This window comes from Kitasatospora sp. NPDC018058, from assembly GCF_044327205.1.
GTDB lineage: Bacteria > Actinomycetota > Actinomycetes > Streptomycetales > Streptomycetaceae > Kitasatospora.
Genome location: NZ_JBIRFA010000007.1, coordinates 54,434 through 108,860, shown reverse-complemented (window position 1 = coordinate 108,860; position 54,427 = coordinate 54,434). Strand labels below are relative to the sequence as shown.

The following is a 54,427-nucleotide window of genomic DNA, read 5'->3' as shown; positions in this document are numbered from 1 at the left end:
CCCTGCCCCCAGGCCCGGTCGGCGATCGCCAGCTCGACGTTCTTGATCGCCACCGCGGCCCCGTCGATCGCCAGCACGCAGGCGCTCTCGCACGGCGCCGGACAGAGCCGCCCGGTGAACTCCGGGAAGTTGTTGGTCGCCAGCAGCCGCGCGGCCGCCGCCCGCCAGTCATCCTCGGCCACCAGCCGGTTCCACTCCGGCACCAGGTTCCCCAGCGGACAGGCGGCGTGGCAGAACGGCAGCCCGCAGTCCATGCACCGCTCCGCCTGTCCGCCCACCACCGGCAGCAGCGCCCCCGGGCGGTACACCTCCCGCCAGTCCCCCAGCCGCTCCCGCGCATCCCGCCGCGCCCGCTCCGCTCGCGGGGTGGTGAGGAAGGCCATCCGGTCTGCCATCGCGGCCTCCGGCAGGGCGTGCCGACACGGACCCGGCGGCCCACCCGGCGGCGCGCCACCGTGTGGCCACCGTACGCCCACGAAGCAGCACAGGAAAGCCGTCGGCCGAAGAACCCCGCGCCCCGCCCGCAACTGCCGTGAGCACGCCAGGGAGAATCTCCCCATGACCCACACCGTGCTGATCGCCGAGGACGACCGCGCCATCCGCGACTCGCTCACCCGCGCCCTGACGCTGGAGGGCTACCGGGTGCGGATAGCGGCGGACGGTACCCAGACCCTCGCCGTCCTCGCCGAGCAGCGCCCGGACGTCCTGGTACTCGACGTGATGATGCCCGAACCCGACGGCCTGGAGGTCTGCCGCCGACTGCGCGCGGCCGGCGACCGCACCCCGGTGCTGATGCTCACCGCCCGGGTCGAGGTCCCGGACCGGATCGCCGGACTGGACGCCGGGGCCGACGACTACCTGGTCAAGCCCTTCGACGTGGACGAGCTGTTCGCCCGGCTGCGGGCCCTGCTGCGCCGCCAGCCGCCCGGTCCCGTCGAGGACGTGCTGACCGTGGCCGACCTCCGGGTCGATCCCCCCGCCCGCCGGGCCTGGCGCGCCGGGGAGGAGCTGGAGCTGTCCCGCACCGAGTTCGACCTGCTGGAGCTGCTGACCCGGCACGCCGGCGCCGTGCTCGACCAGACCACTCTGTACGAGCGGATCTGGGGCTACGACTTCGGCCCCGGCTCCAAGAACCTCGCGGTGTTCATCGGCTACCTCCGCCGCAAGCTCGACCGCCCCGGCCTCACCCCGCTGATCCACACCGTCCGCGGCGTCGGCTACACGCTGCGCGAGCCGTGACCGGCCCCGCGCGCCCGCGCCCCCGCCTGCCGCGCCCGGGCCTGCGCACCACCCTGGCGCTGGCCTTCGCCGCGATGGCCGCCCTGGTCGCGGTGGTGATCGGCACCCTCGGCTACCGCGCCGCCGCCCACCTGATCCGCGACGACGAGACGGACGACTTCACCTCGGCCGTCCGGGCGGTGAGCGGCCAGGTCGAGCGCGAGAGGCTGAACCCGGGGGACTTCAACGGTCCGAGCGGGCTGAGCGAGCAGCTGCTGCACCCGATCCGGGTCACCGCTCGGGCACTGAACGCCGACGGGACCGTCCTCTCGAGCACCGCTCACCTCGACCTCCCGACCACGGCCGCCGACCGCGAACTCGCCCGCGCCGAGGCCCCCGCCCGGACGCTGACCGACGTCCGCCACCTCGGCGGCAACACCTGCCGGGTGGGCGTGGTCTCGCTCGGCGGCGGCCGGGGCGCGGTCCAGATCGTGCAGCAACTCGGCGACATCGAGGAGCTGTTGGAGAAGCTGCGAAAGCAGATGGTGGCCGTGGTGGCCGCCGTCGTGCTGATCGCCGGGGCGGCCGGCTGGCTGCTCGCCCGGCGGATCAGCGGCCGGCTGGTCCGGCTCACCGACGCGGCCGAACTGGTCGCCGCCAGCGGCCGGCTGGACGTCCCGGTGCCCGCCGCCGGGACGGACGAGGTGGGCCGGCTCGGCCGCGCCTTCGACCGGATGCTGGTCCGGCTCGCCACCGCCAAGGAGAACCAGCGCCGACTGGTCCAGGACGCCGGGCACGAGCTGCGCACCCCGCTGACCAGCCTGCGCACCAACCTCTCGGTGTTGCCCGCCATGGACCGGCTGCCGCCCCCGGAACGAGCCGCACTGATGGCCGATCTGGCCGAGGAGGCACGGGAGTTGACCCTGCTGGTGGAGGAGCTGGTGGCGCTCGCCGCGGACCGCAAGGCGGACGAGGAACCGGTCGAGGTGGTGCTGGCGGAGCTGGCCCATGCGGCCGCCGTGCAGGCGCGGCGGCGCAGCGACCGGGAGATCACCGTGGACGCGGACGACACCACCGTCACCGCCCGCCCGGACGCGCTGGCCCGCGCGGTGGGCAATCTGCTGGACAACGCCGCCAAGTTCGACCCGGCCGGGACGTCCCCGATCGAGCTGGTGGTGTGCGGCCCGCGGGTCGAGGTGCGCGACCGGGGCCCGGGGATCGACGCGGCCGACCTCGACCGGGTCTTCGACCGCTTCTACCGGGCCACCGCCGCGCGCAGCCTACCCGGTTCGGGCCTGGGCCTGGCCATCGTGGCCGAGGTGGCACAGTCGCACGGCGGCACCGCCTTCGCCGCCAACCGCGAGGGCGGCGGCGCGGTGATCGGCTTCACCATGGGCGGCTGACCACGCGAACGGGCCCGGTGCGTTGGAGCACCGGGCCCCGGGGTGTGTCCGACCGTTCGCGCCCGGCGGGAACCGTCGGACACACCCTCAGCGACGTCGGGATCAGACGGCGGCCAGCAGCCCCCGCCCGAGCCAGTCGGCATCGTCCTTCACGCCCGGCAGGACGAAGAAGTACCCGCCACCGGTCGGCGATATGTAGTCCACCAGCGGCTCGTCGATCAGCCGGGTCTGGGTGGCCTCGAACTGCCGCACCACGTCCTGCTGGTAGCAGCAGAACACCAGGCCCATGTCCAGGTTGCCGGCCCTGTCGATGCCCCGGTCGTAGTTGAAGCCGCGGCGCAGGATGCGCGAGGTGTCGGTGTCGGCGGTGCGCGGGTTGGCGAGGCGGATGTGCGCGTTGAGCGGTATCGCCTTGCCGTCCGGGTCCTTGCCGTAGTCCGGCGCGTCGGTCTCCTGGTGGCCGTCCAGCGGCGCGCCGGTGTCGCGGCGGCGGCCGAACATCTTCTCCTGCTCGGTGAGCGTGACGCGGTCCCAGAACTCGATCAGCATCCGGATGATCCGGATCACCTGGTAGCTGCCGCCGGTCGCCCAGGCGGGCTCGCCCATCCCGTCGGTGACCCAGATCAGCCGGTCCATCTCCCGGGAGGAGGTGGTGTCCGGGTTGACGATGCCGTCCTTGAAGCCGAGCAGGTTGCGCTGGGCGCCGTCCGGGCGGGACTGGTTCTGGAAGCCGTCGATCCGCCAGAGGATCTGCAGCGCGCCGCGGGTGTGCCGGGTGATGTCGCGCAGCGCGTGCAGCACGGTGTCCTGCCGGTCCGCGCAGATCTGCAGCGAGAGGTCGCCGTGCAGTTCGGCGGCCTGCAGGTTGTCGTTGGGGAAGGTCTTCATCGGCGTCAGCTTGACCGGCTTGGCCTTGGCCAGCCCGTAGCGGTCGTCGAACAGCGAGGCGCCGACGCCGACCGTGACGGTCAGGTTGTCGGTGGGCACCGTCGGGCCGAGGATGCCGCTGTCGGACGGCGGCGCGCCGACGCCGAGGTCCGGCGGGGTGCCGCCGGCGGTGAGGAAGCGGATCCGCTCGGTCAGGGTCTTGAACAGGTCCTCCAGGCCCTTGCGGTCCTGGGCGATCACCTGGCAGGAGATGAAGGCGGCGTAGCCCGGGGCCGGGGTGGTGATGCCGGCCTGGTGGTCGCCGTGGAACGGGACGGCCCCGGTCTTCGACTGGTGGCTGTCCCCGGCGACGGCCTGGCCGGCGCCCAGGGTGAAGCCCCCGCCGGCGAGCACGGCGGCCCCGGCACTCGCGCCGAGCGCGGCCCGAACGAAGCTGCGCCGGGCCGGTCCGGCCGGGCAGCCGCCCTGCTCGGCGCCCTGGGCGGCCTGGGCGGCCGCGGCGGCGTGCGGGAAGGGGCAGGACCCGGTGGCTGCGGTCTGGTCGGTCATCAGGCGGCCTTCCGGATCTCAAGGAGTGCGGGGATGGGCGAGAGGTCTTCGAGTAGCTGGCCGGTGGCACCGTTCAGCTGGCGCCGGCTGTCGGCGGGCAGCTTGTCCAGCGGGGTCCAGCCGTCGGCGGTGCGGGCGGCGGCGACCAGGTCGCCGACCCGCTTCATCCCGGCGTTGACCCGGACCAGCACCTGCGGGTCGCGCTCGTCGAGCAGCGGCTGCAGCAGGGTCAGCAGCTCCTGGGTGCCGGCCAGGTTGGCCTGGGCGGTGGCCAGGTTGGTGCCGCTGCCCATGTCGGTGTCGCCGGTCAGCTCGAACTGCAGGGTGTTCTCCAGGATCTCGTGGGCGCGCAGCGGCAGGTCACCCGGGTCGAAGTCCTGGGTGGGGAAGTCGTGCACCAGCTTGGCGACGTTCTGGGCGAGCTCGTCGGCGACCGGCGTCAGGTCGGTGGCGGACTGGCCGTGCCAGAGGCCGTACTCCAGGCGAAGGAAGCCGGTGAAGTCCTTGTCCCCGGCCTTGTCGGCGAAGCCGTCGGCGCGGCCGTCGATCTTCTTGTCGAGGTCGGCGAAGGTGCCGTAGGCGGCGCCGAGCGAGGCGTACTGCAGGTGGGCGGTGAGCCAGTCGGCCTTGGCGGCGTTGAGGTCGCCGGCGTGCACGTCGGTCTGGATCTTCTGGGTCTGCGTCATCAGGGTCGCGAGGCCCTTGACGACGTAGTCCTTGTAGCTGTCCAGCGGGGCCTTGAGGTCGTCCTCGGTGACCGGCTTGACGGCCTTGACCTCGGCGCCGCCGCTGACGTGGACGGCGGCGGAGGTGACGGTCTTCCCGCCGGTGGGCACGCAGCGCCAGGCGTAGTCGCCGGAGCCGATGGTGGCGGTCAGCGCGCGGGTGGTGCCGGGGGCCAGGCCCTCGATCTCGCCGTAGACGGCGCCGGTGCCCGGGTTGACCAGGTAGACCTCGGAGACCTTGTCGCCGGTGTTGTGCATCTGGAACACCTGCTGGCCCGGCTGCGGGTCGGCGAAGCCCTTGCCGCACTCCTGCTCGGAGACCGAGACGGTGGCGGTGCTGTCCTGCTTGCCGTCGCCGGCGGCGATCACGATGCCGGCCACCACGACCGGGACGGCGACCAGCGCGGTGGGCACCACCCAGCGCGGACGGCCCGCGCGCACCGGCTCGGTCTGCTTCGCGTCCGTCTCCGTCTGCTCCGCGTCCGCCTTGGCCTCGGCACTCGCGGTCGTCTCGGCGGCCGCCGGGGCCGGGGTCGCCTTGCCGCCGCGGACGCCCTCGATGAACAGGGTCATCACGATGCTCAGATATGCGATGTAGCCGACGACCTGGAGGACCGTCATGGTGACGGTGAGGTTGAGGGTGCCCTGGACCAGCGTGGCGTACCAGGAGGAGGCGTCCAGGTGGCCGCTCAGGTCGAAGGCGTAGCTGCCGGCGCCGCCGACCAGGCCGGACTCCTGCAGGTCGCGCAGGCCGTAGCCGAGCACGCCCGCCGCGACGATGATCAGGCCGACGCCGGTGACGGTGAAGAACCGGGTGAGGTTCATCTTCAGCGCCCGGCGGTACAGGCCCCAGCACAGGCCGGTGGAGAGCAGCAGACCGACGGCGGCGCCGATCAGCGGGCCGGTGGACTCCCCGGCGGTGCGGACGTTGGTCCACAGGAAGAGCGAGGTCTCCAAGCCCTCGCGGGCGACCGCGAGGAAGCTGGTGAGCACCAGCGCGCCGGCGCCCATCGCCAGCGAGGCCTGGACCTTCTCCTTCAGGTCGGCGGAGAGGGTGCGCGCCGAGCGGCGCATCCAGAACACCATCGCGGTGACGAAGCCGACCGCGATCAGGCTCAGCACCCCGCCGAACGCCTCCTGGGCGTGGCCGGAGAGGTTGGCGGCGGTGAAGGTGAGCACCGCGCCGAAGCTGAGGCTGAGCGCGACGGCCGCCGCGACGCCCGTCCACACCTGGGGCAGTCGCCCCTTCTGACCGGCCCGCACCAGAGTGGCGACCAGGATCGACACGATCAGGCCCGCTTCCAGGCCTTCGCGTAGCCCGATCAGAAAGCTGGGAAACGCCTCATCCCACATGCAGCGGGCTCCTCCCCCGGGCCGCCCCGGGTTGTACCTGTCCTCGGCGCGCCGCCGCGGTGACGGCGGAACGGCACGGCGAACGCCCCGGACACCGAGGTCCGGGGCGCTTCGCTTAGCTTAGGCAAACCTTAGAGCCGCCGTGGTCAACTGCACCCCTGCTTCAGGTAAGGGTTCGGTATGGGAACGCCTATGCGGCCGTCAACTCTGCCGATCACAGGGCCGGAGGGAGACCGGCGTCACCCCCACCACTGCTCGGGCGCCTCCGGCTCCGGAGGGACCGTCACCGGTTCGGCGCAGCGCACCAGCAGTTCCCCCTCCCCCGTCTCGGTGACCAGGAAGCCGCACTCGCGCAGGACGAGCGCGGCCGCGCCGCTCACCGCCGCTCGCGCCTCCCCGGAGGGCGGCCCGTCCGGCGCGACACCCGGCGACCAGCCGAGCACCACGCCCTCGGGGTGGTGGCCGATCGACAGCGGTGAGGGGCCCGACCCGGTGTCGAACCCCGCGCGGGCCAGGGCCTCGGTGACGTCCTCGAAGAGTTCACGGTGATCCACCATTGGCGCAGCGTAGGCCCCGGCCCGCGCGACTCCCGGACGCGGCGCGCGCCGAAACGGTTCAGCTGCACCCGGGCGCAGCATCGACGCCCGTTGGGCCGACCGGGGCCAGCCGATCGGGCGTCAGGAACCCCCGTCCGGCCCGACACGAGCCGCCGGACGGGCCGATGGACGTGCACAGTCGGGCCCCTGCCGACAGCATGACAGAGTAAGCGCTCCATCACCCTGAGCAACGGGTCCAGCGGAACACCTGGTCCGCGCGCCGGTCCGACCGGCGGGCCCGTATCGAGAGGTCCCATGATCACAACACTTCGCCGGCCGGGGTCCCCGCCGGCGGGCCTCCACCACGGCACGCCGAGAATGCCGGGGAGCCCGTCGTGAGAGCCGACCAGCAGTCGCAGCCGGGACCGGTGACCAGCACGCGCGCCAAGCCCGCCAACAAGGCCGAGGCCCTGGCCGACTGGACCGACGGCCGGCTCGGCATCTACTCCCTGGCCAAGGCCAACCTGCGCAAGATCTTCCCCGACCACTGGTCCTTCATGCTGGGCGAGATCGCGCTCTACACCTTCGTCATCATCATCCTGACCGGCGTCTGGCTGACCTTGTTCTTCCAGCCGAGCATGGGCGAGGTCGTCTACGAGGGCTCCTACGTCCCGCTCAGGGGCATCCAGATGTCCCAGGCCTACGCCTCGACCATCGACATCAGCTTCGACATCCGCGGCGGCCTGCTGATCCGCCAGATCCACCACTGGTCGGCGATCGTGTTCGTCGCCGCGATGCTGACGCACATGATGCGCGTCTTCTTCACCGGCGCGTTCCGCAAGCCGCGCGAGATCAACTGGGTCTTCGGCGCGCTGCTGCTGTTCCTCGGCATGTTCGACGGCTTCATGGGCTACTCGCTGCCGGACGACCTGCTCTCCGGCACCGGCATCCGGTTCATGGAGGGCGCGATCCTGGCCGTGCCGATCGTCGGCACGTACATCGAGATGTTCATGTTCGGCGGGCAGTTCCCGGGCATCCTCATCGTGCCGCGGCTGTTCACCGTGCACATCCTGCTGATCCCGGGAATCATGGTGGGCCTGCTCGCGGCGCACCTGATCCTGGTCTTCTACCACAAGCACACCCAGTTCGCCGGACCCGGCCGCACCGACAAGAACGTGGTCGGCATGCCGCTGATGCCGGTCTACATGGCCAAGGCGGGCGGCTTCTTCTTCCTGGTCTTCGGCGTGGTCGCGGTCATGGCGGCGATCGCCACGGTCAACCCGATCTGGGCGTACGGCCCGTACCGGCCCGACCAGGTGTCCACGGACGCCCAGCCGGACTGGTACATGGGCTTCTCCGAGGGCCTGATCCGCGTCATGCCCGGCTGGGAGATCAGCGTCTGGGGCGGCCACACCCTGAACCTCGGGGTGTTCATCCCGCTGATCATCTTCCCGACCGTGCTGATCCTCCTCTGGGGCTACCCGTTCATCGAAGCCTGGATCACCGGGGACCGCGGCGAGCACCACATCGCCGACCGCCCGCGCAACGCCCCGGTCCGCACGGCGTACGGCGCGGCCTGGATGAGCCTGTACCTGGTCCTGCTGGTCGGCGGCGGCAACGACCTGCTCGCCACCCACTTCCGCCTGTCGATCAACACGATCACCTACTTCGTGCGGGCCGGCTTCTTCGCCGTACCGGTGGTCGTCTTCGTGATCACCAAGCGGTGGTGCCTGGGCCTGCAGCGGCGGGACAAGGAGAAGGTGCTGCACGGCCGGGAGACCGGTGTCATCCAGCGGCTGCAGCACGGCGAGTACATCGAGGTGCACGCACCTCTGCCGCAGGGCCGGATGTACACCCTCACCGCACACGACCAGCCCGAGCCGGTCGTCCTGGAGCCCGAGGTGGACGAGAACGGCGTGGCCCGCAAGGCCGGACTGTGGACCCGCACCCGCGCCAAGCTGTCCCGCGGCTTCTACGGCGAGGGCAGCCAGATCCCCAAGCCGACCGTCGAGGAGCACGAGGAGATCAGCAGCGGCCACGGCCACCACTGATCCCCGCACCGAAGTCAGCGAGGGCCCGCTGCGCCGGAAACGGCACAGCGGGCCCTCGGCGCACCCGGGCCGCTCAGCCCCGCAGAACGGCGGGGGCGACGGCGAACAGCGCGGCCGCCAGGGTGACGGTGAGGCAGAGCGCCGCCCAGCGGGCGCAGATCCGGCGGCACTCGGCGCGGTAGCGGGCAGCCAGCCGGCGGCAGCGGTCGACGGCGCGGTCCACGACCTCCTCGGCGTAGCGCAGCCGGTCGGCGGCGTAGGCCTGTTCGAGGCTCTCCCGCTCCGCGTCCGGCAGCCAGGGGAACTGCGCGGCGAAGGCCCGGGCGTCCCGTCCGGCCGCCGCGACCTCCGCCTCCCAGGCGAGGAAGCCCTCGATCCGGGCGATCTCCACCCGGGGGTTCACCCGCCCGCCGGCGTCGTCGGCGGGCCTGCCCTGGCGAGGGCTCCGCGCTCTCGGCGGACGCTGTCTGCCACCCATGGCCGCTCCTCAAGTCCTGTCGAGTCGTCCCGCCGGAAAACCTGCGGGGATGGGCTCCCGATCGGGGTCGCTCCGCAACCAGGCAACTACTACCAGCGACAAACCGCAGGTGGCGGGCGGCTCGCCCTGACCCGCCCGGCGCGGAAAAACTTGCGCACCGCGCACTATTGCGTGACACGCAGTTTCTGCGGGACAGTGGAGCCCATGACGAACAGGCAGCCCGGTCTGCGGGAACGCAAGAAGGCCGCGACGCGGGAGGCACTGAGCTGGGCGGCGCTGTGCCTGGCGGTGGAACGGGGGCTGGAGAACGTCCGGGTGGAGGACATCGCGGCCGCGGCCGGGGTGTCCCCGCGCACCTACAACAACTACTTCTCCAGCAAGGCCGAGGCGATCGTCTCCCGGCACCGCGACCGGACCCTGCAGGCCGCCGAGGCACTGCGGACCCGCCCGGCGGAGGAGCCGTTGTGGGAGGCGCTGACCCACGCCCTCGTCGCACCGTACGCCGGCGCGGCCGAGGAGCCCGACCCGCGCTGGGTCGCCGCCGTGCGGCTACTGATGCGCGAGCCGTCGCTCCAGGCCGAGTTGCTCCGCGGCGGCGGGGCGGTCCGGGCCGAGCTGACGGCGGCGGTGGCCGCCCGGACCGGGACCGACGCCGACCGGGACCTCTACCCGAAGCTGGTCGCCTCGGCCGCGCTCTCGGCGCTGCAGGTCGCCAACGAGCACTACCTGGCCGCCGACCCGGTGGTGCCGTTCCAGCCGCTGTTCGCCGAGGCGCTGCGGCAACTGGCGGCCGGGCTGCCCGATCCGTCATCCCGGTGAACCCACCGTATCCGAGGGGGATTTGAAATGATCAACGATGTCGTCATCGTCGGCGCCGGCCCGGTCGGGCTGTTCCTGGCCGGCGAACTGGCGCTGGCCGGGGTCCGGCCGGTGGTGCTGGACCGGCTGCCCGCGCGCTCGGGCGAGCAGAAGGCCAACGGCCTGGTCGGCCAGGTGCTCCGGCTGCTCGACCACCGCGGCCTGTACCAGCAGCTCAGCGGCGTCCCGGGCACGCCGCAGCCCGTGCCGCGCTTCGTGTTCGGCGCCTTCCCGCTGGAACTGCACCGGCTCGACCGGAACCCGCTGCACGCCGTACCCGTGCCCCAGCACCGGATCGAGGAGGTGCTGGAGGAGCGTGCCCGCGAACTGGGCATCACCGTGCGCCGCGACTGCGAGGTCACCGGCTTCCACCAGGACGCGACCGGGGTGACCGTCGACGTCCACGGCCCGGACGGCGCCGAGCAGTTGCGCACCCGCTACCTGGTCGGCGCGGACGGCGGCCGCAGCACCGTCCGCAAGCTCGCCGGGATCGGGTTCCCCGGCGTCACCTCGCCCGACCCGGTCTCCCGCATCGCGCACGTGCTGCCTCCCGAGGGGATCCGCACCACCGACAGCGGCGAGGTCCTGCTGCCCGGCTACCCGACCCCGTTCCGTACGTACACCCACACCCGCACCGACCACGGCGTGTTCGTCATCTCCCCCTTCAGCCCGGACGCCGTCATGATCGTCACCTTGGAGTGGGGCGGCCCGCCGGTGGACGAGCGGACCCCGCTCACCCTGGACGAGCTGCGCGCCAGCATCCACCGGGTGACCGGCGCCGACCTGCCGCTCGCCCCCGCCCGTACCACCGGACAGTTCACCCCGCGCCGCACCGTCGGCCACAACACCCGGCTCGCCGAACGCTACCGCGACGGCCGCGTCCTGCTGGTCGGCGACGCCGCCCACGTGCACGCCGCGACCGGCGGACCCGGTCTCAACCTCGGCCTGCAGGACGCCGCCAACCTCGCCTGGAAGCTGGCCGCCGAACTCCAGGGCTGGGCCCCGCCCGGCCTGCTGGACAGCTACCACCGCGAGCGCCACCCGATCGGCGAAAGGGTGTTCATGCACTCCCAGGCCCAGATCGCGCTGATGGCCCCCGGCCACGGGACCACCGCGCTGCGCGCACTGGTCGGCGAACTGCTCGCGCACGAGGACAACCTCGCCCGGATCGCCGCCCTGATGGCGGGCAGCGACATCCGCTACGACACCGGCTGCCCGCACCCCTCGGCCGGCGGCTTCGCCCCGGAACTCGCGCTGACCACCGCCGACGGCGCGGTCCGGCTCGCCGAACTCACCCGCGGCGGAGGGGCATTGCTGCTCGACCTCACCGGCGGCTCGCTCGGCCTGGCGGACCGGGCGGCCGGCTGGAAGGACCGGGTGGACGTGGTGGCGGCGGAGTGCGCCGAACCGCCCGCCGGGGCGCTGCTGCTGCGCCCGGACGGGTACGTCGCCTGGGCGACGGCGGCCGGCGAGCCGGACCGGGCCGGGCTGGAACGGGCGCTGCGCACCTGGTTCGGCGAGCCGCGCGTCTGAGTACCCGTACCCGGGCGGACTGAGTACGCCACCTCTGCCGGGGCAGGTCGGTGCGGCCGGAGCATGGACGGCGTGAACCGATTCGCACGCACCACCGGCCGCCCGACCGCTGCCGCCCGCGGCGAGTGGTGGACGGTGCCGCAGAACGCCACCGCGGTGTACCTGGTCCTGCTGTTGCCGGCCGGGATCCTCCGGGGCCTCGCCGAGATGATGACCGACTCCTGTTACGGGCCGGGCTCCTGCCCCGCGACCCACGCCCGGCTGGCGCTGGCGGACCACTCGCTGCTCGCCCTGGCCTGCCTGACCGCCCTCCAGTGGCCGGTGGCCTATCTGCTGCCCAGGGCTCGGCTGGCGGCCACGCTGCTCCCGGTGCCCGCGCTGGTGGTCGCCGTGGTCGCGATGTTCGGCATCGAGGCCGGAACGTGACCCGGACGGCTCCGCACTTCTGACGCAAGCTCAACTATCGTCGTCGCGGCCGTTCCACGAGGAGCGGACGACTTCGAAACGACGGGGACACGGTGCGCATCGGAATCATCGGCACGGGCGTGGTCGGGCGGACCCTGGGCAGCAAGCTGGTCTCGCTCGGCCACCGGGTGACACTGGGCTCGCGCGGCCAGGACAACGAGAACGGACTGGCCTGGGCCCAGCAGGCCGGCCCCGACGGACACACCGGGACCTTCACCGAGGCCGCGGCCTTCGGCGAGGTGGTGCTGAACGCCACCGGCGGGACGGTCTCGCTCGCGGCGCTGCGCGCGGCCGGGGCCGGGCAACTGGCCGGGAAGCTGCTGATCGACGTCTCCAACCCGCTGGTGTTCGGCCCCGACGGCGCGGTGACCCTCGACCCGGTGAACACCGACAGCGTCGGCGAGCAGATCCAGCGCGAGTTCCCCGAGGCCCGGGTGGTGAAGGCGCTCAACACGCTGAACTGCGAGCTGATGGTCGACCCGGGCCGGCTGGCCGGTGAGCACAACCTGTTCATCGCCGGGAACGACGCGACCGCCAAGGCCGAGACGGTCGCGCTGCTGGGCGAGTTCGGCTGGCCCGCCGAGTGGATCGTCGACCTCAGGGACATCTCCGGCGCCCGGGCGACCGAGATGATGATGCCGTTCTGGCTCCGGATGACGGGCCACTTCGGCAGCGCCGAGTTCAACTACTCCTTCCAGCGGGGCAAGTAGACCGGCGGGCCCGCCCCCTCGTCCGGCGAGGGGGCGGGCCCGGCGGAAGCGTTCCGGCGGTGGGGGACAATGGGCCACATGTCCCGACGTCGTTCCGCGCCCCGCACCGCCGCTCCCCGGCTGCTGCCCTCCTCTCCGTGCCCGTGCGGCCTGCCCGCCGCCTACGGCGACTGCTGCGGCCGACTGCACCGCGGCCAGGCGGCGGCCACCACCGCCGAGTCGCTGATGCGCTCCCGGTTCAGTGCCTTCACCGCCCAGGACGAGGCCTACCTGCTGCGCACCTGGCACCCGGACACCCGCCCCGCCGAGGTGGACTTCGACCCGGCGCTGCGCTGGACCCGACTGGAGGTGGTCTCCACCACCGAGGGCGGTGCCTTCCACGCCGAGGGCACGGTCGCCTTCCGGGCGCACTGGACCGAGGGCGGCGAGGAGGGCGTGCTCACCGAGCACAGCCGGTTCGTCCGGCACGAGGGCGCCTGGGTGTACCTGGACGCCCTCTCGCTCGGCTGAGGCTCCGCCGACGGGTGCCGCCTACAGGTAGTCGTCCAGGCGGCCCAGTGAGAAGCCGGCCGCGGTGACGTCGTTGACCACCTTGCGCAGCAGGTCCGGCATGGTGGCCTTCCAGTCGGCGGTGCCCCGGAAGTGGGTGAGGATGATGTCGCCCGGGTGCAGCTTCCGGTCGTCGTAGCGCCACTCCATGTGGTCCGGGAAGGCCTCCTCGTTCCACATCGGCACCGCCTGCACGCCGCAGGACGCGGCCGCGCGCAGGGTGTCGTCGTTGTACTCGCCGTACGGGGGCCGGAAGAGCCGGGGGCGGACGCCGATCTGCCGCTCCAGCTGGTCCTGCTGGTCGCAGATCTCCTGGCGCTGGGTCTCGTAGTCGAGGACCTTGAGGTTGCGGTGGTTGATCGTGTGGTTGTTGATCTCCACGCCCTGCTTGTGCAGGTCCCGGTAGTAGCCGTAGTTGTCGCGGACGAGGTAGTCGGAGAGGAAGGCGCTGAGCGGGATCCCCAGCTCCTCGGCCATCCTGGAGAACGCCGGGTCCTTCTCGAAGCCGTCGTCGACGGTCAGGAAGACCACCTTGTCGTCGGTCGGCACCCGGAACACCACGGGCGGGCGGCCGTCCTTCAGCTTGACGCCCTGCACCGGGGTGAGCGCGGCCCTGGTCGCCGGGCGGGGCGGTGCCTTCAGCGGCGGACGGTCCAGACCCCAGCGCTTTGCGGTCTCCAGAGCGGCGCGGGCGACCGACTCCTGGCGGGCCGCCACCTCGCCGCCGGTCCCCTCCTCCTGGTGGGCCAGCCCCGGCAGCGGGTGCGGCGCGGCGGGCGGGCCGGCCGCCCCCCGGTCCGCTGCGGCGGCCCCGGCCGCGGGTGCCGAGCCCGCCTTCGGCTGGGCGGGGGCGGCGGGCCCGGCGCAGCCGGCGACCACGGCGGAGAGGCAGACGGTGGCCAGCAGGCCGGCCCGTGCGCCGCCCCGCTTCTGCTGACTCCCCCTCAGACCCGCGCTAGTGCGACAAACTGATGGTCCGTTCATAGCTGCAAGTGCTCCCCCGTCGCGCACCACCGCCAATCCCCCCATCACCCGCCCGGGGCAACGGCACGCCGGTCGCCTTGCCGTTCCTTTGCCGAAGCAGCCGGAACCGGGACGAAAACCCTTTGCGGCACCGGCACCCGGGAATGGATCATGCGCGCATGACGAACACCGCGCCCCGCCGCCCCGACCTCTGGGCCGTCACCACGGCCGACGTGACCACACCCGAGGCCCTGGAGCTGCTGCGCGAGTACTACTACGACGTGGCCAACCGCTACTACCTCCTCCACCTCGGCCGGGAGGGCACCCCGGAGGAGCTGGAGACCGGCCTCGCCGACTCCCCCAGCGACGACCTCGCCGCCCCGACCGGCCTCTTCCTGATCGGCCGCTACGACGGCACCACCCACTCCTGCGCCGGCCTGCGCCGCTACGACGCCACCACGGTGGAGCTCACCCGCGTCTTCGTCCGCCCCACCGTCCGCGCCACCGGCGGCGGCGCCCGCCTCCTGGCCGCCGTCGACGAGGCCGCCCGCGCCATGGGCGCCGACCGGATCATCCTCGACACCCGCCTCGACCTGGTCGAAGCCCGCGCGATGTACCTCCGGAACGGCTACCGGGAGATCCCCGCCTACAACAGCGGGCCGTACTCCCAGGTCTGGTACGGCAAGGACCTCACCGTGGCTGCGCCGTAGCCGAGTCGACTCCTCACCGACGGCCGGGCCTACCTCGCGCCCGCCTTTGAGTAGCAGCCCAGGGCCGCCTCCAGTTCGGCGGCCGAGGGCGGGTTGGCGCCGAAACGGGAGACGGTGAGGGCGGCGGCCGTTACGGCCTGGGCGAGGCAGCCGGCCAGGTCGGTGCCGAAGGCGCGGGCGTGCAGGAGGGCGGCCATGAAGGAGTCCCCGGCGCCGACGGTGTCCGCGACCTGGACCGGGACGGCCGGCGCCTGCTCGCGGCCGCCGTCGGAGCTGAGGGCGAAGGCGCCCTCGGCGCCGAGGGTGACGGCGACCAGGGTGGGGCCGAGGGTGAGCCAGCGCTCGGCGGCGGCCTCCGCGGGCTCGCCCGGGTAGAGCCAGGCCAGGTCCTCGTCGCTGGCCTTGACCAGGTCGCTCAGCGCCACGCAGCGCTCGACCCGGCGGACGGCCTCCGCCCGCTCGCCCATCAGCGCGGGGCGCACGTTCGGGTCGTAGCTGACCTGCGCCCGGCTGCGCCACCGTTCCACCAGGGCCAGCACCGAGGCCGCGCCCGGTTCGGTGACCGCGCCGATCGAGCCGAGGTGGATCGCCCCGGGGGCGGTGGCGAGGTCGGTCGGCGGGAGGGTCCAGCCGATGTCGAAGGTGTACTGCGCCCGCCCCTGCCCGTCCAGCCGGACCACCGCCGAGGGCGTCCGCGCCACCTCGGTGGCCCGGACCTCCACCCCGACGGACTCCAGGTGTCCGCGGATCAGCCGCCCGTTGTCGTCCGCCCCCAGTTCGGTGAGCAGCGCGGCGGGTCGGCCGAGCCGGGCCAGGCCGTAGGCGAGGTTCGCGGGGCTTCCGCCGGGGTGCACGACGTCCGGGGCCCCGTCCGTGCGGACGATGTCGGCGACGCACTCGCCGATCACCAGGACGTGTGCATCGGGGCTGGTCACTGCGGCTCCTGGCATCCGGTACGCGGGCGTCGTCACGGCGTCAGCCTACGGGGTGATTCCGGGAGCCGTCCGGGCATGAAGTACGGCCGCCGGACCTGGCCAGGTTCTCCGACGGCCGTGGCCCCGTCCGTCAGGGGGCGGAGCACTTCGAACGCTAGACCCCGTCCGGGCGCCCCGCCATCGCGGTGAGCCGTCCGGGGGATGTCCGGGTGTCGTCACGATCCGGGCCGGTCCCGGCCGCGCGGGCCTGACGGTCCACTAGCATCCGTGCCCGGTGCGTCGAGCACGTACCGCTACACGACCCCGATCGTTCGGCTCCCGAAGTGCGGTGATCACCCTGCTCAGGCCCCGTGCCCGTCTCGCCCTGACGCTCGCGCTCAGCGCGGCGCTGCTGTCCGCCGGTGTCCCGTCGGCCACCGCCGCGGACGGGCTGGGCGATCCGGTCTTCCCCTCGCTCGGCAACACCGGCTACCGGGCGCTCGCGTACGACCTCGCCTTCGAGTACCGGGCCGACACCCGCACGGTGGACGCCACCGCGGTGATCACCGCCCGGACGTCCCGGACGCTCGCCGGCCTGTCGCTGGACGCGCTCGGCCTGAAGGTGCGGGCCGTCCGGGTCGACGGGCGGCCGGCCGCGTTCACGGCCCACGACGAGAAGCTGACCGTCACCCCGGCGAAGCGGCTGCCCCGCGGCGCCACGGTACGGCTGGCCGTCGAGTACACGGCCGACCCGCGCGCCAAGCTGCCGCACACCGGCTGGGTCCCGACCCCGGACGGCTTCGCGGTGGCCGGCCAACCGGACAGCGCCCACACCGTGTTCCCGTGCAACGACCACCCCAGCGACAAGGCCCGCTTCACCATCGCGGTGACCGCGCCGGACAGCCTGCTGGGCGTGGCCAACGGGGAGTTGGCGGATACCGAGCGGCTGGGCGACGGCCGCACCACCCGGCGGTACGTCTCCCGCGAGCCGATGGCCACCGAGCTGGTCCAGGTCTCGGTCGGCGACTACACCGTCCGGGAGCGCACCGGTCCGCACGGGCTGCCGCTGCGCGACGTCGTCCCGACCGCCCGGGCCGCCGGGCTGGAACCGGCCCTGAACCTCACGGCCGACCAACTCAGCTGGGCCGAACAGCACTTGGGACCGTTCCCGTTCGAGTCCTACGGCCTGATGCCCGCCAACACCGACGACCCGGCGGCCTTCGCCTTCACCGGCCTGGAGACCCAGACCCTCACCCTCTACAAGCCGAACTTCCTGCGCCAGAGCGAGTCGGCGATCGGCTCGCACATGATGCACGAGCTGGTGCACTCCTGGTTCGGCGACAGCGTCTCCCCCGCGACCTGGGCCGATCTGTGGCTCAACGAGGGGCACGCCGACTTCTACGGCCTCACCTACCGCTACGAGCGCGGCTGGCCGGACGCCTGGGGCTACACCACCCAGGCGGACCGGATGCGCTACCTGTACGGCCTCGGAGACCAGTGGCGGCACGACGCCGGGGCGGTCGCCTCCCCCACCGCCGGCCACCTCTTCGACGACCAGCGCTACACCGGCGGCGCGCTGGTGCTGTTCGCGCTGCGGGAGAAGGTCGGCGCGGACACCTTCGACCGGATCGAGCGCACCTTCCTGAGCCAGCACCGGTACGCCACCGCGACCACCGAGGACTACGTCCGCACGGCCTCCGCGGTGTCGGGGCAGGACCTCGGCGGGTTCCTCACCGACTGGCTGTACGGGCTGCGTACGCCGCCGATGCCGGGGCACCCGGACTGGACGGTGGGACCGGTGTCCTCGACGCCGCCCGCCGCCGCCCGGCGGCTCGAAACCGAGGCGGTGCAGGGGTCGGGGACGCTCTGATCTCCTTTCGTACGGTCTGATGCCTTTCGCCCGCCCGGTCGCGCGGGGAAGTGCGTCCGGGCGCTCCCCGCGCGCCCCTGGCCGGTCGGGGCCGGTCGGGCCATGGTGGTCCCCACGGCCCGCCCGCCGCCCGGCCGAGTCCCGGCCGGCTCGCGGGCCGTCCAAGGCCTGCGGCCCGCCCGCCCTCGTGCCTGCCCACCAGCCTGCCGGCCTGCCCACCGTGAGAAAATTCCCGCCGTCGGAAGGCAACCCGCACCGCCGCCCACCGCGTTCAGCAGCCGTGAGAACGACACCATCGAGGACGCGGCCCGACCGGCCGCCACGGCTGACAGGAACGGTGCGGGGACCATGGCGGGGACGGCGGCAGGATGAGGGATGCAACACCGGACTTCGCGGAGTTCGTCGCCGCCTGCAGTCCGAAACTGTTGCGCACGGCCTGGCTGCTGACCGGCGACCCGCACCAGGCCGAGGACCTGCTGCAGACCGCGCTGGCCAAGGTCTGGCCCCGCTGGGAGCGGATCGCGCCCGACCGGCCCGAGGCCTATCTGCGGAAGGTGCTGGTCAACTGCCACGTCTCCTGGTGGCGGCGGCGCTGGACCGGGGAACTACCGCACGGCGAACTACCGGAGCCGCCGCCGACGGCCGCCGACCCCTTCGAGGAGGTGGTGCTCGGCCAGGTGGTCGCCGAGGCGGTCCGCGCGCTGCCGCCGCGCCAGCGCGCCGTGGTGGTGCTGCGCTTCTTCGAGGACCTCAGTGTGGAGGAGACCGCCGAGGTGCTGCGCTGCACCACCGGCACGGTGAAGAGCCAGACGCACCGGGCACTGGCCTCCCTGCGCGGACGACTCCCGGCCCGGGAACTGCTGCTGGACGGGGGAAGCCGTGAGCTGGTCTGAGCCGAGGCGCGGCGGCGGGGAGACCGAGGAGGAGGAGCTGCGCGTCCTGCTGCACCGGGCCGTCCCCGCCCTGGCCACGCCGGAGGACCGGATGGAGCGGGTGCTCGCACGCGCCGACCGCAGCAGGCGACGGCGGCGGGCTACCGGGCTCGGACTCGGACTCAGCGGCGGGCTGCTCGCCGCTGTGCTGGCCGCCGCGCCGGCGATCGCCCCGGCGCCGGACCGGGGCGCGGTCGGGCCGACAGCGGAGCGCCCGGCGAGCACCTCTTCGCCCTCGTACGCGCCGACGCCGTCCGTCTCGCCCGCGCCGGCCGGGAACCTCGTGCGCTTCCCGCAGGCCGACGGTCTCACCGCGGCCCTGCCGCCGGGCTGGTACGCACAGGTCTCGGGCGTGGACGACCCGGGCGACCACCTCGGCTACCTGGCCAACCGACAGTTCGACACGAAGGTCCCCTGTCCCCAGACGGCCCTGTTCTGCCCGCCGATCGGAGCGCTGACCTCGGACCGGGCCCTCCTCACCGTGAAGGTGGTCGGGGTTGCGCACTCGGCCGGGACGACCGGCGGGGAGACCGCCGGCTTGGTCGGCATCGCGGTCGACAAGGACTGCGCCGGCCAGAACGGCAACCAGGAGCTCGTCGGGCACCGGAGCGTCCCCCTCAAGGACGCCAGTGTGCGGATCGAGCTGACGGCCTGTGTGCGGGCGCCCTCGGACCGGACGCTGCAGCAGGTGCAGCAGGTGCTCGACTCGCTCCGGGTCACCCGCTGACCTTCCGCTCATCCTCCTGACCACTCGTTCGACGAAACGGATTCGCCATGTCCCTACCCCGTCACGCCCTCGTGGGGTTGACGGCGCTGCTCCTGGCGGGCTGCGCGCCCGCAGGCCCGCCGTCCGGCCCGGTCCTCGATGCGTGGGCCGCGCCCTCCGCCGCCGCGCCGTCGTCCCCCACCCGGCCACCGGTCGCGGCGGCGCGGCCGGCGCCGCCCGAGCTGCCGCGCCGACTCCCGGGTGTCGGGCCGCAGTTGGCTGCCGCCCTGCCGGCCGGGGCGCGGCAGGCGCTGGTGGTCACCGGGGACGGGCCGGACTCCTCCACCGGTCACGCCGTCCTCTACCGCGACGACGGTGACGGCTGGCTCGCCGGGCCCACCTGGCCGACCCGCAACGCTTTGCGCGGCTGGACCACCGACCACCACGTGAACGACCTGCGCAGCCCCGTCGGGGTGTTCACGCTCAGCGACGCGGGCGGCAGCCGGCCGGACCCGGGCAGCCGGCTGCCGTACAACCGCTCCGGCGCCTTCACGATCTCCGGCACCGGGTTCGAGGACGAGCCGCTCGCCGGGTCCTTCGACTACGTCGTCGCCGTCGACTACAACCGCGTCCCCGGTTCCTCCCCGCTCGACCCGCGCCGCCCGCGTGGTGGCGCTCACGGCGGCGGCATCTGGCTGCACGTCGACCACGGCGGGCCGACCCACGGCTGCGTGAGCATGAGCGAGGACCTGATGCGCGAACTGCTGCTGGCGCTGGATCCGGCGCTGCACCCGGTGGTGGTGATGGGGGACGGCGAGGCGCTGGCGCGCTGAGGGGGCTGCGCTGTGCGAGTCGGGTGACCCGGTGGATCCGGAGCCACCCGTAACCCTTGTGGCGCAGTGTCGTTGGACCGGCCATGAAGAAGCGCAGCATGCTCGCCGTCGCCTCGATCGCCGTGGGTGTCGTGGCCTCCCTCACCGCGCCGAGTGCGCACGCCAGTACCATCGGCGGTCAGGAGGGCCTGCCCGGTCCGCTGACCAGCGCGCCGGACGCGCTGCCCGGGCAGGTCGGGGACGCGGGCGGCGTGGTCGGCCACGCCACCGGGTTCGTGACCGGGTCGGCGGACGGGCTCGTCCCGGTCACGCCCGCGTAGTAGTCGGGGCCGGTCAGGCAAGAGGTGGGTCAGGACAGCGGGGCACCGAGGTCCTGGGTCCACAGGGTGCCGGCGGGACTGGTGGCCACGCCGACACCGACGTCCTTGAAGCCGCAGTCGAGCATGTTGGACTGGTGGATGCCGCCGTCCATCCAGCGGGAGAAGACGGTCGCCGGGGCGGTCGGGCCCCGGTCGAGGTTCTCGCCCCACTGGGACCAGCGGTAGCCGGCGGCGGTGATCCGGGCGTCCGCGTGGACACCGTCGGGGTTGACGTGGTCGAAGAAGTTGCGGGCGGCCATGTCGTCGGCGTGCTTCTGGGCCGCGCTGTGCAGCCGGGGATCGATCCGCAGCGGGGCGCAACCCGCCTTGGCGCGTTCGGCGTTGACCAGGTCCACCAGCTGCCGCTCCGGGTTGGGTGACGGTGCGGCGGTGGTCGGCCGGGTCGCGGTCGGCGTAGGCGTGGGCGTGGGTATCTGGGTCTCGGTGGGCGTCGGGGTCTCGGTGGGCGTCGGCGTGGGCGTGGGCGTCGGGGCGACCGTCGGCGTCGCGACCAGGGGAGACAGGGCCTCCAGGGCGGCGGCCGGGGTGCTGGGCTCGGATGCGGCGATGCTCGGCGGCTCGCTGTGGCTCGGCCAGACCAGGGCGAGGGTGGTGACGGCCACCGCAGCGGCCGCGCCGCTCACCAGGACGGCCTTGCGGGCGGCGGTGCCGGCCCAACCGCCGTGCGTGCCGGAGCCGCCGGCCGTACCACCGCCCGCTCCCGCGCCCCCACCGGCTCCCGCACTGCCGCCTCCCGCGCTGCCCGCCCCCGCGCCGCCGCTTCCGGCGGCGGCCGAGTGCGCGGCGGTCGTCGCGACGGTGGCCGCCGTGTGCTGGAAGTGCAGCAGGGCGGGCGAGTCCAGCGGGATCGGGACCAGGATGAGGCCGGCCAGCAGCCCCTCCGCGGGGAAGAGGTCGCGACCGAGGCCGTCACAGGAGGCGCAGCTGCGGACGTGCCGGGCGATGCGCTTGCGCCAGACCGAGTTCGGCGTGCCGTCGAACCCGGTGGTGGTCTCGGCGAGTCCCGGGCAGCGCGGGTAGGCGCTGAGGGCGCGGACCACCATCCGGCCGACTTCGAGCTGCTTCTTCATCCGCTGGACGCGGACGGCGGCGTGCTGTGCGGGCAGGTCGAGGGCTTCGGCGAGCTCGGCACGGGTGAGTTCGCCGCCGGCCTCCAGCCACCACAGGGAGAGCAGCTCGCGGTCGTCCGGGTCCAGCCAGCGGGTGGCCTCGGCCACCTCGCGGCGTTGGCCGGAGAGGCCGAGGCGCAGGATGGTCAGATCGGTGAAGTCGGCCCTGGGGTCCGGGACTTCCCAGGTCTCGTCCAGGCCGCCTACGGTGGGCTGCTGCTGCCCGGCGGCATGGCGGCGGCGCACCTGGTTCATCGTGATCGCGACCAGCCAGGACCGGAAGGACTCCGGTTCGCGGAGCCCGTCCAGACCGTCGAGGGCGCGGATCATCGTCTCCTGGGCGACGTCGTCCACGTCGGCGTGGCCGCCGAGGGCACGACCGGCCACGTTGTAGACGAGCGGCAGCCAGGCTGCGACCAGCGCCTCCTGGGCCTGCCGGTCACCTGCCTGCGCCGCGAGTACCAGGGTCGTCCCGGCCCTGTTCTGCACATCAGCGTTCATGGTCCGCACTCCGTCTTGCCGTGTTTCCGTCCGCCGCTGCCTCCTCGGAGACCCGTGGGGAGTGATCAGATAACAACAATGTGAGCGGAATCGGAAAATCGGCCCGGTCGGGGGGGCGGTACCGGAGCCTCCCCCGCCGGCGGTGCCGGGGCTGTCACGGGGGGCCGTCGCCGGGGACGATCAGGCCGGGGCGGCGAACACCTGGGTCCACCACGGACCGCCGGAACCGGTCCGCACACCCACCCCGAGCTGCTTGAACGCGCAGTTCAGGATGTTGGCGCGGTGGCCGGGGCTGTTCATCCAGGCGTCCATCACGGCCGCCGGGTCCTTCTGGCCGCGGGCTATGTTCTCGCCCCAGGTGCTCCAGCGGTAGCCGGTGGCCTCGATCCGGTGGTCGGCGTGGTAGCCCTCGGGGCTGGCGTGGTCGAAGTAGTTACGGTCGGCCATGTCGTCGCTGTGCGACTGGGCCGCGCTGGCCAGCCGCGGCTCGGCGGTGACCGGGTCGCAGCCGGCCTTGGCCCGCTCGGCGTTGACCAGGTCCACGACCTGCTGGGCGTAGGAGGAGGACGGGCCGCCGCCGACCGGGGTGGGTGCTGAACTGGCGAGGGCCCGCTGGGCGGTGGCCGCGGCGGCCCCGGCGGTGCTCGCGGCGGTGCGGGTGGCGGTCGGGCCGGTCTTGGCGGTGGTGGTGGGCTGGGCGGTCGCGGTCGGCGTCGCGGTGGGCTGGGCGGTCGGGGAGGCCGTGGCGGTGGCCGTCGGGCTGGCCGTCGCGCTCGGGACGGCCGAAGCGTCGGTGGCCGACGGGCTGCCCGGCACACCGCCCCCGGGCACGGGGACCGCGCCCCCGGCGCCCGGCACCTGGATGCCCTCGTGCGTACCGAGTTCGGCCGCGATCAGCGAGTCGGCGGCGGCCGCCTGCCCGGCGAGGTCCCGGTCGCTCTGCTTGCCGCCGTAAGCCGCGTACCCCGCTCCGGCCAGCGCAGCGAGCAACCCCGTCCCGGCCACGGCGGCGACGACCGTGGTGAGCGACCCCAGCCCGCCGCGCCTTCGTGTCCGACGGCCGCGACCATGGTGTCGCCGGGCGGCCCGCCTGGCGGCGGCCCGACCGCTCGGGCGGCCCTCGGCGCCGCCGTTCGCCGGGATGATCGTCGTCCTGTCGTCGCTGTTCACGCGGCCACTGCTTTCTGTCCGGGTCGGCGGGGTCGGGTGCCGACACCTGGGAGACCTCCCGGCGGAGCGCCGATAACAGAAAGTCCGAACGAATGTCCGTCAACCCGGCCGCGACCTCAGCGGGCCGTGGTCTCCGGGGCCATGTCGTAGGTGACGAACATGGTCCGGACGGCGACCTGGTCGTACTTGCCGCGTGCCCGGTGGTTGTCGTCCGCGGTGATCCAGCGCACGGTGTTCCAGCCGCGCTCGGCGGCGATCTCCCGCAGCCGGGCCAGCAGCAGGTCCACCGCACCGCCGCCGCGCACCCCGGGGGCGACGAACAGGTCGTCCAGGAACCCGCCGACCGCGCCGTGCAGCGGCCTGGAGAAGGGCCGGAAGTGCGCGAGCCCGACCGGCGTCCCGTCCGCGTCCCGGACCAGCAGGCCCTCCGACTCGTGCGCCGGGTCGGTCAGCCAGGACCACACCAGCTCGGCCTTCTCCTCCGGCATCGGCACCCGGTAGAACTCGCAGTAGCCACGGAAGAGTTCGCGCCAGGCCGGATAGTCGCCGGCCTCCGGCTCGCCGACGGTCCAACGGTGCACGGCGGTGGTGCTCAACTCGGTCTCCCTCGATCGGGTGGGCGAAGGAGCCCCAGCATGACGCCCCGTCGACCCGGCGCCGATCACCACCGCGGCCAACGCCGGGGGGCCCGTACGCCACTGCGGCGGCTTCCCCACAGCCGGACCGGGCTGCCACGGACGAGTGACGCGCCTTCCCCGGTCCGTGCCCATCGCCTACGGTGGGTCACCCCGAGGGCGACGACCGGAGGTTCACCGTGGCGGACGAGCCGACGACGCAGTACCGCAGCTACGCATGGGAGGACGGGGAGGGCGGCCGCTACGTGGTGCTCTACCCGGGCATCGAGGAAGCCGGCGAGGAGCGCAAGGCCCGGTTCCGCGCGATGGGCGCCCGGGAGGCGGAGCTCCTCCGGGCCGAGGAGGAGGCGCAAGCGGAGCGGGGGATCGGGAGGCCCGCCCTGCGTCTGGTGCGCGACGAGGACTCCTGACGGGGAACCGCTCGAAGGGCATGCCGTCGGCGGCGGCCGAGTGAGGGCGGGAATCGTCGGGTCCCTGTCCTTGCCGCCATCGGCGGGGCGGCCACGCTGGACGGGTGACCAGCCGACGCCGCGACGGCCGGCTGTGGACCTCGGCCGACATCACCGCGGGCATGGACCCCGCGCTCGCCGTGACCGAAGCCGACCACGGCCCGGAGACCGCCCGCGCCATCGCCCGCCAGCCGGTGATGTTCGTCCAACACCCCGGAGGACAGGCCCGGTTCCCTGCGGGCTCGGGACCGTCGAGACCTGCACCGCGGCTTCCAGCGGACCCTCCGGATCACCCCCCGGCGAGTATCGTCGGCACTTCTCCGCGCACACCCCCTGAAAGGCACGCCCGTGCGTATCGTCATCCCGCTCTTCGACGGGTTCACCGCACTCGACGTCGTCGGGCCCTACGAGGTCCTCCGGATGCTGCCCCACGCTGACGTCGTCTTCGCCGCCGCTGCTCCGGGCGCACGTGCCGATGGCGAGGGGCAGCTCCGCCTCCTCGCGACGGCTCCCTTCCAGGACGTCGGGGCGGCCGACATCCTGGTGGTGCCGGGCGGTCCGGGAACCCGTCACCTCCTCGCCGACGAGTCGCTGCTCGACTGGATCCGTCGCATCCACGCCACCACGCGGTGGACCACATCGGTCTGCACCGGCTCGCTGCTGCTGGCCGCGGCCGGCCTCCTCGACGGCCTGGACGCCACCACCCACTGGGGAGCCGTCGACCTCCTGGAGTCGTTCGGCGCGAGGTACACGGCGCACCGCGTCGTGGAGCAGCCCGGCGGCATCATCACCGCCGCCGGCGTGTCGTCGGGCATCGACATGGCCCTGCGCCTGGCCGAACTCGTCGAGGGAAGGGTCGCCGCCGAGGCCTTCCAGCTCGCCATCGAGTACGACCCCCAGCCGCCCTTCGACTCCGGCTCGTACGGGAAGGCGCCCCAGGAGGCGAAGGACTACCTGGCGGCCCGACGGGACGCCTCAGCGGCGGATCCGGGGCCGACACCGCGGCCGCCGTCCGAGGACTCGCCGCCACCGAGGGGCTGTGACGAACGCCGTTTGGCGGAGTAACGTCAATTTCAAACCTGCCGCGCGGCAAGGAAGCCGGGACGGAGGACGAATCGGCCATTCTCGGCGATCCGGCCACCGCACCCTCCGTGGACGGAGTAGCGGCGGTTAGGTTGGCAATGACAACGAGAGGCGGCCGCCGGGTAGCCGGCGGCGCACTGGCGAGAGGTGCCCGACCATGCAGGTGAGCGTCGACCGGGACCGCTGCTGCAGCTCCGGAATGTGTGTCATGAACGTCCCCGAGGTCTTCGACCAGGACGACCGGGACAGTCTGGTGAGACTGCGCCAGACCGACATCCGGCCCGACCAGGTCGCCGACGTCAGACTGGCCGCCGAGCTCTGTCCGGGCGGTGCGATCACCGTCACCGAGGACGAGCCCGCCGACGGCTGACGATTCCCTTACCACTACATCGACGTGACGACACGTCACCCCCACCCGAGGACACCGCGACGCAAGGAGACCCCGCCTTGACCAGCACGCCCACCACCCGGGCCGTCCCCATCCCGGCCCCGCACTCCAGCGGCTGCCCGTTCAGCCCGCCGCCCGCGTACACCGACGCCGCCGCCACCGCCCCGCTCACCCGCGCCGACCTGCCCGGCGGCGAGTCCTGCTGGCTGGCCACCGGCTACGCCGAGGTCCGCACCATCCTGTCCGACCGCCGGTTCAGCTCGGACGTGCGCCACCCGGCCTTCCCGCTGCTGGTCCCCGGCCGCCGGGAGCTGATCGCCGCCAACCCGAGTTTCCTGCGGCTCGACGACCCGGAACACGCCCGGCTGCGCCGAATGGTCACCGGGGACTTCCTGGTCAAACGGGTGGCGGCGCTGCGCCCGGGCATCCAGCGGATCGTGGACGAGGCGCTGGACGCGATGACCGCGGACCGGACCGAGGCCGACCTGGTCGCCGAGTTCGCGTTGCCGGTGCCCTCGCTGGTGATCTGCCTGCTGCTCGGCGTGCCGTACGACGACCGCGACCGCTTCCAGAGGCTGAGCCGGACACTGCTGAACAACAAGAGCACCCTGGAGCAGCTCACCGCGGCCCAGGACGAGATCCTGGACTACCTGCGCGATCTGGCGGCCCGCAAACGGGCGCGGCCGGAGGACGACATCCTCAGCCGGCTCGTCGTCCGGGACGACCTCATCCTGGACGACGTCGCCAGCACCGGGGTCCTGCTGCTGGTGGCCGGGCACGAGACGACCGCGAACATGATCTCGCTCTCCACCGCCCTGCTGCTGGAGCAGCCCGAGCAGATCGCCAGGCTGGCCGACCCGGCCGCGCTGCCCGGCGCGGTGGAGGAGCTGCTGCGCCTGCTGACCATCGTGCACACCGGGCTCCCCCGGGTGGCGCTGGAGGACGTGGAGCTGGGCGGCGAGACGATCAGGGCCGGAGAGGGCGTGATCGCGATGCTCTCCACCGCCAACCGGGACGAGGAGGTGTTCGGCGGCGCCGACCGGCGGCCGACGGACGAACTGGACCTGGATCGGGACGCCCGGCGGCATATGGCCTTCGGCTTCGGCGTGCACCAGTGCCTGGGCCAGCCACTGGCCCGCGCCGAGCTCCAGATCGCCCTGGAGAGCCTGTTCCGCCGACTGCCCGGGCTGCGACTGGCGGTCACCGAGGGCGAACGGGAGTTTCGCACCGACTCGTTCATCTACGGGATGCGGTCACTGCCCGTGACCTGGTGAGCCCGTGCCGTTGAGGTCGGGGCGACCCGGCAGGTCACCCGGCTGGCCCCAGCGCCCGGGCGGGGGCAGGCTGGAAGGGCGAGGACAGACCCGGCCCTGCCGCGCCTCGGGTTTGGCGCGCCGGGCCGGCTGAGGAGACGGAGCCCGCGATGACCGACATGAGCGAACGCTCCGAAGTGAGCAGCGACCGCGAGGAGGACGTCCGCGCCGCCGACCCCGAGGAGGGCATCACCTCGATGCAGAACCTGCACGCGCAGGACACCTCCCAGGCGGAGGGCGACCCCATGCTGGACGAACCCGGCTCCACCGGCTGACCGTCCGCCACACCGAATCGACCGCCCGGCGGAACCGGGCGGTCTCTGCGACCGCAGGTGTCGCTGCCCGGGCGGCGGTTCACCGGCGGGGGAGGATAAGCGCATGACCGAATACGATCAAACCGGTCGACAGGCCCAGCCTGGCTTGGATCCGCGCACCTCATGGGCGACCTGGACCACCCAGTCGATCATCAGCGGCCCCGGCGGGGTCTCCACCGCCGAGGTCGGCCCGATCTCCGGCGACCTCACCGTGCACACCACGTGGGTGGACGGCGAGGCGCGGCTGACCGTCCAGTACACCGGCGCGCTGGACTGGTACACGGTCTCCGGCAGCCCGGTGCCCGCGGCGGACGAGACCACCGCGCGGGCGATCCACCAGGCGATGGTGAACGGCGTCAAGGCGGGGCGCGGAGCGATGGCCCCGCCGTCACCCACCGGCTAGCACGTCCGCCAGGGGCCCGCTAGCGGATGACCTCGCCCTCGACCGCCGGCCCGGCCGCGGCCCAGTAGCCGCGGTCGGCCGGCGGACGCGTGCGCAGGTCCGCGCGGACCTGCATGGCCAGCCGCCCGGTGTCGCGCCGGTTGACGGTCGCGCCGATGCCCGCGCCGAACAGCAGCGGGACCACCGACGGCAGTCGGCGCAGCCAACTGCGGGTGAGCCGGCGCCGCACCCGCTGGCGCACCTCGGCGCCGAGCGCGAGCGCAGCGAAGCCGGCGGGCCGGACCAACAGCGTCGCGTCGATCCCCCGGCGGTTGGCCCAGGCGCCCAGATTAGGCCCCGGCCCGCTGGGCGGTGCCGCCCGGCGCCGGGACGCCGTAGACCTCGTGCAGCTCGGCGATCAGTTTGACCTCCACGGCCGCCACCGCCAACGTCTCGGCCGCGATCTCCACCGGCAGCGCGGGCGGCACCGGCAGCATCGCCGCCGCGCCGACGCCCGCGCCGAGCGCGCCCGAAGCGCGGGTGGCGCCGACGACCAGCAGGTCGGCCAGTTGCTCCGGGCCGGCCGCGCCCGGGTGCTGGGCGCGCAGAGCGGCGAGGTCACGGACCGGGATCCTGGGCGCGATCCGCACCAGCTGCTCGGTGAGGGCCTTGCCGCCGAGCACCGCTCCCCTGGCGGCGACCAGGCCGCCCTTGGCGAGCCGCCGCGCCACCTTCGCCACCAGCGCCCGGCCCCGGCCGCGCTCAGCGCGGTACCCGGCGACCTGCCGGGCCCCGACGGGCCGCTCGGCCTGCTCGACCAGCTCGGCGAGCTCCTCGGCCAGGCCGGCTCCGGGGGCCGCCGGGCCGGCGGCGGCAGCGGTGTCGGCGGCGGCAGCGGTGTCGGCGGCGGGGACGGTCTCCGCGGCGGGCTTCGCACGGCCCGGCCACTTCGAACGGCCCGGCTTACGGAAGACTGCCATGCAGTTCCGGTACCCCCTCCGCCCAGCCGGTACGCGCTACTCGGTGATCTCCACCCCGCGCCAGAACGCCACCCGGCCGCGCACGTGCTCGGCCTCGGGCTTCGGGTCGGCGTAGAACCAGGCGGCGTCGGGGTTGGTCCGCCCGGCCACCTCCAGGGTGTGGTAACCGGCGGTGCCCTTCCACCCGCACACCGTGGTGGTCCCGGAGGGCCGGAGGAACTCGGCCCGGACCGACTCGGCCGGAAAGTAGTGGTTACCCTCGACGACGATGGTGTCGTCGCTCTCGGCGACGACGACTCCCTGCCAACTCGCTGTGGTCATAGCGCGATTGTGCCCCATGGCCGATCACGCTCCGGGCGGTTCGGGGAAACCCGGACACGCCCTACGGCAACGGCTCGGCGTGGACCGGCTGGTGATGGCTCTGGTGGCCGCCGCTGGCGAGCATCCGGACCTCGCTCGCGTCGCTGATCTCGGCCCGGATGATCCCGCTGGCGTCCTCGTACACGGGATGGCCGCCCGGGCCCCTCGCGTCGGTGCGGGTGACCTCGACCACGTCCTGCGGGGCGTGGGTGCCCGGGGTACCGGGGAAGGTGAGGGCGTAACGGTCGACGGGCTTCATCACCGGCTCCTGCTCCCTGTCGGCCCCCCCGTGCGCTGCTAGGCGGTGGCCTCGACGGCCCGGGCGTGCGAGCCGCGGACCTCCAACTCGGCGAGCAGCCGGGCGGTGGCCTCGGCCACCGCGTCGACGGCCCGGTCGAAGGCCTCGCGGTTGTGCGCCGCCGGGGCGCGGAACCCGGACACCTTGCGGACGTACTGCAGCGCGGCGGCGCGGAAGTCGTCCTCGTCGGCGTCGGGCGTCACGGGCGGTCGCAGTGTCCTGATGTTGCGGCACATGCCCCCAGTCTCGCGCGCGGGCGCCGCGTCGGCGACCCCCTTTCGTCATATCCGCCTCACAGCGGCGTCATCCGACCGGATTAGGATGCCGGACGAACGAATCACCCCGCCGCGCGCCCGTACCCGGCGCGGGCATCACCCCGGAGTCACCCCCTTGCCTCTCGCGCTGTTCGCGCTGGCCGTCACCGCGTTCGCCATCGGCACCACCGAATTCGCCGCCATGGGGCTGCTCCCCCAGGTCGCCGACAGCCTCCACGTCTCCATCCCGCAGGCCGGCTGGCTGATCTCGGCCTACGCGCTGGGGGTGGTGGTCGGCGCGCCGCTGCTCACCGCGCTGGCCGCCGGAAAACCGCGCAGGGCGGTACTGGTGGCGCTGGCCGCGCTGTTCGCGACCGGCAACCTGCTGTGCGCGGTGGCGCCGGACTTCTGGACGCTGGCCGCCGCCCGGCTGATCACCGGGCTGCCGCACGGCGCTTTCTTCGGTGCCGGGGCGGTGGCCGCCGCCGAGCTGGTGGCGCCGGACCGGCGGGCCCGGGCGGTGGCGGTGATGTTCTCCGGGCTGACCGTCGCCAACATCGTCGGCGTCCCGGCCGCCACCCTGCTCGGCCAGCACCTGGGCTGGCGGGCGACCATGCTGGTGGTGGTGCTGATCGCCGCCGCCGGGACGCTCGCCATCGCCCGGCTGGTGCCGGCCCTTCCCTCCCCCGACCAGGCCGGGCTCCGGCACGAGCTGCGGGCCTTCCGCAGCGGGCAGCTCTGGCTGGCGCTGGCCACCGTGGTCTTCGGCTGCGGCGGCATGTTCGCCTGCTACAGCTACATCGCGCCGCTGCTCACCGAGGTCTCCGGGTACGCGACCGGCTCGGTGACCCTGGTGCTGGCGCTGTTCGGGGCGGGCATGACGATCGGCAACGTGCTCGGCGGGTTCGCCGCCGACCGGGCGCTGCGCCCGACCGTCTGCGCGGCCTTCGCGCTGCTCTCGGCGACGCTCGCGCTGTTCGCGGTGACCGCGCACGCCCGCTGGTCGGCGGCGGTCACCGTGGTGCTGATCGGGCTGTTCGGCTTCGCGATCGTCCCGGCGGTGCAGACCCTGGTGCTGCAGAAGGCGCGCAGCGCCCCCACGCTGGCCTCGGCGACGGTGCAGGGCGCCTTCAACCTGGCCAACGCCCAGGGTGCCTACTTCGGCGGGCTGGCGCTGGACGCCGGGTTCGGCTGGACCTCGCCGACCCTGGTGGGCGCGGGCCTGGCCGCCTCCGGCGCGGTGATCGCGGTCCTCGCCTGGGCGGCCGACCGGCGCCGGCCGGTGCCCTCGGTTCCCGAGCCGGCCGCCGCCGTGATGACGACCGCCTGGGCCTGTCCGGCGGACAGGCCCTAGATCTCCCGGTGGGCGTCGGCCAGCAACAGGTAGCCCTCGCCGTTGAGTTTGATGCCCGCCCGCTCCTCCTCGGTCAGCTCCCGCCGCACCTTGGCCGGGACGCCCGCGACCAGCGAGCCGGGCGGGACGGTCATGCCCTGCGGCACCACCGCGCCCGCGGCGACCAGCGAACCGGCGCCGATCCGGGCACCGTTGAGCACCGTGGCGTTCATCCCGACCAGGGACTCGTCCTCGACCGTGCAGCCGTGCAGTACCGCGTTGTGGCCGACCGAGATCCGCTCGCCGACCGCCAGCGGGAAGCCGGGGTCGGCGTGCAGGGTGCAGTTGTCCTGGATGTTGCTGCCCGCGCCGACGGTGATCGACTCGGCGTCGCCGCGCAGCACCGCCCCGTACCAGATGCTCGCGCCGGGGCCCACCGTCACGTCCCCGACCACGACGGCGTTGGGCGCGAGGAAGGCGCTCGGGTCGACGGCGGGCACCTTGCCCCCGACTGCGGCGATCATCGGCTCTGCCATTGTCTCGTCCTCCTGTTGACGGTCGGCCGTGGTGTCGCCGTCAGCGTAGGGGGTCGGTCACGGAGCCGGCCGGGCGAGGTCGGGTACGGCCCCGGGGGCGATCGCCGGAGCCTGGGCGCCGCACAGGGCGGTGACGGTCAGCCGGTTCCAGGCGGCGTTGGCGGCGTTGACGTCCGCGACGTCGTAGACCGTGATGTCGGAGGCGAACTGACGCTTGCCGTCGGCCGAGCCGAGCATCAGGGTGTTGTAGCCGGGGATGCCGCCCGCGTGGCCCCAGAAGGTGCCGCACGGGGTGTCCAGGCGCTGGAGGCCGAGACCGTAGGACCGTCCCGCGCCGAAGCTGCTGGTCTGCTGCATCGCGGCGAGTTCGGTCGGGCGCAGCAGTCGGCCGTCGAGCAGGGCTCCGATGAAGGTGGTCAGGTCGGCGGTGGTGGAGACGGCCCCGCCGGCCGGGCCGGCCATCGAGGGGTTGAGCAGGGTGACGTCCACCGGGCCGGTGTCCGTCTTGAGGTAGCCGTGGGCGTGCGGGCCCGGGATGAAGGGCGAGTTGCCGGGCATCGAGGTGCCGGTGAGGTGGAGCGGGCGAATGATCCGGCGGGTGACCTCCTCCTGCCAGCTGCGGCCGGTGAGCTTCTCGATGATCATCCCGATCAGGACGTAGTTGGTGTTGGAGTAGCGCCAGTCCTGGCCCGGCGGGAAGGCGGGCGGGTACTTGTCGGCGATGTCCACCAGGTCCTGGAGGGAGTACGGCTTGAAGCGGCGGGCGGTCAGCCAGTCCTGCTCGGAGAACTCGAAGGCCGGGTCCTTGGTGTAGTCGGCGACGCCGCTGGTGTGGTTGAGCAGTTGCCGGACGGTGATCCCGGTGCTGTTCGGAACGATGCCGGGCAGCAGGCACTCCAGCCGGTCGTCGAGGTCCAGCCGCCGTTCGCCGACCAGTTGGAGCAGAGTGGTGGCGACGAAGGTCTTGGTGGTGCTGCCGATCCGGAAGCGGCCCTCGGGGTCGGCGGGCAGGGCGGTGGCGAGGTCCGCGACGCCGGTGGCGTTGCGCCAGACCAGCCGGCCGTTCTCGCGGACGGCGGCGAGGGCGGAGGTGCCGTAGCGGGGGCCGGTGAGGCCGGCCAGGGCGGCGTCGGCGGCGGCCCAATCGGCCCGGCCCTCGGCGGAGTTCGGCCGGTCGGTGCGGTCGGCGGGGGTGAGGTGGACGGCGCCGTGGCAGCCGGACGCCAGCGGGCGCCCGGTGGGCTGGGCGACGGCGGCCGGGGCGAGTGCGGCGAGCAGGCCGGCGCCCGCGGCGGTCACGACTGCGGCGCGCAGGACCGGTCTGCGGCGCCGGACGGTGCGGTCGGTGGCGGTCATGCCGTCCTCCCGGGTACGGGCCGACCGGTGGGACGACTCCGGTCGCTGCCAAGGTTTCTGACACCATGACAGGTGGGCGGCGGGCCGTCCTCAGCCTGGCGGAGGACGCGACCCCGACCGGTCCCCGGACAGGCCCTGGGGCCGTACCCCGAGACGTCTCGGGGTACGGCCGGGTCGGCGCAGGTCAGGCGACCGGGGCCTTGTCGCGCAGGATCTCGATGAAGGCCCGCAGCCACGCCGGGTGGTCGGGCCAGGCGCGGGCCGAGACGACCACGCCGTCCACCACGGCCTCGCCGTCGACGAACTCGGCGCCGGCCGCCTTGATGTCGGGGGCCAGCGCCGGGTAGGCGGAGGTGCGGCGACCGTCGAGCACCCCGGCGGCGGCGGTGACCAGCGGGCCGTGGCAGATCTGGGCGACCGGCTTGTCGCCGGCGAAGAAGTGCTGGACGATCCGCTGCAGGTCCGGGTTGTTGCGCAGGTACTCGGGGGCGCGGCCGCCGGGGATGACCAGGGCGACGTAGTCGGCCGGGTCGACGTCGGCGAGGGCGAGGTCGGCGGGCCAGGTGTAGCCGGGCTTCTCGGTGTAGGTGTCGTAGCCCTCGACGAAGTCGTGCACCACGAACTGCAGGCGCTTCTTGGTCGGGGCCGCGATGTCGACCTGGTAGCCCTCCTCGCGCAGCCGCTGGTAGGGGTAGAACACCTCCAGTGACTCGGCGGCGTCCCCGGTGACCAGCAGGATCTTCGATGTCATCGCCGACATCCCTCCACATGATCGAGCGTCAGACCTGGTACGGGCCCGGCGCGGTGGCCGCCGTGCCGGGCCCGGTCCAACCTCCCGTACCTGCCGTGCCGTTGGCAACAGGGCACAACGGGCGCAACGCGGCGCACAGGGGGGACCGCGCGCCGGTCGCGAGCCGTGCGCGCCGGGCCCATGAGGGATGCGACGCCCGGCTGCGGCGCCGGGCCGTCCGGGTCCTAGACTCCTGCTGCCCGTTACCGACCGCCTCCCGGAGGAGCCCATGCCGGACCGCACCACCTACCTCGTTCTGCCCGGCTACCAGAACTCGGGTCCCGAGCACTGGCAGACCCGCTGGGAGGCCACCGAACCGGAGGCCTTCCGGCGGGTCGAGCAGGCGGACTGGGACCACCCGGAGCGGACGGACTGGGTGGCCCGGGTGGACGCGGCGGTGGCCGCGGCCGCCGCCGAGGGGCCGGTGGTGCTGGTCGCGCACAGCCTGGGCTGCGTCACGGCGGCCCGCTGGGTGGCCGAGGCCTCCGCCGAGCGGACCGCCGCCGTCCGGGGCGCGCTGCTGGTCGCCCCGGCCGACATCGACACCGCCGACATACCGGAGCTGATCGGCTTCCGCCCGGTGGCGCTGGAGCCGTTCCCGTTCCCGACCGTGGTGGTCTCCTCCACCGACGACCCCTGGGTGAGCCCCGAGCGGGCTCGGGAGTTCGCCCGGGCCTGGGGCGCCCGGTGCGTCGAGTCGGGCGCGCACGGACACCTCAATTCGGACTCCGGGCTGGGCGACTGGCCGGAGGGCCGCAAACTTCTCGCGGAGCTGTGACCACATGACCGGGGGGACGATGAACGAGCGTTGGAACAACCGGACGCCACGGGCCAGGCGCGCCCTGGTCCGGCTGCTGGCGGCCTGCGGGGTGGCGGCCGTCCTGCTGTACACCGAGGGCCAGTGGGAGAGCCGCTCGGGCGGGCGGATGCTGGTCGCCAACCTGCTCAACCAGCCCGAACTGCTGCTCGGCGCGGCGCTTGCCGCACTGATCGCGGCCGCCTGGCTGGGCGACCGCCGCACCGCCGTGCGGACGGCCACCCGGGCGGTCACGGTGACCGCCGGGGTGGTGTTCGTGCTCGGGGTGCTGGCCGCGCACAAGGTGTCGGCGGCCGAGACCCGCAGCCGGGAGGACGCCCCGGCCGGTGCCGAGCGGGCCCTGGTGGTGGTGCACCGCTCGTACGACTCCGGGGAGCAGGCCGGCGACCACTGGCAGGTGCTGGTGGAGAGCGGGGAGGGCTGGTCGGCCCGGCGCTGGCTGCTCGCGGACGTCGGCGGCGGCCCGGACCGAGCCCGGCTGGTGGAGGCGAGCTGGACCGGAGCGGCGCAGGTCACCGTGGTGACCGACTCCTACCGACGGGTGTTCAACCTCGACCAGGACAGCGGCGAGCCGGTCGAGGCGCGCTGACCTCCCAGAACCGCGGCCCCGACTGAGTACGGGTACTCGGGCGGGGCCGTCGGCTCACCGGTGGCTCACTGGTCCTCGGAGTCCGGCGGGGTGGTCGGGGCGGAGCGCCCGGTCGGGCTGCCGCCCGAGGGGTTGTTGCCCGACGGGTTGTTGCCCGACGGGTTGTTGCCGCGCGGCCGGCCGGTCGGCGTGCCGGTGGAGCCCGGGTTGGGGGTGCCGGTGCAGGTGACCGAGCTCGGGGTGCCGCTGGAGGTGCTGCAGCCGGGGTCGCGCTTGATCGGGTCCGGGATGTAGACGGTGGTGAACTCCTGCTCCGGCATGGACCGGACGGCGTCGCTCATGGCCTTCTGCCAGATCGGCCCCGGGCCGGTCGCGCCGAACACCTCCGCCTGGTACTGGCCGCCGATCCGGATGTTGCGCATCGGCACCTTGGTGCCCGGGCTGCCCAGCCAGACCGAGGCGGCCAGGTTGCCGGTGTAGCCGGTGAACCACGCCGACTTCTTCTCGTCGGTGGTGCCGGTCTTGCCCGCGATCTGGCGGTCGTCGTCCAGCCGGAGGTCGCGCGCGGTGCCGCCCTTCTCGGTCACCCCGAGCAGTACGGTGTTGATCACGTCGGCGGTGTCCGGGGACATCACCTGGTCGCAGTGGACCGGGTTCACGGGGACGTCCTTGCCGTCCACCGTGGTGATCCGGTTGATCGCCAGCGGCGCGCAGTAGTTGCCCCGGGCGGCGAAGGTCGCGTACACGTTGGCCATGGTCAGCGGGCTGACCTCCTGGGTGCCGAGGCCCAGGGCCGGCACCTCCTGCAGCGGATCGCCGCTCGCCTTGGCGGTCACGCCCAGCTTGTTGGCCATCTGCTTGACGGCGCAGAGCCCGATCTCCTGCTCCATCTGCACGAAGTAGGTGTTGACCGAGAGGGCCATCGCCTCCTTGAGCTCGTACGGGCCGACCTCGCGCGTGCTCTCGTTGGGGATGGTGCCGTCCTTCTTGCCCTTGCTCAGGTTCTTCCAGGTGCCGTCGCAGGTCTTCATCGTCGGCCAGTCCATCCGGTTCGGCGAGTCGTACCGCTGGGTGGGCGGCAGACCGGCCTCCAGGGCGGCGGCGGCCACGATCGGCTTGAAGTTGGAACCGGGCTGGAAGCCGATGCCGCCGCCCATCGCCGAGTCCACGTTGAGGTTGACGACGGTCTGGTTCTTCTCCTTCTCCAGGCCGTACGGGCGGGTCTGGGCCATCGCCAGGATCTTGCCGGTGCCGGGCTCGACCATGGTCATCGCCGCCGAGACCGGGTCGGTGACGTACACCTTGGTGGAGACGGCGTTCTGCGCGGCGGCCTGCTTGTCCGGGTCCAGGGTGGTGTAGATGTTCAGGCCGCCGGTGTCCCAGAGCTTCTTGCGCTCGGCGGCGCTCTTGCCGAACACCGGGTCCTGCTTGACCACGTGGCGCACGTAGTCGCAGAAGAAGCCCATGCCGGCCTGGGCGGTGATGCAACCGTTCTGCGGGTCCTTGTAGTTGAGGCCGAGCGGCGCCGCCTTGGCCTCCTTCGCCTGGTCGGCGGTGATGTGCTTGTTCTCCACCATCTTGTCGATGACGGTGTCCCGGCGCTTCTGGGCGGCCACCGGGTGCAGCTTGGGGTCGTACAGGGACGGGTTCTGCACCAGCCCGGCGAGCATCGCCGCCTCGGGCAGGGTGAGGTCCTTGGCGGACTTGCTGAAGTAGCGCTGGGCGGCGGCCTCGATGCCGTACGCCTGGTGGCCGTAGAAGGTGATGTTCAGGTAGTTGGTGAGGATCTGCTCCTTGGTGAGGTCCTCCTCCAGCTTGATGGCGTACCGGAGTTCCTGGATCTTGCGGCCGAGGGTCTTGCGCTGGGCCTCGCGCACCGCGACCGGATCGTCCCCGGCCATCTCGACGTTGACGTTCTTCACGTACTGCTGGGTCAGGGTGGAGGCGCCCTGGACGGCGGCGCCGCTCTCGGCGTTCTTGGTGGCCGCCCGCAGGATGCCCTTGAGGTCCACCGCGCCGTGCTCGTAGAAGCGGGCGTCCTCGATGTCCACCTGGGCCCGGCGGATCAGCGGGGACATCTGCTCGGCCGTCAGCACGGTGCGGTCGCGCTCGTAGACCTTGGCGATCAGACCACCCTTGGCGTCGAAGATCTGGGTCGCCTGGGTCAGCGGCGGGGTCTTGAAGTCGTCGGGGATGCTCTCGAAACTCTCGGCGCCGCTCTTCGCGCCCAACCCGACCGCGCCGGCCGCCGGGAGGATCAGGCCCGCCAGCAGCACACCGCCGAGCACGCTGGAACCGAGGAAGGTGGCCGCATGGCGCAGGATTCCGAGCGGGGTCTCACGGCGCCTCGGGCGGGGCACCCAGGTGTCGCCCGGGTCCGGGGCAGGTATGCGGCTCTTCGGTGGCATAGTTCGAACATTAAGGCCGCGAAACCCCCGCGTGGGCAGGGTGTTGGCGAAGTATTGTCACAAAATCGCGACAGCTTCGACTCATTTGCGAGGGTCGTACGGGGGTTCACGCGGGGGCAAGGGCCGTTCGTTCACGGCCGGTCGCCCCCGCGCACGAGGTCGTCGAACTCAGCTCGCCGGGCAGAACACGTCCTCGGCCGGACGACGGCCGGTCACCAGGAAGTCCGTCACCGCCGCGTCGCCGCAGGCGTTTCCGTTGGCCAGGTAGACGTCGTGGCCGCCGGAGTCCACGGTGACCATCCGGGCGCGGTCGCCGAAGGCCGCGCGCAGCTTGAGCGCGCCGCGGTAGGGGGTGGCGGGGTCGCGCAGGTTCTGGGCCAGCAGGACGTTCGCCGGGCCGCGGCCGGTCACCCGGACCGGCGGCTCGGCCGGGGCGAACGGCCAGAACGCGCAGGGCATCACGTTCACCGGCATGCCCGCGGTGAGCGGACGGGCGGCGCGGTCGGCGGCGACGTCCTTGGCGTAGGCGGCCGGATCGGTGGGCCAGTTGACGTCGTTGCACAGGGTGCCGGCCGAGGCCGCGATGTGGTTCTGCAGCACCTCGTCGGGCGCCGTCACCGGGGCGGGCAGCGGGCGGCGGCCCTGGGCGGCCAGCATCAGCCGGGCGAGGTCGGGGAACTTGGCGTCCGCGTACAGGCTCTCCAGCATGGTCTCGCGCAGCCCGTTGCCGTCCAGCTCGGCCGGGTTCGCGCCGGGCCAGGGCAGCGGCTCGCGGTCCAGGCGGGCGGCGAGGTCCAGGAAGAGCGGGCGGACCTGCTCGGGGGTGTCGGCGACCCGGTCCGGATTGCCGGGCGCCGAGGCCCACTCGGCGAAGTCGGGGAAGCGGTCCTCAGCGCCCTGGCCGAAGGCGGCGAGCCAGCCCCGGCCGACCCGCGACGGGTCCGGGTCGTCGTTGCTGTCCAGCACGATCCGGTCGGTGTGTTGGGCGAACACGGTGGCGTAGACGGCGCCCGCGTAGGTGCCGTACGAGGTGCCCCAGGCGGAGAGCCGGCGCTCCCCCAGGGCGCGCCGGATGCTGTCGATGTCGCGGGCCTCGTTGGCGGTGGAGATGCTGCGCAGCACCGGGCCGCCGTTGCGGGCGCAGGCCTCGGCGAAGCGGCGGCCGGTGGCGAGGTTCCCGTCGATCGAGCCGTCGGCGGCGGGCCAGGGCCGGAGTTTGACCATCGCCAGGTCGGAGTGGTCCAGGCCGCAGTTGACCGGGGTGGAGCGGCCGACGCCGCGCGGGTCGAAGCCGACCAGGTCGAAGCGGTCCAGCACGGACTGCGGCAGCCGTTTGACCACGCTGCTCGGACGGTCCAGGCCGTTGTCGCCGGGGCCGCCGGGGATGATCAGCAGCACGCCGTGGCGCATGCCGGGCTTGGCGGTGGCGATCCGGGAGACGGCGACCGTGATCTGTTGGCCGTCCGGGTCGTTGTAGTCCAGGGGGACGGCGAGGTCGGCGCACTCCTGGCGGGAGTCGCTCTGGCCCCGGCAGGCGGACCAGTCGAGCCGGTCGCGGCCGGCGTGCTCCGGGTCGGCGGCGGCGGGAAGTGCGGTGAGCGCGGTGACGGCGATGGCGGCGGCAGCGACGGTGGCGGCGGTGCGTCGGATGGGGTTCGTCATGGCCAAGAGTCTGCTGGGGCAGGGGACTTGTGCCCATGCGGGAAGCTGGCCGGTCGGAGGTGGGGTAATCCCCCGGCTCCGGCGGGGGCCCGCACCCGCCCACGGCGCGCCCACGGTTCGCGCCCTGCGGGGCACCGGCCCGTTGGGCCCCGATGATGCGGTGGTCGCGGCGGATCCGGCGCGGTGGCAGGAGAACTGAGGAGGCGTGAGGTGACGACAGGAACGCTGGAGGACGAACACGCGGGCGGCGACCGTGCGGCGGTGGGGCACTCACACGCCCACGGTCCGGCGGCGCCGGTCTCCGCGCGACTGCGCAAGGTGATCGCGGCCGTGCTGATCCCGTTCGCGGTGGCGGTGGTGGTCGGCCTGGTGGTGCTCTGGCCGAGCGGGGTCCCCGCCCACCCGCACACCGGGAACGGCTTCGACCAGCACCTGCGGTACTCCGCGGTGGACGCGAAGCGCAGGCTGCCGATGGGCGTGCTGGCCGGCCTGTTCGCGGTGATCGTGGTGGTGGTCGGGCGCTGGCGCGGGGTGACGGCGCTGATCGCGCTGGTGATCAGCTTCGCGGTGCTGTCGCTGTTCATCCTGCCCGCCATCCTGCGCGGTTCGGACCCGCTGCTGGTGGCGATCGTCGGCGCCGGCGCCATCATGCTGATCGCCCTCTACCTGTGCCACGGGCTCTCCGCCCGGACATCGGTGGCGGTGCTCGGAACCCTGGTGTCACTGGTGCTGATCGGGGTGCTGAGCCTGGTGTTCGCCTCCTGGGCGCACCTGACCGGGAACACCTCGGAGGAGACCGGGCTGGTCCACAGCCTCTACCCCGGGATCGAGATCCGCGGCCTGCTGCTCGCCGGGTACGTGATCGGCTCGCTGGGCGTGCTGTTCGACGTGACCGTCACCCAGACCTCGTCGATCTGGGAGCTGCACCAGGCCGACCCGACGATGGGCGCCGGCAAGCTCTACCGGACGGGCATGCGGATCGGGCGCGACCACATCGCCTCGACCGTCAACACCCTGGTGCTGGCCTACGCGGGCGCCGCGCTGCCGTTGCTGCTGCTGTTCTCGATCGCGCACCGGGACGTGGTGTCGGTGGCCACCAGCGAACTGGTGGCGGAGGAGGTCGCGCGCGCCCTGGTCGGCGGCATCGGGCTGGTCGCCTCGGTGCCGGTCACCACCGGACTGGCCGCCCTGATCGCCGCCACCGACCATCCTCGGACGGCGGCGACGGACTCCGGGCGGCACCGGCACGGATAGGGAGTGTCTTGCGGATCTCTGCCGGGTCCGCGGAGATCCGCAAGACGCGCCCCAGCAGGCTTCGACAGGTGGTCAGAGGCCGAGCAGGCCCGGCTCGGCGGCGAGGGCGCGCAGCGGCTCGCGCGGGTCTTTGACCAGCCGGCGCTCCGCCAGGTCGAGGATGCCGCCCACGCCGGTGATCTCGGCGGCGAGCACACCGTCCTCGCGGATCAGCCGCTGCACCACCTGGAAGGTCTTGCCGTCCCGCCAGGCGAAGACGCAGCTGATGTCCACCGAGTCGCCGGCGCGCAGCTCCCGCAGGTACTTGACCGTGGTCTCCAGGACGACCGGTCCCACGCCCTCGGCGAGCAGATCGGCCTGCCGGATCCCGGCGGCCTGGAGGTACTCCCAGCGCGCGTGCTCGGCGTACTGGAGGTAGACCGACTGGTTCAGGTGGCCCTGGGTGTCGGTCTCGTAGCCACGGACGGTGACCCGCGTGGTGAAGTCCTGGTCTGTCATGTCCCGCACGGTACTCCGGGCGGGCGGATCACACCGCGTGTCGTCCGTCACCCCGGTGATCACCGCGCCCAGCCGGGCGTCCAGGCCCCGGCCCCGGAGTGGCCTGCCGCCGGGGCGGTGAGGTGGGCACGGAGGGTGGCCAGCGCCGGGTGGGGGTTGTCGCGGTGCCAGAGGAGCGAGTGCGGGTAGACGGGCGTCGGGTCGGTCACCGGGATGCGGCGCAGGCCGTGGCCGGCGGGCCAGACGAGACGGGTCTGCTCGCTCATGAAGGTGGCGAGGGCCGGGGTGTCGGCGATGGTGTCGAGCAGCGCGTCGGAGCCGAAGTTGGGGCCGGTCGCCTCGATGGTGAGGCCGAACTCGGCGACGAGGTCCTCGTAGTAGGCGGCCCACTCACTGCCGGGGAGGATGCCGGGCATCCAGATCCGGTGGCCGACCAGCTCGGCGACGGTCACCGACTTGGCGCCCGCCAGCGCGTGGGCGGGGCCGGTGAGGAGCTGGAGCGGCTCGTCGAGCACCCGGACGGACTCGATGTCCTCCGGAAGGGGTCGGCCGGGTGCGGCGACGGCGCGGAAGGACGCGTCGATCGCACCGGATCGGATGGACGTGACGGCCGTCTCGATGTCGAGCAGCATCAGCACGTCGAGGTCGATCTCGGGGTGCGCGCTGTGGAAGCCGCGCATCAGGCCCGACGTCGCGCCGCGGGAGGCGATCACGTCGACGCGCAGGGGACGACGGCCGGCGCGCACGGACGCGACCGCGCGCTCGGCGGCGCGCAGCAGGTCGCGCGCGTGGGGCAGGAACGCCTGCCCGTCGATGGTGAGCTCGGCGCCGCGGGGGGTGCGGGTGAACAGTCGCACGCCGACGTCGCGCTCCAGCGCGGCGATGCGTTTGGAGACGGCCTGCTGGGTGATCGACAGGTCGGTGGCGGCCTTCTGGAACTGGCCCGCTTCCGCGACGGCGACGACGGTGCGAACGGCTTCGAGATCCATGTCGACCCAGCGTAGTGAACAACGGATGGTTGTGCAGGGTCGGCAGGGCGGTTGTTTGACCTGCGGTTGTGCCGCTCGCTTAGCTCTCACCGGTCAACGTCGGTTTGTTCGGGTGAGACATCGAGGAGCGCGCTGAGCATGGTGGGCAGGAGGCCGTTGGGCCGGGGGTTCGGCTGGCTGTGGGCGGCGTACGCGGTGAGCGCGTACGGGTCCGGGTTGGGGTTCGGGGCATTACCACTGATTGCCGTGCTGGTGCTGCACGCCGGCTCCGCCGAGGTGTCCGCGCTGTCCGCGGTGGGGCCCGCGGTGGGCGCGCTGATCGCGGTGCCGCTCGCGCCGTGGGTGGAGTTCCGGCGCAAGCGCTCGGTCATGGTCGTGATGGACCTGGCCAGGTTCGCGGCCATGGCGACGATCCCGGTCGCCTATGCCTTCGGTCACCTCGGGTTCATCCAGCTGCTCGTGATCTCGGCCGTGGTCGCCGCGGCCAAGATCGCGTTCAACGCGGCCAGCGGCGCCTACCTCAAGGCCCTCGTCCGGCCGGACGACCTGCTCGTGGCCAACGCGCGGTTCGAGTCCACCAACTGGAGCTCCATCGCGGTCGGGCCACCGCTGGGCGGGGCGGCGATCGGCCTGTTCGGGCCGGTCACCACCGTGGTGGCCGACGCGCTCAGCTACCTGCTCTCCGCGCTGGGCATCACCGCGATCCGCGGCCGGGAGGAAGCGCCGCCACCGACCGGCAAGAGCCCGGTGCGGGCGGGCGCGGTGCTCGACGGCTGGCGGCACATCATGGGCGACCCCGGTCTGCGGGCGCTCTACCTCAACAACATGCTGGTCGCCGGCCTGATCATGGCCACCGAGCCGCTGCTGGCCGTGCTCCTCCTCCGCCAGCTCGAATTCCCGCCGTGGCAGTACGGCCTCGCCTTCGCCGCCCCCTGTCTCGGTGGACTCGTCGGCTCCCGGTTGGCCCAGCGGGTCGTCGCCCGCTACGGCCGGCAGCGGGTCTTCCGGACGGTCGGCACCCTGCGCGCCGTCTGGCTGATCGGCCTGGTCTTCGTCCGTCCCGGCGTCGTCGGCCTCGCCACCGTGATGGCCGTCGAGCTGGCGATCATCATCAACATGAGCCTGTTCACCCCGGTGCTCGCCACCTACCGGCTCGAACGCACGCCCAAGCACCTCGTCGCCCGCACCCTCTCCGCCTGGTCGATCGGCCAGCAGGCGTCCATCGCCGTCTTCACCGCGCTCGGCGGGCTGCTCGCCGACGCCACCGGCCCGCGCGCCGCTCTCGCGGTCGCGGGACTGCTCATCCTCGCCACCCCGCTCCTGCTCCCCCGGCACGACCGGACGTCGTGGCACGAGCCGGAACCGTCCCCCAGCCACTCATGACGCACCGCGACTCGCCGCTGAAGCACCGAGCCGCCGCAACATCAACAAGGAGGAACCCTCGCGTGAGCACCGCCCCCGCACTCGACCCCGCGCACACCGCTCTTCTCGTCGTGGACTACCAGCCCGCGATCCTGGCCGTCCTGCCCGAGGACGGGGACCGCGAGGCCCTGCTCGGCCGTGTGGAAGGGGCCGTCGCCGACGTCCGCGCGAAGGGCGGCACCATCGCGTACGTGCGTGTCGCCTTCACCGAGGCCGACTGGGACGCGATCCCGGCCGTCAACAAGTCCTTCGCCCCGCTGGCCCGACACCGGGTGATGCACCACGAGGACCCCGCCGCCGCCATCCACGAACGCCTGGCTCCCCAGGACGGCGACATCGTCGTGCGCAAGACCCGTCACGGCGGCCTGTCCACCACCGACCTCGACCGGCGGCTGCGCGAGCGCGGTATCACCACTCTGGTCGTCTCCGGCATCACCACCAGCGGCGCCGTCCTGTCCACGGTCGTCGACGCGGCCGACCGCGACTACCGGCTCTACGTCCTGTCCGACGGCGTCGCCGACCCGGACCCCGGCGTCCACGACGTCCTGCTCCAGCACGTTCTCCCGGCACGGGCCCACATCGTCGACACCGTCGAGCTGCGCGCCCTGCTCCGGGCTTCCTGACTCGCACCACGCGCGGATCCCACGGCCGCCGCACCCGCCCGGTGCGGCGGCGTCCGGCCGGCCGCGCCCTACGGCAGGGTGAGGATGAGCGGGCCGTCCTCGGTGACGGCGACGGTGTGCTCGATGTGGGCGGCGCGGCTGCCGTCGACGGTGCGCAGGGTCCAGCCGTCCGGGTCGGTGTCGTAGTCGTCGCGGCCGCCTGCGGTGAGCATCGGCTCGATGGCCAGCACCAGGCCCGGGCGCAGCGGATAACCCCGGCCCGGGCGGCCGTCGTTGGGCACGTGCGGGTCCTCGTGCATCCGGCGCCCGATGCCGTGCCCGCCGAAGCCCTCGGGCGTCCCGTACCGCCCGGCCCGGGCGACGGCGCCGACGGCGTGGGCGATGTCGCCGATCCGGTTGCCGACCACGGCGGCGGCGATCCCGGCTTCCAGGGCGCGCCGGGTGGCGGCGATCAGCTCGGCGTCCTCGGGGCGGGCGGCGCCGACGGTGAAACTGACGGCGGCGTCGCCGCACCAGCCGTCCAGCACGGCGCCGCAGTCGATGCTCACCAGATCGCCGTCGCGCAGCCGGTAGCCGTCCGGGATGCCGTGCACGACGGCATCGTTGACGGAGGCGCAGATGACCGCCGGGAAGGGGACGGGCGCGAAGGACGGCCGGTAGCCGAGGAACGGCGAACCGGCCCCGGCCTCGCGCAGTACGCCCCGCGCCACTTCGTCCAGTTCCAGCAGGCTGACGCCGACCGCCGCCTCCCCCTGCACGGCCGCCAGCGCGTTGGCGACCACCCGCCCGGCTTCGCGCATCGCGGCGAGCGCGGCGTCCGACTTGAGTTCGACCATGGTGAATCACTCCCCTGGATCCAATTCTTATACCGGTATTTGTATCACGGCTGGAAGGGAGGTGAAGTCGCGTCAACCCCCGGACCCGGAAGGATGTCGGCAACTGCCGTCCAGGACATTCCAGTTGACGGGCCAGTGGGTCACGCGCCCTCGCCTCGGCGGGCCGCAACGGCTGGCAAGGCCTCTGGCCTGGGGAAATGCGCAGGCTCGCCGGGCTCATGATCCGCTAAGGTTCGGCGGCACCATCCGATGATCTGATCACGAGGAACCAACGTGACGACCCCGCCGCTCCCCGCCGTCGACGACACCCCGAAGCCGGCCGAGCCGCTCACCCCGGAGCCCGAGAACCACGGACTCCCCGCCCCGGCCGAGCCCTCGCGGCTTCGCCGCCTCGGCAAGCGTGTGGGGGGCCCGCTCCTCCTGGTCGCACTGATGGCCGGCGGCCTGATCGTCTCCGGCAACATCAGCAAGTCCGAACCGGCCGCTTCGAAGGCCGGTGACTGCGTGCACGACATCGGCGACGGGAAGAAGCCGAAGATGGAGATCGTGGCCTGCACCAAGCCCAACGCGGACTACAAGGTCACCAAGGTCTCGCATGACGGCAGCGCCCAGCACGCGTGCGACTCGGAGCCGGAGGATGTTTTCGGCTCCTACAGTGAGGAGCGCAACACCACCGTCGTCATCCTCTGCCTGGCTCTGAACACCGAGCGACCGGGAGGCCCGGCCCCCCTCCCCAACTGGCCCGGGGAGCACTGATCCACCTGCGGGGCGGAAGGCCCTAGACTCGGCGCCATGGTGAGGACTCCGCTGACCCCGTGGGAGCGCGAGCGTGGGGAGCGCTTCGGTGCGCTGCTGCGTGAGGCGCGTGGTGAACGCAGCATGGTCGAGGTGGCGGCGGTGGCCGGTGTCTCGGCGGAGACGCTGCGGAAGATCGAGACGGGTCGGGCGCCGACGCCGTCCTTCTTCACCATCGCGGCGCTGGCCTTCGCACTGGACCTCTCGCTGGACGAACTCGCGGCCGCCTGCACGCTGCCCGAGGACGGCGAGGCGCTCTCCGCGTAGCGCGCTCTCCGCCGGGCGACGACGACGGCGGCCCGCCGGGCGCGAGTGCGCCGGGCGGGCCGCCGCCGGACCGTCGAACCGGTCAGCCGACCGAGCTGTTGTAGCTCTCGATCGCGGGCTGGAGCTCCTTGACCGCGTCCGCCAGGGCCTGCTGGGCGGTCTTGCCGCCGGCGACGGTCTGCTCGATGGCGGTCTCCACGCCCTTGCGGGCCTGCGGCATCACGCCGAGCAGGCAGCCCGCCGTGGCCGGGGTGGGCTTGGTGGCCTTCAGCTGGTCGATGGCGGTCTGGAACTGCGGGTACTTGGCCACCCACTCCTTGTCCTTGGGGTCGTCCAGGGACTTCTTGTTGACCGGGAAGTACCCGGTGCCGGTGTGCCAGACGGCCTGCTGCTCGGGGGAAGTGAGGAACTTCTCGAACTCCCAGGCGGCGCGCTTCTCGGCGTCCGAGTGGCCGGGGCCGCTGATCCACAGCGAGGCGCCGCCGATCACCGGGCCGCCCTGGTCCGCGGCGGTGACCTTGGGGAAGGCGGCGGTGCCGACGCCGAACTTGGCGGCCTCGGTGTAGCCGCGCAGCACGCCGGTGGACTCCAGGTGCATCGCGACCGTACCGGCCTTGAAGGCGGCCTGGGCGTCGTCGGTGACCCGGCCGGTGTTGGCCGCGTAGCCGCCCTTGACCAGGTCGGCCCACCACTGGACGATCTGTGCGCCCTGGGCGGAGTCGAAGACGACCTTGCCCGCCTTGTTGCTGCGGCCGTTGTCGTTGTCGCAGTACATCGTGCCGGACTCGGCGAGCAGCTCCTCGACGAACCAGCCGTAGATCGCGGCGCCGAAGCCGTAGCGGACGGTCTTGCCGTCGGCGTCCTTCTTGGTCAGCTTCTTGGCCATGTCGGCCAGCTCGCCCAGGTCCTTGGGCGGCTGCGCCGGGTCGAGACCGGCCTCCTTGAACGCCTCGGTGTTCAGGTAGAGCAGCGGCATCGAGGAGTTGAACGGCATCGAGACCAGCTTGCCGCCGGCCGAGTAGTAGTTGCGGATGTTGGGGTCGAGGTCGTCCAACGAGAAGCCGTCCTTGTCCGCGAAGGCCTGGGCCGGGACGGTCTGCTTGGAGTCGATCATGAACCGGGTACCGATGTCGTAGACCTGCACCAGGGCGGGGGTGCCCTTCTGCTGCACCGACGCCTTGTACTTGGCGACCAGCTCGTCGTACTTGCCCTGGAACTGCGCCTTGACCTCGATCTTGCCCTGGTGGGCGGCGTTGAACTGGCTGACCAGCCCGTTCAGCACGTCGGCGTTCTTGCCGGTCATCGAGTGCCAGAACTCGATGCCGGTGACGCCCGAGGCCTGGTCCAGCGCCTGGGCGCCGGGCGCGGCGGCGTCGGAGGAGCCGCCCGAGCCGGAGCCGGAGTCGGAGGAGCTGCAGGCCGTCAGGGAGAGACCGGCCACCAGCAGGGCCGCGAGCGCGCGCGCACTCTTCTTCACGAGGGTTCTCTTTCTTCACGGAAGTTCATTGCGGAAGTTCTTTGCGGAAGCGGGACGGACGATCCGGCACGGGGCCGGTCAGCGGACGGCGCCCGCGGTCAGGCCGCGGACGATGAAGCGCTGGCCGAAGACCACCAGGGCGAGGGTGGGCAGCAGGGAGAGCACGACGCCGGCCAGGATCAGCCCGGGGTCGGCCATCTCGGAGTCGCGCAGCGAGGTGAGGCCGATCTGCAGGGTCTGCATGTTCGCCGTGCGGGTGATGATGAGCGGCCAGAAGTACTGGTTCCAGGCGGACAGGAAGACGTAGATCGACAGCGCGGCCAGGGCCGGTTTGTTGAGCGGGACGACGATCCGCCACAGGAAGCGCCAGTGCCCGGCGCCGTCGATCCGGGCGGCGTCGCGCAGTTCGCCGGGCAGCTGCCGGAAGGACTGGCGCAGCATGAAGGTGCCGAAGCCCGAGGCGAGGAAGGGCAGCACCAGACCGAAGTAGGTGTTGCCGAGGCCCCAGTCCGACAGGGTCAGGTAGTTGGGGATGATGATGGCCTCCCACGGGACCATCAGCGTGGCCAGGAACACCCCGAACACCACGGCCCGCGCCTTCAGCGGCAGGAAGACGAAGGCGTACGCGGCCAGGATCGAGGTGAACAACTGGGCGAGGGTGATGGCGGTCGCCGTGATCGCCGAGTTGGCGTACTGGCGGGCCAGCGGGATGGTGTCCACGGCGCCGGCGAAGTTCCGCCCGGTGACCGAGTGGGGCACCAACGCCGGCGGGTAGGAGGAGAGTTCGGACGGGTCCATGAAGGCGCCGGCGATCGCGTAGTAGACCGGGAAGGCCACGGTGACCACGGCGACGGCGAGCAGCAGGTAGACGGCGGCGCGGCCGAGCAGGTCGCGCGGGGAGCGCCCGGCGAGCACCCGGGTGCGCGGGCGGGGCGCCTCGGTCTCACTGACGATGGTGGTCATGCGTAGTGCACCTTCCGCTCCAGGACGCCGAACTGGACGGCCGTGCAGGCGAGGACGACCACGAGCAGCACCACGGCCTGGGCGCTCGCCATGCCGAAGTCGCTGGAGTTGTAGGCGAAGGCCTTCTCGTAGACGGAGTAGACGAGGGTCCGGGTGGCGCCGTCCGGCCCGCCCTTGGTGAGGATGTGGATCTGGCCGAAACTCTGCAGTGCGTGGACGGTGGAGACCACGGTCAGGAAGAAGAGGTTCGGGCCGAGCATCGGGACGGTGATCGAGCGGGTCAGCCGCAGGCCGGAGGCGCCGTCGATGCGGGCCGCCTCCACGATCTCCCCCGGGATCGAGCCGATGCCGGCGGAGAGCACCAGCACGTTGTAGCCGAGGTTCATCCAGATCGTGGTGACGGCCACCGAGACCAGGGCGTACCGGGAGTCGGTGAGCCAGCCGACCGGGCCGAGGCCGACGCGCGAGAGCAGGCCGTTGAGCACCCCGCTGGCGGGGTTGAAGAACACCGCGAAGACCACCGACGCGCTGGCCACCGAGAAGGCGAAGGGCAGCGCGAAGGCGGAGCGGAGCAGCCGTACACCGCGGATCCGGTTCTCCAGCAGCAGCACCAGCACCAGCGCGCCGAACACCCCGGGCACCACGGTGAGCAGGGTGAACAGCGCCGTGGTGCCCAGCGTCCGGCCGAAGTCGGCCGAGCCGAGCAGGTCGGTGTAGTGCTTCATCCCGACGTAGCGGGAGGGCGCGCCGAAGAGGTCGTTGGCGTGCCCGCTCAGGTAGATGGTCCGGCCCAGCGGGTAGCCGATGAAGAGGATGAACACCACCAGGGAGGGCAGCAGGAAGGCCCAGGCGAGCCCGTGTTCACCCCAGCGCCCTCCCCGATGTGGTCCTGGGCGGCGTCCCGGCAGGGGCGCGGTGCGCGGTGCGGTCGGCATCGGTTGCGCGTCCGCCTTTCGTGTGTCGGTTCCGGCCGAAACCGTGTCTTGCCCGAACGACGGCGCGGAAACCTCATGGTGATCAGCGAGTGTCCCCGGGCTTACGCGTTCGCGTCAGATCCGGCCGATCGTGCGCTGACGGGGGTGCGGCGCCCGGAGCGCTGTCAGCGTGGTGTCGTACGGTGCGCGGGTGAACGACACGGATTTCGACATGCGAACCGCGATGGCCGAAACGCTGCGCGGCCGCGCGGGCGCCTGGGCACTGGTCAGGGGCTTCGCCGCGCGCTGGGGCGAGCCGCTGGCGGCGGCCGACGGCTTCACCGACGCCGAGCTCGACGCGGCCGAGCAGCGGCTCGGGGTGCGGCTGCCGGCGGCGCTGCGCGAGGCGTACCGACTGTTCGGCCGCCGGGCCGACCTCACCAGCAGTCAGGACGTGCTGCTGACGCCGGACGAGCTGTACGTGCTGGACGGCGCGCTGGTGTACCGGGCGGAGAACCAGGGCTGCGCGCACTGGGGCGTCCTGCTGGGCGACTTGGAGCAGGAGGACCCGCCGACGGTGATCCGGCCGGACCTGGCCGACAAGTCGCAGGAGCACTGGGAGCCCGGGGAGGAGCGCTTCTCGACGGCGGCCGCGGTGATGGCGATGACGGAGAAGCTGCTGGAGGACCACGAGCTGACCGACTTCATCGAGTCGGACGATGAACTTCCGGGCTATTTCCGGGAGTTGCCCGCACTCGGCCGGGGCTGCCGCTGGCACGAGGGGCCGGACGTGCTGATCGGGGTGGTCGAGGAGGCCTGGATGATGGCCCGGGCACGGACCCCGGAGGCGTTGGAAGCGCTCCACGAGGCCGTGCCCGGTGACTGGCTGAACGGCTGAGCCCGGCCGATCAGGCGGTGGCGCCGCCGTCCAGCACGAGGTCGGCGCCGACGGTGTAGCCGGCCTCCGGCGAGGCGAGGTAGAGCACGGCGGCAGCGATCTCCTCCACCGCGCCGGCCCGGCCGGCCGGGACCTCGGCCTTCATCCGCTCGGCCTTGGCCGCGGCGTTCTCCCCGGGCTGGGTGGACATCGGGGTCTCCACCGGGCCGGGGCTCACCAGGTTGATCCGCACGCCGTCGGCGATGTGGTCGCGGGCGGCGGCGCGGGTCAGCGCGGTGACGGCGGCCTTGCTGGCGGCGTAGGCGCCGACGCCCGCGATCCGGCGGTGGGCGCCGACGTTGGAGGAGACGTTGACGATCACGCCGCCGCCATGGGCCCGCATGTGGCCGATCTGGTGCTTCATCGCGAGCAGGGTGCCGGTCACGTTGATGTCGAACACCCGCCGGAAGTCGGCCTCGTCGATCTCGCCGACCGGACCGAGGGCACCGAGCACCCCGGCGTTGTTGACGGCGACGTCCAGCCCGCCGAACCGCTCGACGGTCTCGCGGACCAGCCGGGCGGCGTCCTGAGCGTCCGCCACATCGCCGGTGAGCGCGATCGCCTCGCCGCCGGCCCGCTCGATCAAGTCGACGGTCTCGGCCAGTGGTCCGGCGCTGCGCCCGGCGACCGCGATCCGGGCGCCCTCCTGGGCGAAGGCCAGCGCGATGCCCCGCCCGATGCCGCTGCCGCCGCCGGTGATCAGGACGGACTGGTCGGCGAAACGCGTGGTCATGGGGTGAACTCCTCGATCCGAGTGGTGCGTTCTGATGCGGTGGTGGTGGCCGGCGGCGGGGCGGCGACCGCGAGCATGGTGAGCGCCGTCCCGGCCGGCGCCGCATCCGGCGACGCTCGTGACGGTAAGTCAGTCGCGCGACGAGCAGCGCGAATCCTGACCGGCCCGATGTGGCCGCGAGCATGGGACCCCCTCCCCTGCGTTCTTCATAAACGATCGTTCGGTCCAGAATCGATGTAGCAGGAGGCATCGACCCGACCACCCGCTGGCCGGGAAGTCAGTCCAGCAGCACCAGCGCCTGCTCGGCGGCGTCCCGCACCCGGGCCGCGCCGTCGGCGGTCTTGCCCATCACCCGCATGCCCTGCATCAGCACCATCAACATCCGCGCGAGCGCCCGGGGCTCCCGCCCGGCGGGCAGTTCGCCCTGCGCCCCGGCGCGCACCAGAGCGGCGGTCAGCACCGTCTCCAGGTGACCGAGGCTGGCCCCCACCCGGCGGGCCGCCGACGGGTCGTGCGGGGCCAGCTCGACGGCCGCGTTGATGACGAAGCAGCCGCGCCTGAGCCCGTCCTCGGCCGACTCCGCCGCATACCGGCGCACCAGTGCGCGCACGGCCGGCAGCACCGGGCCGGGCTGGGACAGTTCGGCCAGCAGCACCGGATCGGTCTGCTCGCCGTAGCGCTCCAGGGCGCGCAGGTACAGCTCGTGCTTACTGCCGAAGGTCGCGTAGATGCTGGCCCGGGCGATACCGAGCGCCTCGACCAGGTCGACCATCGAGGTGGCCTCGTAGCCGCGCCGCCAGAACAGCTCCAGGGCCGCCTGCAGCGCCGCGTCCGGGTCGAATTCCTTCGTTCGCGCCATGGGAGGGACGCTAGTCCTTTCGAGACCGGTCGGTCAAGAAAGGTTGGAAAATGGTCCAGACCGATTCCTGACGGAGCATTGCTAAGCGGACTAGACCATGGCTACCCTTACCGCCCCATCACCCCTCCGGCGCCGCCGACCGGCAGACGGCCCGAGAAGCCCGACGCCTTCTGGGCGCATGCTTGCATGCCCGTGGTGAAGTGCCCCTTGACCACGGCCGCGTCATCCGAGACACCAGGATCTGGCCGCTGTTCTGGGGGCGAACCATCCGCCGGCCGTCGCTACGGCCGGTTGAGCGGACGACGCAGAGGACGCCCAGGGCGACCGGCGGGTACCGGGCCCGGGCGTGGCCAGGGTAGGCCCGGCGCCACCAGTGCACCGCCCGGTCGGCCGGTTCCTCGTCGGCCAGCACCGGGTCGTTGTCGCGGTCCTTCGTGCGGAACAGCTCGCGGTACCGGGGGGACTTCGCGGTGACGTCGGCCGGAGCCATGGTGGAGCGGTCAACCTCCGCCATCAGCACCGGCACCCCGATCTCCGGGACCTGCCACACGCCGTCCGGGCGCACCTTGCACTGCCCACCCGGCAGCAGAAACTCCACCTCGGTCACCCAGGAGCGCACGGTGCCCACCCCGCCCGCGGCCCCGAGCACACTGCCGCCGAGGACGAAGCGAGCACGATCTCGTTGACCGCCATCGCGTGCTGCGCACCGGAGCGCCCGCAGCCGCAAACTCGGCCAGGACCGGGCGCAGGTGCTGTTCGCGCGGGTGTGCCGCCCGCTGGCCGTGCCCGGAGACGGCAGGCGCCTGGTACCGGCGCTGGCACCTGGTCGCCGTGGACGGCACGACTCTGGACCTGGCGGACACCGACGCCAACGACGAGCACTTCGGCCGCCCGGGCACGGGACGTGGCATTGGTGCGTTCCCGCAGGCCAGGCTGATGGCGCTCGCCGAGTGCGGCACGCACGCCGTGTTCGGCGCGGTTGTCGGTGCGCTGTCGGCCGGCGAGCAGGCGCTGTCGCACGTATGCCGCCAGGGCGGCCACGGAGTCTCGGAGGGCGACGACGTCCTCGTAACCGAGCGACGCCATTTGGGGGATGGCAGCACCCGCGGTAGGCGCAAGCGGTTCGGGAAGCTGGGCCGTTCGGGTGACCGGCCGTCAATGTTATTGCTTCATATCCATGATGTCGGCGTAATGGTGATGTCTGAACCGGCGGGCCGCCCATCCCGTGCCGGGGAGCTCAGCTGGCGGCCGGTCCGTTGTTCCAGCCCCCTCTCGGACGTCGGGGGGTGATTCGCTCCAGCCGTCCTGGCGCCAGCTCACCGGTACTCGCCGCAGCTCCTGGCCCAGATGTGTCGGTATGCACAGCCCTGCGCCTCTCGGCCCGCCCTACGGCCGTTGACCGGCCGTGCCGCACGGCCGCTCAGAGGGATGGCTGGACAGCTGACAGGTCCGGGGCCGGGCGGCGCGGTTGAAGGCCCGCCCGGCCGCCTTCACCGTTCTCACGCAGGAGACGAATCGTGAACGCAACTGTGCATGCGGCGTCGTTGGCGCCGAGCCTCACGCTGCCCTGGCCGCTGCCGCCCGTGCTGTTCGTGGACAGCCCCAACGCGGGGCCCGCGGCCGGCGGCGACACCGTCACCCTCACCGGCCTGGGCCTCAACGCCGCCACCCAGGTCCACTTCGGATCGGCTCCGGCCACCATCGTGTCCGGTGACGTCCTCGGCTTCAGTCTGGTCGTCGTGGCCCCGCCCGGAAGCGGCACGGTAGCGGTGACCGTCACCACCCCGAACGGCACCAGCAACCCCGTGGCCTACACCTATCTGGTGGCTTCGCCGACGCCCGCGCCCAACCCCGCGGCCATCACGCCCGTCTCCGGTCCGGTCGCTGGCGGTATCCCGTTCGTCATCACCGGTACCGGGCTCGCCGGGGCCAGCGTGACCTTCGGCGGTGCCGCGGCCACCGTGCTGGCCAGCGCCCCGAACGTGATCGCGGGCCTGACCCCGGCGCACGCCGCGGGCACCGTCCCCGTGGTGGTGACCACCGTCGGTGGATCGGCGAGTGTTCCGGGCGGCTTCACCTACCTCTCGTCCGCGCCGCCGGTCGTCACCACGCCCATAACTCCGGTGGTCAGTATCCCGGCGGGTGGTGGCGTGTTCACCATCGTGGGCACCGGCCTGACGGGTGCGACCGTGACCTTCGGGACGACCACGGCGACGATCACCACCAACACCGGCACCGTCATCACCGGCATCATCCCGGCCGGTACCGCGGGCACCACCGTGCCCGTCACCGTGACCACTCCCGGGGGAACGGTGTCCGGCGGAACCATGACCTACGTGGCCGTGCCGGTCGTGACCGCCACCGTCAGTCCGTCGAGCAGCATTGCGGCGGGTGGTGGCGTGTTCACCATCGCGGGCACCGGCCTGACGGGTGCGACCGTGACCTTCGGGACGACCACGGCGACGATCACCACCAACACCGGCACCGTCATCACCGGCATCATCCCGGC

60 protein-coding genes (1 of these 60 only partly in view) are annotated in these 54,427 nt (G+C 72.9%); 31 read left to right on the top strand and 29 right to left on the bottom strand.

The features are described 5' to 3' along the window. On the bottom strand, positions 1-395 hold the 5' portion of the coding sequence (locus tag ACH4E7_RS12080; protein ID WP_396248930.1) for a glutamate synthase subunit beta. The gene continues 1,069 nt to the left of window position 1, outside the view; only the first 395 of its 1,464 coding nucleotides appear in the window; the start codon lies at positions 393-395; its stop codon lies beyond the left edge, outside the window. Between the two features lie 163 nt (positions 396-558). Between ACH4E7_RS12080 and ACH4E7_RS12075 the strand changes: the two genes are divergently transcribed. Both ACH4E7_RS12075 and ACH4E7_RS12070 read left to right on the top strand, forming a co-directional pair. Then, complete coding sequence (locus ACH4E7_RS12075) at positions 559-1,239, top strand: response regulator transcription factor (protein ID WP_396248929.1); 681 nt, start codon at positions 559-561, stop codon at positions 1,237-1,239. Further along, on the top strand, positions 1,236-2,621 hold the full coding sequence (locus tag ACH4E7_RS12070; protein WP_396248928.1) for a sensor histidine kinase: 1,386 nt from the start codon (positions 1,236-1,238) through the stop codon (positions 2,619-2,621). The genes ACH4E7_RS12075 and ACH4E7_RS12070 overlap by 4 nt, the downstream gene beginning before the upstream one ends. Positions 2,622-2,723: 102 nt before the next feature. Here the strand turns inward: ACH4E7_RS12070 and efeB are convergent, their stop codons facing one another. From efeB to ACH4E7_RS12055, 3 genes are all read right to left on the bottom strand, one after another. Then, the gene (efeB, locus tag ACH4E7_RS12065) at positions 2,724-4,058 is read right to left on the bottom strand and encodes an iron uptake transporter deferrochelatase/peroxidase subunit (protein ID WP_396248927.1); all 1,335 of its coding nucleotides are present in this window, start codon (positions 4,056-4,058) and stop codon (positions 2,724-2,726) included. Continuing rightward, entirely contained in the window at positions 4,058-6,136 is a 2,079-nt protein-coding gene (efeU, locus tag ACH4E7_RS12060) for an iron uptake transporter permease EfeU (RefSeq protein ID WP_396248925.1), read from the bottom strand. The genes efeB and efeU overlap by 1 nt, the downstream gene beginning before the upstream one ends. A 239-nt stretch (positions 6,137-6,375) precedes the next feature. Continuing rightward, positions 6,376-6,693: a hypothetical protein gene (locus tag ACH4E7_RS12055; protein WP_396248924.1), complete on the bottom strand. Its 318-nt coding sequence runs from the start codon at positions 6,691-6,693 to the stop codon at positions 6,376-6,378. A 407-nt stretch (positions 6,694-7,100) separates the two neighbouring features. On the opposite strand from ACH4E7_RS12055, the gene ACH4E7_RS12050 reads away from it, so the two are divergent. Continuing rightward, a complete protein-coding gene (locus tag ACH4E7_RS12050) occupies positions 7,101-8,723 on the top strand; it encodes a cytochrome bc complex cytochrome b subunit (RefSeq protein WP_396249111.1) in 1,623 nt (540 codons plus the stop codon). Positions 8,724-8,796: 73 nt separating this feature from the next. Here ACH4E7_RS12050 and ACH4E7_RS12045 read toward each other — a convergent pair whose 3' ends face one another. After that, positions 8,797-9,201 (bottom strand): cytochrome C oxidase subunit I, encoded by a 405-nt coding sequence (locus tag ACH4E7_RS12045; protein ID WP_396248923.1) that lies wholly within the window; start codon positions 9,199-9,201, stop codon positions 8,797-8,799. A gap of 204 nt (positions 9,202-9,405) precedes the next feature. Here ACH4E7_RS12045 and ACH4E7_RS12040 point away from each other — a divergent pair, with 204 nt between their 5' ends. The 5 genes from ACH4E7_RS12040 (at position 9,406) to ACH4E7_RS12020 (ending at position 13,277) form a co-directional block, all read left to right on the top strand. Then, positions 9,406-10,020 carry a TetR family transcriptional regulator gene (locus tag ACH4E7_RS12040; RefSeq protein WP_396248922.1) on the top strand — a complete coding sequence of 205 codons (615 nt, stop codon included), beginning with the start codon at positions 9,406-9,408 and terminating at the stop codon, positions 10,018-10,020. 27 nt (positions 10,021-10,047) lie between these two features. Next, positions 10,048-11,592 carry an FAD-dependent monooxygenase gene (locus tag ACH4E7_RS12035; protein ID WP_396248921.1) on the top strand — a complete coding sequence of 515 codons (1,545 nt, stop codon included), beginning with the start codon at positions 10,048-10,050 and terminating at the stop codon, positions 11,590-11,592. A gap of 72 nt (positions 11,593-11,664) precedes the next feature. After that, positions 11,665-12,018, top strand: coding sequence for a hypothetical protein (locus ACH4E7_RS12030; RefSeq protein ID WP_396248920.1), 354 nt, complete (start codon positions 11,665-11,667; stop codon positions 12,016-12,018). Positions 12,019-12,110: 92 nt separating this feature from the next. Further along, entirely contained in the window at positions 12,111-12,767 is a 657-nt protein-coding gene (locus ACH4E7_RS12025) for an NADPH-dependent F420 reductase (protein ID WP_396248918.1), read from the top strand. A gap of 78 nt (positions 12,768-12,845) precedes the next feature. After that, positions 12,846-13,277, top strand: a complete 432-nt coding sequence (locus ACH4E7_RS12020) for a YchJ family protein (RefSeq protein ID WP_396248917.1) — start codon at positions 12,846-12,848, stop codon at positions 13,275-13,277. 21 nt (positions 13,278-13,298) lie between these two features. On the opposite strand, the gene ACH4E7_RS12015 is transcribed toward ACH4E7_RS12020, so the two are convergent. Then, positions 13,299-14,300, bottom strand: coding sequence for a polysaccharide deacetylase family protein (locus ACH4E7_RS12015; RefSeq protein WP_396248916.1), 1,002 nt, complete (start codon positions 14,298-14,300; stop codon positions 13,299-13,301). A 158-nt stretch (positions 14,301-14,458) separates the two neighbouring features. On the opposite strand from ACH4E7_RS12015, the gene ACH4E7_RS12010 reads away from it, so the two are divergent. Then, entirely contained in the window at positions 14,459-14,989 is a 531-nt protein-coding gene (locus ACH4E7_RS12010; protein ID WP_396248915.1) for a GNAT family N-acetyltransferase, read from the top strand. A gap of 29 nt (positions 14,990-15,018) precedes the next feature. On the opposite strand, the gene ACH4E7_RS12005 is transcribed toward ACH4E7_RS12010, so the two are convergent. After that, positions 15,019-15,924: a carbohydrate kinase gene (locus tag ACH4E7_RS12005; RefSeq protein ID WP_396248914.1), complete on the bottom strand. Its 906-nt coding sequence runs from the start codon at positions 15,922-15,924 to the stop codon at positions 15,019-15,021. A gap of 328 nt (positions 15,925-16,252) precedes the next feature. Here ACH4E7_RS12005 and ACH4E7_RS12000 point away from each other — a divergent pair, with 328 nt between their 5' ends. The 5 genes from ACH4E7_RS12000 to ACH4E7_RS11980 all read left to right on the top strand — a co-directional run bounded on the left by ACH4E7_RS12000 (position 16,253) and on the right by ACH4E7_RS11980 (position 20,564). Continuing rightward, positions 16,253-17,773: a M1 family metallopeptidase gene (locus tag ACH4E7_RS12000; protein WP_396248913.1), complete on the top strand. Its 1,521-nt coding sequence runs from the start codon at positions 16,253-16,255 to the stop codon at positions 17,771-17,773. A 368-nt stretch (positions 17,774-18,141) separates the two neighbouring features. Next, a complete protein-coding gene (locus ACH4E7_RS11995) occupies positions 18,142-18,666 on the top strand; it encodes a SigE family RNA polymerase sigma factor (RefSeq protein ID WP_396248912.1) in 525 nt (174 codons plus the stop codon). After that, a complete protein-coding gene (locus ACH4E7_RS11990) occupies positions 18,653-19,432 on the top strand; it encodes a hypothetical protein (protein ID WP_396248911.1) in 780 nt (259 codons plus the stop codon). Before ACH4E7_RS11995 ends, ACH4E7_RS11990 begins: the two co-directional genes overlap by 14 nt. A gap of 47 nt (positions 19,433-19,479) precedes the next feature. Further along, positions 19,480-20,244, top strand: coding sequence for a L,D-transpeptidase family protein (locus tag ACH4E7_RS11985; protein WP_396248910.1), 765 nt, complete (start codon positions 19,480-19,482; stop codon positions 20,242-20,244). Positions 20,245-20,327: 83 nt separating this feature from the next. Continuing rightward, on the top strand, positions 20,328-20,564 hold the full coding sequence (locus tag ACH4E7_RS11980) for a hypothetical protein (protein ID WP_396248909.1): 237 nt from the start codon (positions 20,328-20,330) through the stop codon (positions 20,562-20,564). Positions 20,565-20,593: 29 nt separating this feature from the next. Here the strand turns inward: ACH4E7_RS11980 and ACH4E7_RS11975 are convergent, their stop codons facing one another. The 3 genes from ACH4E7_RS11975 to ACH4E7_RS11965 all read right to left on the bottom strand — a co-directional run bounded on the left by ACH4E7_RS11975 (position 20,594) and on the right by ACH4E7_RS11965 (position 24,000). Beyond that, entirely contained in the window at positions 20,594-22,234 is a 1,641-nt protein-coding gene (locus tag ACH4E7_RS11975) for a sigma-70 family RNA polymerase sigma factor (protein WP_396248908.1), read from the bottom strand. A gap of 180 nt (positions 22,235-22,414) precedes the next feature. Next, positions 22,415-23,404: a CAP domain-containing protein gene (locus ACH4E7_RS11970; protein ID WP_396248907.1), complete on the bottom strand. Its 990-nt coding sequence runs from the start codon at positions 23,402-23,404 to the stop codon at positions 22,415-22,417. 116 nt (positions 23,405-23,520) lie between these two features. After that, on the bottom strand, positions 23,521-24,000 hold the full coding sequence (locus ACH4E7_RS11965; RefSeq protein WP_396248906.1) for a GNAT family N-acetyltransferase: 480 nt from the start codon (positions 23,998-24,000) through the stop codon (positions 23,521-23,523). Between the two features lie 182 nt (positions 24,001-24,182). On the opposite strand from ACH4E7_RS11965, the gene ACH4E7_RS11960 reads away from it, so the two are divergent. The 6 genes from ACH4E7_RS11960 to ACH4E7_RS11935 all read left to right on the top strand — a co-directional run bounded on the left by ACH4E7_RS11960 (position 24,183) and on the right by ACH4E7_RS11935 (position 27,989). Continuing rightward, the gene (locus tag ACH4E7_RS11960; protein WP_396248905.1) at positions 24,183-24,449 is read left to right on the top strand and encodes a hypothetical protein; all 267 of its coding nucleotides are present in this window, start codon (positions 24,183-24,185) and stop codon (positions 24,447-24,449) included. A gap of 387 nt (positions 24,450-24,836) precedes the next feature. Then, positions 24,837-25,553: a DJ-1/PfpI family protein gene (locus ACH4E7_RS11955; RefSeq protein WP_396248904.1), complete on the top strand. Its 717-nt coding sequence runs from the start codon at positions 24,837-24,839 to the stop codon at positions 25,551-25,553. A gap of 175 nt (positions 25,554-25,728) precedes the next feature. Further along, positions 25,729-25,941: a ferredoxin gene (locus tag ACH4E7_RS11950; RefSeq protein WP_396248903.1), complete on the top strand. Its 213-nt coding sequence runs from the start codon at positions 25,729-25,731 to the stop codon at positions 25,939-25,941. Between the two features lie 77 nt (positions 25,942-26,018). After that, entirely contained in the window at positions 26,019-27,233 is a 1,215-nt protein-coding gene (locus ACH4E7_RS11945; RefSeq protein WP_396248902.1) for a cytochrome P450, read from the top strand. 149 nt (positions 27,234-27,382) lie between these two features. Continuing rightward, positions 27,383-27,547: a hypothetical protein gene (locus ACH4E7_RS11940; protein ID WP_355670843.1), complete on the top strand. Its 165-nt coding sequence runs from the start codon at positions 27,383-27,385 to the stop codon at positions 27,545-27,547. Between the two features lie 103 nt (positions 27,548-27,650). Further along, entirely contained in the window at positions 27,651-27,989 is a 339-nt protein-coding gene (locus ACH4E7_RS11935) for a hypothetical protein (RefSeq protein WP_396248901.1), read from the top strand. A gap of 19 nt (positions 27,990-28,008) precedes the next feature. Here the strand turns inward: ACH4E7_RS11935 and ACH4E7_RS11930 are convergent, their stop codons facing one another. The 5 genes from ACH4E7_RS11930 to ACH4E7_RS11910 all read right to left on the bottom strand — a co-directional run bounded on the left by ACH4E7_RS11930 (position 28,009) and on the right by ACH4E7_RS11910 (position 29,842). Next, entirely contained in the window at positions 28,009-28,275 is a 267-nt protein-coding gene (locus tag ACH4E7_RS11930) for a hypothetical protein (protein ID WP_396248900.1), read from the bottom strand. 43 nt (positions 28,276-28,318) lie between these two features. Next, the gene (locus ACH4E7_RS11925) at positions 28,319-28,948 is read right to left on the bottom strand and encodes a hypothetical protein (protein ID WP_396248899.1); all 630 of its coding nucleotides are present in this window, start codon (positions 28,946-28,948) and stop codon (positions 28,319-28,321) included. Between the two features lie 36 nt (positions 28,949-28,984). Further along, complete coding sequence (locus tag ACH4E7_RS11920; RefSeq protein WP_396248898.1) at positions 28,985-29,269, bottom strand: DUF427 domain-containing protein; 285 nt, start codon at positions 29,267-29,269, stop codon at positions 28,985-28,987. 61 nt (positions 29,270-29,330) lie between these two features. Then, a complete protein-coding gene (locus ACH4E7_RS11915; RefSeq protein ID WP_355670847.1) occupies positions 29,331-29,567 on the bottom strand; it encodes a DUF6296 family protein in 237 nt (78 codons plus the stop codon). Between the two features lie 38 nt (positions 29,568-29,605). After that, a complete protein-coding gene (locus ACH4E7_RS11910) occupies positions 29,606-29,842 on the bottom strand; it encodes a DUF2277 domain-containing protein (protein WP_396248897.1) in 237 nt (78 codons plus the stop codon). A 154-nt stretch (positions 29,843-29,996) separates the two neighbouring features. Here ACH4E7_RS11910 and ACH4E7_RS11905 point away from each other — a divergent pair, with 154 nt between their 5' ends. Continuing rightward, complete coding sequence (locus ACH4E7_RS11905; RefSeq protein ID WP_396248896.1) at positions 29,997-31,214, top strand: MFS transporter; 1,218 nt, start codon at positions 29,997-29,999, stop codon at positions 31,212-31,214. On the opposite strand, the gene ACH4E7_RS11900 is transcribed toward ACH4E7_RS11905, so the two are convergent. The 3 genes from ACH4E7_RS11900 to ACH4E7_RS11890 form a co-directional block, all read right to left on the bottom strand. Continuing rightward, a complete protein-coding gene (locus ACH4E7_RS11900) occupies positions 31,211-31,729 on the bottom strand; it encodes a gamma carbonic anhydrase family protein (protein ID WP_396248895.1) in 519 nt (172 codons plus the stop codon). The two genes, ACH4E7_RS11905 and ACH4E7_RS11900, sit on opposite strands and share 4 nt — an antisense overlap. 57 nt (positions 31,730-31,786) lie before the next feature. Further along, a complete protein-coding gene (locus ACH4E7_RS11895) occupies positions 31,787-33,085 on the bottom strand; it encodes a serine hydrolase domain-containing protein (protein WP_396248894.1) in 1,299 nt (432 codons plus the stop codon). A 184-nt stretch (positions 33,086-33,269) separates the two neighbouring features. Next, entirely contained in the window at positions 33,270-33,836 is a 567-nt protein-coding gene (locus tag ACH4E7_RS11890; RefSeq protein ID WP_396248893.1) for a DJ-1/PfpI family protein, read from the bottom strand. A 268-nt stretch (positions 33,837-34,104) separates the two neighbouring features. On the opposite strand from ACH4E7_RS11890, the gene ACH4E7_RS11885 reads away from it, so the two are divergent. Together ACH4E7_RS11885 and ACH4E7_RS11880 are read left to right on the top strand one after the other, a co-directional pair. Further along, positions 34,105-34,653 carry an RBBP9/YdeN family alpha/beta hydrolase gene (locus ACH4E7_RS11885; RefSeq protein WP_396248892.1) on the top strand — a complete coding sequence of 183 codons (549 nt, stop codon included), beginning with the start codon at positions 34,105-34,107 and terminating at the stop codon, positions 34,651-34,653. Positions 34,654-34,657: 4 nt separating this feature from the next. Continuing rightward, on the top strand, positions 34,658-35,281 hold the full coding sequence (locus ACH4E7_RS11880; RefSeq protein ID WP_396248891.1) for a hypothetical protein: 624 nt from the start codon (positions 34,658-34,660) through the stop codon (positions 35,279-35,281). Between the two features lie 65 nt (positions 35,282-35,346). On the opposite strand, the gene ACH4E7_RS11875 is transcribed toward ACH4E7_RS11880, so the two are convergent. Further along, entirely contained in the window at positions 35,347-37,689 is a 2,343-nt protein-coding gene (locus ACH4E7_RS11875; RefSeq protein ID WP_396248890.1) for a transglycosylase domain-containing protein, read from the bottom strand. Between the two features lie 168 nt (positions 37,690-37,857). Continuing rightward, positions 37,858-39,351 (bottom strand): alpha/beta hydrolase, encoded by a 1,494-nt coding sequence (locus ACH4E7_RS11870; RefSeq protein ID WP_396248889.1) that lies wholly within the window; start codon positions 39,349-39,351, stop codon positions 37,858-37,860. A gap of 210 nt (positions 39,352-39,561) precedes the next feature. Between ACH4E7_RS11870 and ACH4E7_RS11865 the strand changes: the two genes are divergently transcribed. After that, complete coding sequence (locus ACH4E7_RS11865; RefSeq protein ID WP_396248888.1) at positions 39,562-40,605, top strand: YibE/F family protein; 1,044 nt, start codon at positions 39,562-39,564, stop codon at positions 40,603-40,605. Between the two features lie 72 nt (positions 40,606-40,677). Here ACH4E7_RS11865 and ACH4E7_RS11860 read toward each other — a convergent pair whose 3' ends face one another. Continuing rightward, complete coding sequence (locus tag ACH4E7_RS11860; RefSeq protein WP_396248887.1) at positions 40,678-41,103, bottom strand: acyl-CoA thioesterase; 426 nt, start codon at positions 41,101-41,103, stop codon at positions 40,678-40,680. Between the two features lie 59 nt (positions 41,104-41,162). Next, on the bottom strand, positions 41,163-42,092 hold the full coding sequence (locus ACH4E7_RS11855) for a LysR family transcriptional regulator (RefSeq protein ID WP_396248886.1): 930 nt from the start codon (positions 42,090-42,092) through the stop codon (positions 41,163-41,165). Positions 42,093-42,230: 138 nt separating this feature from the next. Here ACH4E7_RS11855 and ACH4E7_RS11850 point away from each other — a divergent pair, with 138 nt between their 5' ends. Then, positions 42,231-43,475 carry an MFS transporter gene (locus ACH4E7_RS11850; protein WP_396248885.1) on the top strand — a complete coding sequence of 415 codons (1,245 nt, stop codon included), beginning with the start codon at positions 42,231-42,233 and terminating at the stop codon, positions 43,473-43,475. Positions 43,476-43,537: 62 nt separating this feature from the next. After that, the gene (locus ACH4E7_RS11845) at positions 43,538-44,137 is read left to right on the top strand and encodes a cysteine hydrolase family protein (RefSeq protein ID WP_396248884.1); all 600 of its coding nucleotides are present in this window, start codon (positions 43,538-43,540) and stop codon (positions 44,135-44,137) included. Between the two features lie 68 nt (positions 44,138-44,205). On the opposite strand, the gene map is transcribed toward ACH4E7_RS11845, so the two are convergent. Beyond that, complete coding sequence (gene map / locus ACH4E7_RS11840) at positions 44,206-44,973, bottom strand: type I methionyl aminopeptidase (protein ID WP_396248883.1); 768 nt, start codon at positions 44,971-44,973, stop codon at positions 44,206-44,208. A 273-nt stretch (positions 44,974-45,246) separates the two neighbouring features. Between map and ACH4E7_RS11835 the strand changes: the two genes are divergently transcribed. Together ACH4E7_RS11835 and ACH4E7_RS11830 are read left to right on the top strand one after the other, a co-directional pair. Continuing rightward, positions 45,247-45,729 (top strand): hypothetical protein, encoded by a 483-nt coding sequence (locus ACH4E7_RS11835; protein ID WP_396248882.1) that lies wholly within the window; start codon positions 45,247-45,249, stop codon positions 45,727-45,729. Positions 45,730-45,765: 36 nt separating this feature from the next. Continuing rightward, the gene (locus tag ACH4E7_RS11830) at positions 45,766-46,035 is read left to right on the top strand and encodes a helix-turn-helix transcriptional regulator (protein WP_355670864.1); all 270 of its coding nucleotides are present in this window, start codon (positions 45,766-45,768) and stop codon (positions 46,033-46,035) included. An 82-nt stretch (positions 46,036-46,117) separates the two neighbouring features. On the opposite strand, the gene ACH4E7_RS11825 is transcribed toward ACH4E7_RS11830, so the two are convergent. The 3 genes from ACH4E7_RS11825 to ACH4E7_RS11815 all read right to left on the bottom strand — a co-directional run bounded on the left by ACH4E7_RS11825 (position 46,118) and on the right by ACH4E7_RS11815 (position 49,410). Further along, positions 46,118-47,512 (bottom strand): ABC transporter substrate-binding protein, encoded by a 1,395-nt coding sequence (locus ACH4E7_RS11825; RefSeq protein WP_396248881.1) that lies wholly within the window; start codon positions 47,510-47,512, stop codon positions 46,118-46,120. Positions 47,513-47,590: 78 nt separating this feature from the next. Continuing rightward, complete coding sequence (locus ACH4E7_RS11820) at positions 47,591-48,475, bottom strand: carbohydrate ABC transporter permease (protein ID WP_396248880.1); 885 nt, start codon at positions 48,473-48,475, stop codon at positions 47,591-47,593. Further along, the gene (locus ACH4E7_RS11815; protein WP_396248879.1) at positions 48,472-49,410 is read right to left on the bottom strand and encodes a carbohydrate ABC transporter permease; all 939 of its coding nucleotides are present in this window, start codon (positions 49,408-49,410) and stop codon (positions 48,472-48,474) included. Before ACH4E7_RS11815 ends, ACH4E7_RS11820 begins: the two co-directional genes overlap by 4 nt. A 190-nt stretch (positions 49,411-49,600) precedes the next feature. On the opposite strand from ACH4E7_RS11815, the gene ACH4E7_RS11810 reads away from it, so the two are divergent. Continuing rightward, positions 49,601-50,287, top strand: a complete 687-nt coding sequence (locus tag ACH4E7_RS11810; RefSeq protein ID WP_396248878.1) for an SMI1/KNR4 family protein — start codon at positions 49,601-49,603, stop codon at positions 50,285-50,287. A 10-nt stretch (positions 50,288-50,297) separates the two neighbouring features. Here the strand turns inward: ACH4E7_RS11810 and ACH4E7_RS11805 are convergent, their stop codons facing one another. The 3 genes from ACH4E7_RS11805 to ACH4E7_RS11795 form a co-directional block, all read right to left on the bottom strand. After that, positions 50,298-51,059: an SDR family NAD(P)-dependent oxidoreductase gene (locus ACH4E7_RS11805; RefSeq protein ID WP_396248877.1), complete on the bottom strand. Its 762-nt coding sequence runs from the start codon at positions 51,057-51,059 to the stop codon at positions 50,298-50,300. Positions 51,060-51,336: 277 nt separating this feature from the next. After that, on the bottom strand, positions 51,337-51,918 hold the full coding sequence (locus tag ACH4E7_RS11800) for a TetR/AcrR family transcriptional regulator (RefSeq protein WP_396248876.1): 582 nt from the start codon (positions 51,916-51,918) through the stop codon (positions 51,337-51,339). A 118-nt stretch (positions 51,919-52,036) separates the two neighbouring features. Further along, positions 52,037-52,537, bottom strand: a complete 501-nt coding sequence (locus ACH4E7_RS11795) for a hypothetical protein (RefSeq protein WP_396248875.1) — start codon at positions 52,535-52,537, stop codon at positions 52,037-52,039. Between the two features lie 212 nt (positions 52,538-52,749). Here ACH4E7_RS11795 and ACH4E7_RS11790 point away from each other — a divergent pair, with 212 nt between their 5' ends. Both ACH4E7_RS11790 and ACH4E7_RS11785 read left to right on the top strand, forming a co-directional pair. Further along, the gene (locus ACH4E7_RS11790) at positions 52,750-53,208 is read left to right on the top strand and encodes a hypothetical protein (RefSeq protein ID WP_396248874.1); all 459 of its coding nucleotides are present in this window, start codon (positions 52,750-52,752) and stop codon (positions 53,206-53,208) included. 227 nt (positions 53,209-53,435) lie between these two features. After that, on the top strand, positions 53,436-54,427 hold a 992-nt coding region (locus ACH4E7_RS11785), incomplete at its 3' end, for an IPT/TIG domain-containing protein (RefSeq protein ID WP_396248873.1).

Bases quoted from the DNA above. Each gene is read 5' to 3' on its own strand.
- ACH4E7_RS11915 (WP_355670847.1), bottom strand. From the start codon at position 29,567: ATGAAGCCCGTCGACCGTTACGCCCTCACCTTCCCCGGTACCCCGGGC.
- ACH4E7_RS11910 (WP_396248897.1), bottom strand. From the start codon at position 29,842: ATGTGCCGCAACATCAGGACACTGCGACCGCCCGTGACGCCCGACGCC.
- ACH4E7_RS11920 (WP_396248898.1), bottom strand. From the start codon at position 29,269: ATGACCACAGCGAGTTGGCAGGGAGTCGTCGTCGCCGAGAGCGACGAC.
- ACH4E7_RS11935 (WP_396248901.1), top strand. From the start codon at position 27,651: ATGACCGAATACGATCAAACCGGTCGACAGGCCCAGCCTGGCTTGGAT.
- ACH4E7_RS12055 (WP_396248924.1), bottom strand. From the start codon at position 6,693: ATGGTGGATCACCGTGAACTCTTCGAGGACGTCACCGAGGCCCTGGCC.
- efeB (WP_396248927.1), bottom strand. From the start codon at position 4,058: ATGACCGACCAGACCGCAGCCACCGGGTCCTGCCCCTTCCCGCACGCC.
- ACH4E7_RS11975 (WP_396248908.1), bottom strand. From the start codon at position 22,234: ATGAACGCTGATGTGCAGAACAGGGCCGGGACGACCCTGGTACTCGCG.
- ACH4E7_RS11890 (WP_396248893.1), bottom strand. From the start codon at position 33,836: ATGACATCGAAGATCCTGCTGGTCACCGGGGACGCCGCCGAGTCACTG.
- ACH4E7_RS11875 (WP_396248890.1), bottom strand. From the start codon at position 37,689: ATGCCACCGAAGAGCCGCATACCTGCCCCGGACCCGGGCGACACCTGG.
- efeU (WP_396248925.1), bottom strand. From the start codon at position 6,136: ATGTGGGATGAGGCGTTTCCCAGCTTTCTGATCGGGCTACGCGAAGGC.
- ACH4E7_RS11815 (WP_396248879.1), bottom strand. From the start codon at position 49,410: ATGCCGACCGCACCGCGCACCGCGCCCCTGCCGGGACGCCGCCCAGGA.
- ACH4E7_RS11870 (WP_396248889.1), bottom strand. From the start codon at position 39,351: ATGACGAACCCCATCCGACGCACCGCCGCCACCGTCGCTGCCGCCGCC.
- ACH4E7_RS12045 (WP_396248923.1), bottom strand. From the start codon at position 9,201: ATGGGTGGCAGACAGCGTCCGCCGAGAGCGCGGAGCCCTCGCCAGGGC.
- ACH4E7_RS11980 (WP_396248909.1), top strand. From the start codon at position 20,328: ATGAAGAAGCGCAGCATGCTCGCCGTCGCCTCGATCGCCGTGGGTGTC.
- ACH4E7_RS11895 (WP_396248894.1), bottom strand. From the start codon at position 33,085: ATGACCGCCACCGACCGCACCGTCCGGCGCCGCAGACCGGTCCTGCGC.
- ACH4E7_RS11800 (WP_396248876.1), bottom strand. From the start codon at position 51,918: ATGGCGCGAACGAAGGAATTCGACCCGGACGCGGCGCTGCAGGCGGCC.
- ACH4E7_RS11940 (WP_355670843.1), top strand. From the start codon at position 27,383: ATGACCGACATGAGCGAACGCTCCGAAGTGAGCAGCGACCGCGAGGAG.
- ACH4E7_RS11860 (WP_396248887.1), bottom strand. From the start codon at position 41,103: ATGACAGACCAGGACTTCACCACGCGGGTCACCGTCCGTGGCTACGAG.
- ACH4E7_RS11850 (WP_396248885.1), top strand. From the start codon at position 42,231: ATGGTGGGCAGGAGGCCGTTGGGCCGGGGGTTCGGCTGGCTGTGGGCG.
- ACH4E7_RS12035 (WP_396248921.1), top strand. From the start codon at position 10,048: ATGATCAACGATGTCGTCATCGTCGGCGCCGGCCCGGTCGGGCTGTTC.
- ACH4E7_RS11950 (WP_396248903.1), top strand. From the start codon at position 25,729: ATGCAGGTGAGCGTCGACCGGGACCGCTGCTGCAGCTCCGGAATGTGT.
- ACH4E7_RS11995 (WP_396248912.1), top strand. From the start codon at position 18,142: ATGAGGGATGCAACACCGGACTTCGCGGAGTTCGTCGCCGCCTGCAGT.
- ACH4E7_RS11880 (WP_396248891.1), top strand. From the start codon at position 34,658: ATGACCGGGGGGACGATGAACGAGCGTTGGAACAACCGGACGCCACGG.
- ACH4E7_RS11805 (WP_396248877.1), bottom strand. From the start codon at position 51,059: ATGACCACGCGTTTCGCCGACCAGTCCGTCCTGATCACCGGCGGCGGC.
- map (WP_396248883.1), bottom strand. From the start codon at position 44,973: ATGGTCGAACTCAAGTCGGACGCCGCGCTCGCCGCGATGCGCGAAGCC.
- ACH4E7_RS12020 (WP_396248917.1), top strand. From the start codon at position 12,846: ATGTCCCGACGTCGTTCCGCGCCCCGCACCGCCGCTCCCCGGCTGCTG.
- ACH4E7_RS11925 (WP_396248899.1), bottom strand. From the start codon at position 28,948: ATGGCAGTCTTCCGTAAGCCGGGCCGTTCGAAGTGGCCGGGCCGTGCG.
- ACH4E7_RS12015 (WP_396248916.1), bottom strand. From the start codon at position 14,300: ATGAACGGACCATCAGTTTGTCGCACTAGCGCGGGTCTGAGGGGGAGT.
- ACH4E7_RS11900 (WP_396248895.1), bottom strand. From the start codon at position 31,729: ATGGCAGAGCCGATGATCGCCGCAGTCGGGGGCAAGGTGCCCGCCGTC.
- ACH4E7_RS12010 (WP_396248915.1), top strand. From the start codon at position 14,459: ATGACGAACACCGCGCCCCGCCGCCCCGACCTCTGGGCCGTCACCACG.
- ACH4E7_RS12075 (WP_396248929.1), top strand. From the start codon at position 559: ATGACCCACACCGTGCTGATCGCCGAGGACGACCGCGCCATCCGCGAC.
- ACH4E7_RS11820 (WP_396248880.1), bottom strand. From the start codon at position 48,475: ATGACCACCATCGTCAGTGAGACCGAGGCGCCCCGCCCGCGCACCCGG.
- ACH4E7_RS11830 (WP_355670864.1), top strand. From the start codon at position 45,766: ATGGTGAGGACTCCGCTGACCCCGTGGGAGCGCGAGCGTGGGGAGCGC.
- ACH4E7_RS11855 (WP_396248886.1), bottom strand. From the start codon at position 42,092: ATGGATCTCGAAGCCGTTCGCACCGTCGTCGCCGTCGCGGAAGCGGGC.
- ACH4E7_RS11985 (WP_396248910.1), top strand. From the start codon at position 19,480: ATGTCCCTACCCCGTCACGCCCTCGTGGGGTTGACGGCGCTGCTCCTG.
- ACH4E7_RS12040 (WP_396248922.1), top strand. From the start codon at position 9,406: ATGACGAACAGGCAGCCCGGTCTGCGGGAACGCAAGAAGGCCGCGACG.
- ACH4E7_RS11885 (WP_396248892.1), top strand. From the start codon at position 34,105: ATGCCGGACCGCACCACCTACCTCGTTCTGCCCGGCTACCAGAACTCG.